This is a genomic window from Paenibacillus soyae (assembly GCF_024623455.1).
GTDB lineage: Bacteria > Bacillota > Bacilli > Paenibacillales > Paenibacillaceae > Pristimantibacillus > Pristimantibacillus soyae.
This window is the reverse complement of the sequence record NZ_JANIPJ010000001.1, coordinates 230,687-288,357: the sequence shown is the minus strand read 5'-3', so window position 1 is coordinate 288,357 and position 57,671 is coordinate 230,687. Positions and strand designations below refer to the sequence as shown.

Annotated in this window: 45 protein-coding genes (2 of these 45 running past the window's edge); 4 read left to right on the top strand and 41 right to left on the bottom strand. The window is 54.7% G+C overall.

Annotation, left to right across the window (positions count from 1 at the left end):
- From NQZ67_RS01285 to yicI, 14 genes are all read right to left on the bottom strand, one after another.
- Positions 1-717 carry the 5' portion of a glycosyltransferase family 2 protein gene (locus NQZ67_RS01285; RefSeq protein ID WP_257442036.1) on the bottom strand. 207 nt of this gene lie to the left of the window's left edge, so the window shows 717 of its 924 coding nt (coding positions 1-717); its start codon is at positions 715-717; the stop codon falls past the left edge of the window.
- Positions 680-1,828 (bottom strand): glycosyltransferase family 1 protein, encoded by a 1,149-nt coding sequence (locus tag NQZ67_RS01280; protein WP_257442035.1) that lies wholly within the window; start codon positions 1,826-1,828, stop codon positions 680-682. Before NQZ67_RS01280 ends, NQZ67_RS01285 begins: the two co-directional genes overlap by 38 nt.
- Positions 1,813-2,976 (bottom strand): glycosyltransferase family 4 protein, encoded by a 1,164-nt coding sequence (locus tag NQZ67_RS01275; RefSeq protein WP_257442034.1) that lies wholly within the window; start codon positions 2,974-2,976, stop codon positions 1,813-1,815. The genes NQZ67_RS01280 and NQZ67_RS01275 overlap by 16 nt, the downstream gene beginning before the upstream one ends.
- On the bottom strand, positions 2,966-3,853 hold the full coding sequence (gene galU / locus NQZ67_RS01270; protein WP_257442033.1) for a UTP--glucose-1-phosphate uridylyltransferase GalU: 888 nt from the start codon (positions 3,851-3,853) through the stop codon (positions 2,966-2,968). Before galU ends, NQZ67_RS01275 begins: the two co-directional genes overlap by 11 nt.
- A 20-nt stretch (positions 3,854-3,873) precedes the next feature.
- A complete protein-coding gene (locus NQZ67_RS01265) occupies positions 3,874-5,706 on the bottom strand; it encodes a polysaccharide biosynthesis protein (RefSeq protein WP_257442032.1) in 1,833 nt (610 codons plus the stop codon).
- Positions 5,707-5,793: 87 nt separating this feature from the next.
- On the bottom strand, positions 5,794-6,462 hold the full coding sequence (locus NQZ67_RS01260; protein ID WP_257442031.1) for a CpsD/CapB family tyrosine-protein kinase: 669 nt from the start codon (positions 6,460-6,462) through the stop codon (positions 5,794-5,796).
- Entirely contained in the window at positions 6,452-7,180 is a 729-nt protein-coding gene (locus NQZ67_RS01255; protein WP_257442030.1) for a YveK family protein, read from the bottom strand. The genes NQZ67_RS01260 and NQZ67_RS01255 overlap by 11 nt, the downstream gene beginning before the upstream one ends.
- 119 nt (positions 7,181-7,299) lie before the next feature.
- Complete coding sequence (locus NQZ67_RS01250; protein ID WP_257442029.1) at positions 7,300-7,713, bottom strand: helix-turn-helix domain-containing protein; 414 nt, start codon at positions 7,711-7,713, stop codon at positions 7,300-7,302.
- Between the two features lie 323 nt (positions 7,714-8,036).
- Complete coding sequence (locus NQZ67_RS01245; RefSeq protein ID WP_257442028.1) at positions 8,037-10,397, bottom strand: glycoside hydrolase family 95 protein; 2,361 nt, start codon at positions 10,395-10,397, stop codon at positions 8,037-8,039.
- Positions 10,398-10,469: 72 nt separating this feature from the next.
- Positions 10,470-12,200 carry an ABC transporter substrate-binding protein gene (locus NQZ67_RS01240; RefSeq protein WP_257442027.1) on the bottom strand — a complete coding sequence of 577 codons (1,731 nt, stop codon included), beginning with the start codon at positions 12,198-12,200 and terminating at the stop codon, positions 10,470-10,472.
- Between the two features lie 209 nt (positions 12,201-12,409).
- On the bottom strand, positions 12,410-13,309 hold the full coding sequence (locus tag NQZ67_RS01235) for a carbohydrate ABC transporter permease (RefSeq protein ID WP_257442026.1): 900 nt from the start codon (positions 13,307-13,309) through the stop codon (positions 12,410-12,412).
- Between the two features lie 12 nt (positions 13,310-13,321).
- Positions 13,322-14,299 (bottom strand): ABC transporter permease, encoded by a 978-nt coding sequence (locus NQZ67_RS01230; protein WP_257442025.1) that lies wholly within the window; start codon positions 14,297-14,299, stop codon positions 13,322-13,324.
- 129 nt (positions 14,300-14,428) lie between these two features.
- Positions 14,429-16,228: a sensor histidine kinase gene (locus tag NQZ67_RS01225; protein ID WP_257442024.1), complete on the bottom strand. Its 1,800-nt coding sequence runs from the start codon at positions 16,226-16,228 to the stop codon at positions 14,429-14,431.
- Between the two features lie 159 nt (positions 16,229-16,387).
- Positions 16,388-18,706 (bottom strand): alpha-xylosidase, encoded by a 2,319-nt coding sequence (gene yicI, locus NQZ67_RS01220; protein WP_257442023.1) that lies wholly within the window; start codon positions 18,704-18,706, stop codon positions 16,388-16,390.
- Between the two features lie 134 nt (positions 18,707-18,840).
- On the opposite strand from yicI, the gene NQZ67_RS01215 reads away from it, so the two are divergent.
- A complete protein-coding gene (locus tag NQZ67_RS01215; RefSeq protein ID WP_257442022.1) occupies positions 18,841-19,737 on the top strand; it encodes an AraC family transcriptional regulator in 897 nt (298 codons plus the stop codon).
- A gap of 253 nt (positions 19,738-19,990) precedes the next feature.
- Here NQZ67_RS01215 and NQZ67_RS01210 read toward each other — a convergent pair whose 3' ends face one another.
- The 26 genes from NQZ67_RS01210 to NQZ67_RS01085 all read right to left on the bottom strand — a co-directional run bounded on the left by NQZ67_RS01210 (position 19,991) and on the right by NQZ67_RS01085 (position 53,813).
- Positions 19,991-21,544 carry a response regulator transcription factor gene (locus tag NQZ67_RS01210; RefSeq protein WP_257442021.1) on the bottom strand — a complete coding sequence of 518 codons (1,554 nt, stop codon included), beginning with the start codon at positions 21,542-21,544 and terminating at the stop codon, positions 19,991-19,993.
- Positions 21,545-21,826: 282 nt separating this feature from the next.
- Positions 21,827-25,297 carry a glycoside hydrolase family 2 TIM barrel-domain containing protein gene (locus tag NQZ67_RS01205; RefSeq protein WP_257442020.1) on the bottom strand — a complete coding sequence of 1,157 codons (3,471 nt, stop codon included), beginning with the start codon at positions 25,295-25,297 and terminating at the stop codon, positions 21,827-21,829.
- 18 nt (positions 25,298-25,315) lie between these two features.
- Positions 25,316-27,397, bottom strand: coding sequence for an alpha-glucuronidase family glycosyl hydrolase (locus NQZ67_RS01200; RefSeq protein WP_257442019.1), 2,082 nt, complete (start codon positions 27,395-27,397; stop codon positions 25,316-25,318).
- A gap of 92 nt (positions 27,398-27,489) precedes the next feature.
- Positions 27,490-29,163, bottom strand: a complete 1,674-nt coding sequence (locus tag NQZ67_RS01195) for an ABC transporter substrate-binding protein (RefSeq protein WP_257442018.1) — start codon at positions 29,161-29,163, stop codon at positions 27,490-27,492.
- Between the two features lie 90 nt (positions 29,164-29,253).
- Complete coding sequence (locus tag NQZ67_RS01190; protein WP_257442017.1) at positions 29,254-30,126, bottom strand: carbohydrate ABC transporter permease; 873 nt, start codon at positions 30,124-30,126, stop codon at positions 29,254-29,256.
- Between the two features lie 15 nt (positions 30,127-30,141).
- A complete protein-coding gene (locus NQZ67_RS01185; RefSeq protein WP_257442016.1) occupies positions 30,142-31,077 on the bottom strand; it encodes an ABC transporter permease in 936 nt (311 codons plus the stop codon).
- A 532-nt stretch (positions 31,078-31,609) separates the two neighbouring features.
- Complete coding sequence (locus NQZ67_RS01180) at positions 31,610-33,235, bottom strand: extracellular solute-binding protein (RefSeq protein ID WP_257442015.1); 1,626 nt, start codon at positions 33,233-33,235, stop codon at positions 31,610-31,612.
- A gap of 14 nt (positions 33,236-33,249) precedes the next feature.
- On the bottom strand, positions 33,250-35,532 hold the full coding sequence (locus NQZ67_RS01175) for an AraC family transcriptional regulator (RefSeq protein ID WP_257442014.1): 2,283 nt from the start codon (positions 35,530-35,532) through the stop codon (positions 33,250-33,252).
- 215 nt (positions 35,533-35,747) lie between these two features.
- On the bottom strand, positions 35,748-36,392 hold the full coding sequence (locus NQZ67_RS01170; protein ID WP_257442013.1) for a YfbR-like 5'-deoxynucleotidase: 645 nt from the start codon (positions 36,390-36,392) through the stop codon (positions 35,748-35,750).
- 168 nt (positions 36,393-36,560) lie between these two features.
- The gene (locus NQZ67_RS01165) at positions 36,561-37,427 is read right to left on the bottom strand and encodes a 5'-3' exonuclease (RefSeq protein WP_257442012.1); all 867 of its coding nucleotides are present in this window, start codon (positions 37,425-37,427) and stop codon (positions 36,561-36,563) included.
- 38 nt (positions 37,428-37,465) lie between these two features.
- Complete coding sequence (locus NQZ67_RS01160; RefSeq protein WP_257442011.1) at positions 37,466-38,698, bottom strand: aminotransferase class I/II-fold pyridoxal phosphate-dependent enzyme; 1,233 nt, start codon at positions 38,696-38,698, stop codon at positions 37,466-37,468.
- Complete coding sequence (locus tag NQZ67_RS01155) at positions 38,691-39,062, bottom strand: arsenate reductase family protein (RefSeq protein ID WP_257442010.1); 372 nt, start codon at positions 39,060-39,062, stop codon at positions 38,691-38,693. Before NQZ67_RS01155 ends, NQZ67_RS01160 begins: the two co-directional genes overlap by 8 nt.
- Positions 39,063-39,101: 39 nt before the next feature.
- Positions 39,102-40,058: an RluA family pseudouridine synthase gene (locus NQZ67_RS01150; RefSeq protein ID WP_306812657.1), complete on the bottom strand. Its 957-nt coding sequence runs from the start codon at positions 40,056-40,058 to the stop codon at positions 39,102-39,104.
- A 28-nt stretch (positions 40,059-40,086) separates the two neighbouring features.
- The gene (locus tag NQZ67_RS01145) at positions 40,087-40,665 is read right to left on the bottom strand and encodes a cob(I)yrinic acid a,c-diamide adenosyltransferase (protein ID WP_257442009.1); all 579 of its coding nucleotides are present in this window, start codon (positions 40,663-40,665) and stop codon (positions 40,087-40,089) included.
- A 946-nt stretch (positions 40,666-41,611) separates the two neighbouring features.
- Positions 41,612-42,826: an aminotransferase class I/II-fold pyridoxal phosphate-dependent enzyme gene (locus tag NQZ67_RS01140; RefSeq protein ID WP_306812641.1), complete on the bottom strand. Its 1,215-nt coding sequence runs from the start codon at positions 42,824-42,826 to the stop codon at positions 41,612-41,614.
- 17 nt (positions 42,827-42,843) lie between these two features.
- Positions 42,844-43,335: an Lrp/AsnC family transcriptional regulator gene (locus NQZ67_RS01135; protein WP_257442008.1), complete on the bottom strand. Its 492-nt coding sequence runs from the start codon at positions 43,333-43,335 to the stop codon at positions 42,844-42,846.
- A 176-nt stretch (positions 43,336-43,511) separates the two neighbouring features.
- The gene (locus NQZ67_RS01130; protein WP_257442007.1) at positions 43,512-43,928 is read right to left on the bottom strand and encodes a spore coat protein; all 417 of its coding nucleotides are present in this window, start codon (positions 43,926-43,928) and stop codon (positions 43,512-43,514) included.
- Between the two features lie 24 nt (positions 43,929-43,952).
- A complete protein-coding gene (locus tag NQZ67_RS01125; RefSeq protein ID WP_257442006.1) occupies positions 43,953-44,174 on the bottom strand; it encodes a hypothetical protein in 222 nt (73 codons plus the stop codon).
- 58 nt (positions 44,175-44,232) lie between these two features.
- Positions 44,233-45,393 carry a Ger(x)C family spore germination protein gene (locus NQZ67_RS01120; protein ID WP_257442005.1) on the bottom strand — a complete coding sequence of 387 codons (1,161 nt, stop codon included), beginning with the start codon at positions 45,391-45,393 and terminating at the stop codon, positions 44,233-44,235.
- Positions 45,394-45,397: 4 nt separating this feature from the next.
- A complete protein-coding gene (locus NQZ67_RS01115) occupies positions 45,398-46,879 on the bottom strand; it encodes a spore germination protein (protein ID WP_257442004.1) in 1,482 nt (493 codons plus the stop codon).
- Entirely contained in the window at positions 46,830-47,963 is a 1,134-nt protein-coding gene (locus NQZ67_RS01110; protein ID WP_257442003.1) for a GerAB/ArcD/ProY family transporter, read from the bottom strand. The genes NQZ67_RS01115 and NQZ67_RS01110 overlap by 50 nt, the downstream gene beginning before the upstream one ends.
- Positions 47,964-48,046: 83 nt before the next feature.
- Entirely contained in the window at positions 48,047-48,964 is a 918-nt protein-coding gene (gene cysK, locus NQZ67_RS01105) for a cysteine synthase A (protein ID WP_257442002.1), read from the bottom strand.
- Positions 48,864-50,213, bottom strand: coding sequence for an MFS transporter (locus NQZ67_RS01100; RefSeq protein ID WP_257442001.1), 1,350 nt, complete (start codon positions 50,211-50,213; stop codon positions 48,864-48,866). The genes cysK and NQZ67_RS01100 overlap by 101 nt, the downstream gene beginning before the upstream one ends.
- Positions 50,214-50,337: 124 nt before the next feature.
- Positions 50,338-50,886, bottom strand: a complete 549-nt coding sequence (locus tag NQZ67_RS01095; protein ID WP_257442000.1) for a hypothetical protein — start codon at positions 50,884-50,886, stop codon at positions 50,338-50,340.
- 119 nt (positions 50,887-51,005) lie between these two features.
- Complete coding sequence (locus NQZ67_RS01090) at positions 51,006-51,428, bottom strand: DUF350 domain-containing protein (protein ID WP_257441999.1); 423 nt, start codon at positions 51,426-51,428, stop codon at positions 51,006-51,008.
- Between the two features lie 18 nt (positions 51,429-51,446).
- Entirely contained in the window at positions 51,447-53,813 is a 2,367-nt protein-coding gene (locus tag NQZ67_RS01085) for an endonuclease MutS2 (protein WP_257441998.1), read from the bottom strand.
- A 191-nt stretch (positions 53,814-54,004) separates the two neighbouring features.
- On the opposite strand from NQZ67_RS01085, the gene NQZ67_RS01080 reads away from it, so the two are divergent.
- The 3 genes from NQZ67_RS01080 to NQZ67_RS01070 all read left to right on the top strand — a co-directional run bounded on the left by NQZ67_RS01080 (position 54,005) and on the right by NQZ67_RS01070 (position 55,775).
- Positions 54,005-54,364 (top strand): phage holin family protein, encoded by a 360-nt coding sequence (locus NQZ67_RS01080; RefSeq protein WP_257441997.1) that lies wholly within the window; start codon positions 54,005-54,007, stop codon positions 54,362-54,364.
- A 183-nt stretch (positions 54,365-54,547) separates the two neighbouring features.
- A complete protein-coding gene (locus tag NQZ67_RS01075; RefSeq protein ID WP_257441995.1) occupies positions 54,548-54,931 on the top strand; it encodes a cupredoxin domain-containing protein in 384 nt (127 codons plus the stop codon).
- Positions 54,932-55,094: 163 nt separating this feature from the next.
- Positions 55,095-55,775, top strand: a complete 681-nt coding sequence (locus NQZ67_RS01070) for an SDR family NAD(P)-dependent oxidoreductase (protein WP_257441994.1) — start codon at positions 55,095-55,097, stop codon at positions 55,773-55,775.
- Between the two features lie 327 nt (positions 55,776-56,102).
- On the opposite strand, the gene NQZ67_RS01065 is transcribed toward NQZ67_RS01070, so the two are convergent.
- On the bottom strand, positions 56,103-57,671 hold the 3' end of the coding sequence (locus NQZ67_RS01065) for a hypothetical protein (RefSeq protein ID WP_257441992.1). It continues 2,247 nt past the right edge of the window; 1,569 of the gene's 3,816 nt are visible here — the last part of the coding sequence; its start codon lies off the right edge, out of view; the stop codon is at positions 56,103-56,105.

Sequence of the window (57,671 nt, the reverse complement as noted above, 5' to 3'; positions counted from 1 at the left end):
TGCTAAAGGCGACTCCATTAATGCCACACGATAAAAAGCAAATCCCTTCGGATTGCGGACATATTGCTTGAGCATGTTGCGCGAGGAACCGTCCTCCATATACTCCACGACGCATAATACTTCATTAAGCAACAGCAAGGGGTACCGCTCATCCAGCTTATAATATTTGTAAGCCAATCCTACATAGCGCTCATCCTGAAACAAGGGATATGGGAACTCCCTGGTCAAGCTGGAACGGTACACAAGCTTCTTATCTCCAGTCACACCGTGCGTTTGATAAAGATCGAATAAGGTAGACTGTTTAAGGTTCTCGGGCAGCTTGGTCCCGATGATCCGGCCGTCCTTATATGCATCTAAGGCGACGAAGCCGCTGACGTCTTCCCTTCGATTGCGGCTCCAGAAGTCAATAATCGTCTCGACTGCCTTATCCGGCATATAGTCGTCGGAATCAATGCACACGTTCAACTCGGTGTCGATGTGCTCATACGCCGTATTGTGCGCGCCGTGCATACCTTGATTCTCCTGCTTGATGTATCGAATTGAAACTATGCCTTCCGATATCCATCTCTCTACCAACTCGCGCGTATTATCGGTAGAACCATCATCGACGATGAGCCATTTAAAGCCTTTATTCGTTTGTCTTTTTAAACTCTCGTAGAGCTGCCCCAGACAATAGGCTCTATTGTACGTTGGCGTAAACACGGTTAGCATGCTCAAGCTTCACCTCTTGCTGTTCATAATAATAGCGCTGCAGCCATTCGGCAGTGGCTTTGATGTCATAGCCTCGTTCCGCAAGCGATTCACTTGCCTGCTGACGCCCGTTCGCGGGGTGAACTTGGAGCAAGGTATCGACGTATTCATTCGGCGACTTATTCGAAATAAACGTCATTCGCCCGATTCCTAAATCGGCCTCCTCCGAAACGGTATCCGATACGAGACAGGATAGCCCGGCAGCCTGCGCTTCGATCAGCGTGACGGGAAGCCCTTCGTGATGGGACGGGAATACAAACGCGTCGAATGCTTGTAGCAATTCGTCCACGTCGGACCGAACACCCAGAAACTTCACCTTTGCCGCGATCCCCAACTGATTGGCCTTTTGTTCCATCTCCCGTCTTAAAGGTCCGTCGCCGGCAAGGAGCAGCACACTGTCCGGTTTCCGCGATTGAAGCGAATAAAAAACGTCAAGCAAGAGCGCATGGTTTTTCTGGTGATTGAATCTGCCCACATGGCCGATCGCAAACGAATGCTCAGCGATTCCCAGACGATCTCGGGTCGCTCTTCGCACGGATTCCGAAAAAGCAAATCGCTCCGGATCCACTCCGTTCTTCAGTATGACGGCTTCCTTTTTCTTCACTGGAAACAGCCATTCGGCAGCCTTGTTCGAGCAAGCGAAGCGATGGGTTGCGCTGCTGCCAATGAAGAGGCCAGCATAATATTTATACAGCCTGGCGGCGATTCCGCCCTCGCTTCTCGTATTGTGACTATGGGCAATTCGGATCGGAATTCCCGCTTTCCTGGCGGCTCGCAGCAATGGCCCGCTCATGCGGTCCATATGCGAATGCACGATTGGATAGTCGGCATGCCTTCGAAAGTAATCCGTTAATCCTCGCAAGTAGCCGGCGTGACCGGCCTGATCGATGTACGGAATTCGATGAATGCGGCCCCCGAGCTCGCGAATTTCATCATCAAACACCCCTTCTTTGCAGGTTAGAAAATCAAATTGGATGTTCTCTCGATCGATATGCCGATAGAGATTCATGAGAAGCGTCTCCGCTCCGCCTCTATTCATGTTGACCACGGCGTGAAGTACTCTTATAGGGCGTTCCACTGCAACCTCTCCGTCCCTTCCATCCGATCCTCCATCATCGGCTTATAAAGTTCCCTCAGCTCCTCCTGCACGCGGTCCAGCGAGTAGCCCTTGACGCGCTCGTGGCCGGCGGCGCCCATGCGGGAGCGGGTTTCGCGGAAGCGGTGAAGCAGCAGCAGGCGGCTGGCGAAGGAATCGACGTCGCCCGGCTCGACGATGAAGCCGGTGGCGCCCTCCGCGACGAGCTCCTCGTGGCCGCGGTTGCGCGTGGCGACGACCGGGAGGCCGCTCGCCATCGCTTCCATAATGTTCAGCGGCAGCCCTTCGCGCAGGCTGGCGGATACGGCGACATCGCACATCGGGATCAGCTGCTTCAGATCGTCCCTGTAGCCGAGGAAATCGATCTGCGGAGCAACTCCGAGCTGCGCCGCAAGCGCGCGGCACTCATCCTGCAAGGGGCCGCGCCCTGCCAGGAGCAGCCTCGCTTCCGGCATTTTATCCTTCAGCTTCGCTAGGGCGCGAATGAGCAGCTCGTGATTTTTGTTCGCGTTGAACTCGGCCGCGTAGATCATGAGAAAATGCTGCGGCGAGTAGTTAAAAGGACTCCGCGCCAGCCGTTTCTCCTCCGAGGACATAGGCGCGTACAGCCCCGTATGAACGCCTACACCATGAACATGGTGGATCGATCCGGCGCGGAAGCCGCTTGCGACTGCGCGGCGATAGTCTTCGCCGTTAATCGTGATGAGACTGTCCGTCACAGCCGCCAGCAGCTTCTCGACTGGGTAATAGAGCATCCAGTTGAGCAGCGGCGCGCCTTTGTAGAAGTGGAAGCCGTGCGCGGTATAGATCACCTTCGTGCCTTGCCGCCTCGCGCCACGAGCCGCGAGACGAGCGAGTGCGCCGCCCATCGGCGTGTGGCAGTGAATGATGCTGTAATCCTCCGTATCAATGATGGACTTCAGCATCCGATAAGCCTTTACGTTTTCCTTCTTCAGCGGCGAACGCTGAATCGGGAGGTTGAATTTGCGGTCGACGTTCGGCAGCTCGAGCTCGCCTTGGGCCGCAACGTGCACTTCCCACCCCTGCTTCCGGAACCATTCCATGACGGGCAGATGGAACGCCTTGAAGTGATAGTCGACCGTCGCGCAAAATAAAATTTTACGCTTCATGGCCGACGGTATCCCTTTGCAGAATTTTATTCAAATAGTCTAGGAGCTCGTAGCGCAGATCGTCGCGCTGAAGCGCGAATTCGATCGTCGTCTGGATGAAGCCCATCTTCTCGCCGACGTCATATCTTTTCCCTTCGAACTCGTACGCGAATACGGCGCGCGAACGGTTGAGCGCGGCTATCGCGTCCGTCAGCTGGATCTCCCCGCCGGAGCCCGGCTCTTGATTCCCGAGAATGTCGAAGATCTCCGGCGTCAGAATGTAACGTCCCATAATGGCCATATTGGACGGCGCCTCTTCCCTAGCCGGCTTCTCGACGAGCGTATGGATCCGATGGAATGACGGCTCCATGACCATTCCGTCGACGATGCCGTATCGCGGCACCGCCTCCTCCGCCACGCGCTGAACGCCGATTATGGACGATCCGTACTGCTCATACTTTTCAATCATTTGCCTCAAGCAGGGCTTCTCGGCCGCGATGATGTCATCGCCCAGCAGGACGGCGAACGGCTCGTCGCCGATGAACTTCCTTGCGCACCAGATCGCATGGCCTAGGCCGCGCGGCTCCTTCTGCCGGATGTAGTGGATGTCGACCATATCCGACGACTTCCGCACCTCCTGCAGCAGCTCGAACTTGCTTTTCGAAGCAAGGATTTGCTCCAGCTCCATCGAATTGTCGAAGTGATCTTCGATCGAGCGTTTCCCCTTGCCTGTTACGATAATGATGTCCTCAATACCGGACTCGATCGCTTCTTCCACGATATATTGAATCGTCGGCTTGTCGACGATTGGCAGCATTTCCTTCGGCATCGCCTTCGTCGCGGGCAGGAACCTTGTGCCGAGACCCGCCGCGGGAATAATCGCTTTTCTAACCTTCATCTCTCATCCGCTCCTCTTCTTTAACCGGTTACCGATGCGAGCTCCGACCTTGCGCTAGGGACGATGTGGTTGCCCAGATCCAGCAGCCTGACCTTCAGCTCCGCTTGATTCATCCCGGGGAAGTCCGCGATAAGCGCCTCGATCTCTTCGTAGAAGATTGCCGAGGCTTTCCCGATGTAGATCTTCGGATACACCTGCTTCTCCATCACTTCGTCGGCCTTGAGCATTTCCTCGAACAGCTTTTCTCCCGGCCGGATGCCCGTATATTCGATGCCGATCTCGTCGACGGCAAAACCCGACATCCGGATGACGTTCTGCGCCAGCTCCGTGATGTTGACGGGTTCTCCCATGTCGAGCACGAAGATTTCCCCGCCTCGGGCCAAAGCCCCTGCCTGGATGACTAGGCGGGATGCTTCGGGAATCGTCATAAAGTAGCGAACCATGTCGGGGTGGGTCACCGTTACGGGACCGCCCTTCGCGATCTGCTTCTTGAACAGCGGAATGACGCTCCCTCTGCTTCCAAGCACGTTCCCGAATCGAACGGCCACGAACTTCGTGTTGCTGCTGACCCGGTCCATATGCTGGATAATCATCTCGGCGACCCGCTTCGTCGCGCCCATGACGCTGGTCGGATTGACCGCTTTGTCCGTCGAGATCATAACGAACGTTTCGACGCGGCTCTTGCTAGCCGCTCTGGCCGCATTCAGCGTGCCAAGCACGTTGTTTTTGAACGCTTCCTCCGGGTTGCGCTCCATGAGCGGCACATGCTTATGCGCCGCCGCGTGGTACACCACGTGCGGACGATGAAACATCATAACCGCGTTCATTTTGTCAGCATCCTGAAGATCCGCGATTTCGGTGTAGAACTTAATGTTAGTGTCTTTGAACGTCTCCTTCAGCTCCATCTCGATCGCGTAGATGCTGTTCTCGCCATGGCCCAGCAGCACCAGCTTCTCCGGAAGGAAACGCGAAATTTGGCGGCATACCTCCGAGCCGATCGAGCCTCCTGCCCCGGTCACGAGCACGACCTTCTGGGTGACATATTCCGAGATGCTCTCGATGTCGAGCTCCACGGGCTCGCGCCCCAGCAAATCCTCCACCTGCACGTCGCGGAATTGGGTAACCGAGATCCGGCCCGTCGCCAAATCTTCAAGCCTCGGGATGATCTGCGTTTTTGCGTTTGTTTTCGCGCACTCGGTGTAAATGGCATATAGGCCTTTTTTACTGAGGGACGGGATCGCAATGACGATATTGTCGATATCGTGCTCGCGTACCTTGGACACGATGCTGGATACGCCGCCCGCTACCGGAATGCCCATAATATCGAGCATATGCTTGTTCGCGTCGTCATCGACGAACGCCACGGGGTATAGCTCCGTCTCCGAATTGTTCATCAGCTGCCGAGCGAGCATAATGCCCGCAGATCCGGCTCCCACAATAAGCGTGCGCTTCCGCTTGCCGCTTTGCTTGTTGAACCTGCCCCGCAGGACGCGCCAGCATAACCGGGACCCGCCTATCAACAAAATATGGAGCATCCACGTGACGGCGAGCAGCTTAAGCTCCACCTTTCCCCCGGACAGCCCTTGCGCTAGTCCGGTCAACAGGAACGACAGCCCTACCGCCTTGGCGATAATAAGCAGCTCGCCGACACTGGCATACTCCCACGCTTTCTTGTACAGCTTGAAATAGAAGAAGAAACAATGATGAAAAAACAGCAGCGCAGCCGCGAGCATATAGAACGACGCGTTCCACTCCGATGGTGACGCCAGCAGCCAGCTGCTTGCGGATATAGCCGATAAAACGATAGCCGAATCGAGCATCGCGAGTAAGGCAAGCCTGCTTCGGTAAGTCATGACGAACTCATCCTTTCTCCTGGTACGCTTTGCGTGTGCTTTATAAAGAACATTTTGGCCGAAAAAAAGACGTTATCCGATGAACCATCATCTAACGTTCTTTTGATTAAGAATCGCGCCTATAATGTTTGCTCCTGCAAAGGATAACGCTTGCTTCGCTTCCAGGGCCTTGCCGTGCGTCGTTTTGCCGCAGCGGAGCAGCAGCACGACGCCGTCGCATTTGTTGACGAGAGCGTTCGTGTCCGGCGCCGACAGAACGGCAGGACAATCGAAGACGATGCGGTCATACTTCGAGCTTAATTGAAGCAGCAGTTGTTTCATCGTATGGGAGTCCAGCATGTCGGCGGAATTCGCGTGCGTAATCCCGCTTGTCAGCAAGTCCAGACCTTCGACTTCGGTTGACTGCGCCGCGTCCGAGAATTCCATCTGATGCGTGAGCACGTTGGACAAGCCAGGCGAGATCGGAGAACTGAACACTTTGTGGAGCATCGGCTGGCGGAAATTGGCGTCGACTAGCAGGACCCGTTCTCCCCTTTGCGCCATACTGATCGCCAGGTTAACGGCTGCGGTCGATTTGCCGTCTCCCTCGGTAGGAGAGGTTACGATTAGGGAACGGATCGATTTTCCGTCCGAAGCATATTGAATGTTGTTGCGAATCGTCCGGTACTGCTCCGCGATTTTGTTCGATGGATTTATGTATGCGATCAAGCTGCGGCTTACGGTCTTTTTGGCGACTTTCGCTTTCTCACGAACCAATCGTCTCACTCCTCATCAATCCAGGTTTTAGTTTCTTGGCGGGAACCGATGTGTGGCGGCGCTTCATCTTCGACACTTGACCCAGCATATTCAGGCCGAGCAGTGCTTCGACATCGTGTTCGGTCCGGATCGAATCGTCGAGCGATTCTAGCAGGAACGCAAGGCTAATGCTCAAGATCAGTCCGACTACGAATGCGACATAAACGATCGTGTTGCTCTTGACGTTAATCGGGGACGGTTCTGCCTCGGCTTCGGTAAGAAGCCGTATGCTGCTGACGCCGAGCGTATCGGCCGCCACGCTCTTGTAGACGCCGACGATCGCATTCGCGATATTCGCCGCCCGCTCCGGATTAGTGTCCAGCACGGAAATTACCGTAATCAACGATCCGTCCACGCTGTCTACCCGGACTTGGCTGCGGAGCTGGCCTGGCGAGCTGTTCAGTCCCAAATCTTGAATAACTTGATCCAGCACGATCGGTTCGCGTACTAGCGCCCTGACCGTCGGCATCATATCGTTGCTTGCCGCGATAATGACGCGAGATGAGGACGCGTAAATATTCGGCTCGGATTGCGAGTTATAGATGAATCCGAGTCCCGTCAGGATGACGGTAATCAGGACGATCAGCCAAAGCTTTCTCCTTAATATATAGAACAATTTTCGGAGGTCGATTTCTTTATTTTTGGTCAACGCAAAAGCTTCTTTTCTGCTGGTTTCCATTCATACACCTGCTAACTTGTTTGTTATAAAGAACACTATAAATCAAGTTTAGTTCTTTATATAGAACGTGTCAATACACTTTCATGATCTTTTTTTGTAAACGGTTGTAATTCCTTCATCTAGTTATCAATATGCAAAATAATAATATTCGATTTCTTATGGCTGTCATATTGAACGTAATCCTTCTGTCTGCCGCGTTCCTCTCTCCACTTATTAGAACGCACCAATTCCTTAAGCGCCCGGAAATCGCCTTTGCTCATGCCTTCGTCCACGGCGCTCCTGATGATCGAATGCCATTCTTCGTCCAGCACCTCATCCACCCTCACCTTCGGCGAGAGATCTTCTCCTAACAAAAACTCTATATTCGTATCCAGGTGGAAGGCGATCTTCGCCAGTACCTGCAGGGATGGGTTATTCTGAACGTTTCGTTCAATGTAGCTGAGATAAGATTTCGAGACGCCGGCGAGATCCGCCAGCTTCGTAATGGAGTAGCCTTTATCTTCCCTTAATTGTTTAATCCGTTCTCCTATCATACTATTCTCCTTACGCCAGATTAGATCCGTTTCCTTTTCTCCTACGTCACGCGACACTCCTTCGAGTTTCAAATAACGGACAATAACTATATTTTAGTTCTTTAAAAAGAACAGGTCAATACAAGATAGAATAACATCTTTATGAAAAATCACTCATAATCATTCGATATAGTGAACAACACTACATACCATCCGTTCACAACTATTTCAAACCGGAAGTACGGCTTGCACAATCCTTACAGATATTCGCGTGGAGGTTCGCGGAGGCTGCATGACAAAAAAGCACCTTGTCGTCATTGCAATGACGACAAGGTGCTTCAGATTCATTTCGATCTAACCACATACGTAACGCCCGCCTTAGCGCGGAACCTAACACCGCCCTCTACAGGCTCTGCCTCGACGCCTTCAACGGAAAGCATGCCTGAACCGCTGCTACTACGAACAACGCACCAGCCGCCACGCGTCGCGGCGATATGCGCCTCAACCAGCCTGCCGCCCTTCCATGCTAGGCCGACGGTATAGCCGCCTCTCGCTCGAAGGCCGCTGACGCTGCCATTCTCCCAAGCGCCAGGCAGCGCGGGCAGCAGATCGATCCCGCCGAGATGGCTCTGGAGGAGCATCTCCGCTATGCCGGAAGCGCCGCCGAAGTTGCCGTCGATCTGGAACGGCGGATGATCGTCGAACAAGTTCGGGTAGGTCGAACGCGACAGCAGCGTCTGGACGAACTTATACGCCGACTCTCCGTCGCCAAGACGGGCGTACAAGTTGATGAGCCACGCGCAGCTCCAGCCCGTATGTCCCCCTCCCTGCTTAATGCGCGCTTCAAGGGACTTCCTTGCCGCTTCGGCCAGCTCCGGCGTTTCCTGCGGCGTAATCGCGCTGCCCGGGTAGAGGCCGTACAGGTGCGAGACATGGCGATGGCCGGGCTCGGCCTCCACGAAGTCCTCACTCCATTCCCGAAGCCTGCCGTCCGGTCCGATCCCCGGATCAACCAAACGCTCCTTCGCCTCCGCCACCTTTGCCGCCCAGTCCTTATCGATACCTAGCACTCGGGTTGCCTCGATGCAATGGCCGAACAGCTCGCGGATCATCGTCATGTCCATCGTAGATCCCGCGGAAACGCTGCACGCTTCGCCTTCGTCCGTCAGGAACTTGTTCTCGGGCGAAGTCGACGGCGCCGTTATCAGCTTGCCATCCGGCGACTCGACAAGAAAGTCGAGACAGAACACGGCCGCGCCTTTCAGCAGCGGATAAGCCGTTTCGCGCAAGAAAGCTTCGTCAACCGTATACAAGTAATGCTCCCACAGATGACGGCTCAGCCATACGCCGCCCATCGGCCAGAAAGCCCAGCTTGCATCCCCCGCGCTCGGTCCGGACATGCGCCATAGATCGATGTTATGATGCGCGGTCCAGCCTTCGCACCCGTAATGGATGCGGGCGGTTCTCGCTCCATGCTCGCTTAAATCACGGATAAGACCGAATAACGGCTCATGGCACTCGCTGAGGTTCGCCACCTCCGCATGCCAATAGTTCATTTCCGTATTGATATTCGTCGTATAGTTACTGTTCCATGGCGGCTCCATATGCGGATTCCACACGCCCTGCAGATGGGCGGGCTGCGTCCCCGGTCTAGAGCTTCCCATTAGCAGATATCGGCCATATTGGAAATAAAGGGCCTCCAGCTGCGGATCCGGTTCTCCCGTTTGATAAGCCTTAAGCCGTTCGTCCGTGGGCAGCAAGGACGTTTCGGTTGCTCCAAGCTCCAGATCGACGCGACCGAACAAGCGGGCATGATCCGCGGCATGACGGTCGCGGAGCTCGTCGTATGACGATGCCGACGCTGCGTGCAGCGCTTCCACGCATGACGAACGAACGGCATCGGTCCCCCCGCTCGGCATTTGATCGTAGCCGGCAAAATCAGTGGCCGCTGCCAGCAGTACGGTAACGGCCGTCGCCCCCGTTACGAGAACCCGCCCCGACTCGCTCCGGGCGGCTCCTCCTTCGTTCTTGACGTTCAGCACGACGCCAAACGTCAAGCCGCGGCCTTCTTCGTACAAGATGGATTGCGGATGGTCGCCGCGGTAATTGTCCGCGATATGGGCCGGCGCGTTCCCGTACATGGCAAGCTTCGCGGCCCCCTCACTCGCAACCGCATGCTTAAGCGGCGAATCGATCGCGACAGACAAATCCGGAAGTAAGCCTTGCTCCGCTTCATAGCGGACAACGAGTACTTGATCGACCGCGCTCGCGAATACCTCTCGCTTGATTCTTGCATTCCCTCTTTGATATGTAACGGAGGCTATTCCGGTGTTCAGATCCAGCGCTCTCCTATAATTCGATGTTCCCTCCGCGCCGAGCTCCTCTACTTTCAAGTCGCCAAGCGGTTGATAAGACTCCGTATTCCGGCTCAGCATGCCTGCGTTAATCATCCGTTCCGCTTCCGAATAGTTGCCGGCGAAGATCAATTCGCGCGAACGCTTCAGGAAACGAAGGGCATTATAATTTTGCGTATCTCTCGGGTAGCCCGACCATAGCGTGTCCTCGTTCAGCGCGATCCGCTCCTCGCGTTCGCCGCCGTACACCATGCCGCCGATTCGGCCGCTGCCTACTGGCAAAGCTTCCTCCCAACGGCCCGCAGGCTGCTTGTACCACAGCCTCCAGTTTTCCTTCCGATCCGCGTTCATATTCGCACTCTACCTCCCGAAACTCAAGAAGAAGGCCCGAACATGTAGTCGGGCCTTTCCTTTATGAGCCTATTATTTAACTTCTTTTCCTGTGAAGAGCGCTACGCGTGCTTTAACAAGCTCCGTATATTCCGCTTCCATTTCTTTCGCGCCGGCTTTGTCCAGCTCGGCCAGGAAGTCGTCGTATACTTTGTCGAAGTTTTCAGGCTTCGTCAGAACGGCTTCAGGAATTCTCTTGCGGATGATATCTTGCGTTTTTTGGAACGTAACTTGGTAGTCGCCGTCTGTTGGAACCGGCATGTTGTACAGCGCGCCCCAATCTTTTGCAGGCAGATCCGCTTCGGATGGGAACAGGTCCTTCCAAGTTGTCGCGTTGTAAGCGGCAAGCGTCTCTTTCTCTGCTTCTGTATAACCGGCAACGATCTGCTCAGGGAAGTTCGTCGTGTAGTAGTTGCCCGTCGAATCTTTGACGCCATCGCCGTAATGGGCGCTGAATATGCGGTATTGGCCGATGCCTGTTTCTTTCTGGAAGTTCGATGCGTCGTTCACTTTGCGGTCTTGAATTTCAGCAGGGATTACACGCTGGCCGTTAGCGTCAACCGTGTAATGCTTGCCTTCGATACCCCAGTTGCGGAGCACTTGGCCTTCATCGGATGCGAGCCAATCCAGGAACTTGATCAGGCGAACCGGATCCTTTGCTTCTGTCGTGATCGCGATGCCGTAGCCGTCAACGCCAGCAGGCTGGAACGATTTGTCTTGATATTCCTCTGTCAAAGTAACTGGGAAGTGAGCGTACGTGTACTCGTCTTTGCCAGCCGTTTTCAGAGCGTTCTCCGCGTCTTGGTAGCCCCACTCTTGGTCGATCAGACCGAGAACGCGGCCGCTCGCGATTTTCGCTTTGTACTGGTCGTCTTTTTGCACGAACGTGTCTTTGTCAAGCAGACCTTCGTTGTACATTTTGTTCAGCCAACGGAAGTATTCTTTCTCTTCCGGACGTTTGTAGTGGAGCATTGCTTCGTAAGTTTCAGGGTTCACGTAGTATTCGCCGTCATCAGGAGCGCCGGTCGCGAGGAACGCAGGGTTCGTTACGCTGATCATGATTCTCCAGTCGTCCGCGTTAAGCGTCAAAGGAATCGTCGGCTGACCGTCTGTTTCCGGGTGAAGCTTCACGTATTCACGCAATACGTTTTCGAAATCTTCAACGGTGCGAACTTCCGGATAGCCCAGCTCTTTCAGAACGCGCTGTTGAATTTCGAAGCCGCCGCCAGCGTCGAAGTATTGTTGATCCACGCCGCCGTTCGTCACGATTTGGTAGATGGCTTGGTCTTCATTGCTGTATTTCAGTCGGTTCATGTTTTCGCTAAAAATTTTCTTGATGTTCGGAGCATGCTCTTCGATAAGCGGAGCAAGGTCGATGATCAGACCTGCGTCTACGAGGCTGCTCAAGCTGCCTTTGGCGAAGATGAAGTCAGGCACGTCGCCGCTCGCGGCCATAAGAGCCAGCTTATTCTCGCCGCCGCCTGCGCCTACGTCATATTCGGCTTCGATCGTTACGCCTGTTTTTTCAGTGATGTATTTGCCTACGTCATCCTGCATGTTGTTCCAGTTCGGGCTTGCATCGGCGCCGAAGAACGTGAATGTTACCGGGCTTGTATCTGCCGCTTCTTCATTGCCGCTGTTAGTGCCAGTATTGCCTGTGTTGCCCGTGTTTTCTGGCTTGTTGTTGTTGCCGGAGCATCCGCCGATCAGCAGAGTCGTTGCGAGCAACAAAGTGGCCAATGTTTTTGGATTTCTCCACTTCATTTGTCTTTCCCCCTCAACATGATAGTAGCTATATTGTATATCAGGCAAAACCTGCTTATACCGGGATGAATAATTGGTATTCTAGTAAAACCATGGTAGTAAGGGCTTACATTCTTTTCTTAAAAAGAACTGCCAGACTTCTTCCCCTTGAGGCGGAGCTTTATGCTCCGCCTTCGTAAGGGAAATCCTTGCGATGGATTGGACTTAACTTATGCTTTTACCGCGCCCAGCGTCATGCCGGAGATAAAGTATCTTTGCAGGAAAGGATAGATGAACAGGATCGGAATCGTAACGACGATCGTAATGGCCATCTTGATCGATTCGGGCGACACCTGCGCCATCTGGTTCGCCATATCGTTGGCGTTCACCATCTTCGCGCCTTGGTTGGTGCTCTGAAGGACTTTCATGAGTTCGAATTGCAGCGTAGTCAAATGCGGTTTGTTGCCGTTATAGAGATACGTATCGAACCACGCGTTCCATTGGCCGACGGCCAGGAACAAAGAGATGGTTGCCAATACCGGTTTACAAAGCGGCAGGATAACCCGGTAGAAGATGGTAAAGTCGTTCGCTCCGTCCAGCTTAGCGGACTCCTGCAGCGCATAAGGCAGATTGTCGATGAAGGAACGGATAACGAATACGTTGAAGGCGCTGACGAGACCCGGAAGGATGTAGATCCAGAACGTTCCGATCAGGTCCAGATGACGCATCAGCATGTAGGTTGGAACAAGTCCGCCCGAGAAGTACATAGTTAGAGCCAAAATCAAGGAAAACATTTTACGGGATTTGAAATCCGGACGGCTCAGCACGTATGCCAGCATGGATGCGCTCAGCAAACCAAGGAGCGTACCCGAAATCGTGCGGAGTATCGTAATTTTCAAGCCTTGCAGCAGTCCCGTATAGCTGAAGATGGTTGCGTAATTTTCCCAGGTTAATTCGCGAGGCCAGAGATAGATGCCGCCGCGGACCGTATCTTGCGAGTCATTTAATGAAATGGCAAGCACGTTCAGGAAGGGATACAGAGTAACCACCATAATCAGCAGCATGATGATAACGTTGACCGTATCGAAAACCTTATCGGACTTCGTAGCGTTGAATGCTTTGTCTGACATGTTGTCCCCTCCTTACATGATGCTTTCTTTTGTTAGTTTTTTCATAACGCCGTTCGCTGTGAGCAGCAGGAAAATACTGATGACCGATGTGAAAATACTGATCGCCGTACCGTAAGAGAAGCGGCTGATGCCGATACCGTAGTTCAAGGCATACAAGTCGAGCACCTCGGAATAATCGGTAACAAGCGAGTTCTGAAGCTGGAATTGCTTCTCGAAGCCGATCCCGATCAAGTGGCCGATGGACATAATCAGGAGCACGGAGATCGTGGTCCGGATGCTTGGCAGCGTGATGCTCCACATCTGTCTGAACCGTCCCGCTCCGTCGACGCGCGCCGCTTCGTACATCTCTTTATCGATGCCCGCGATAGCCGCGAGATAGATGATCGCGTTCCAGCCGGTTTCCTTCCAGACGTCGGCGCCGGTTACGATTCCCCAGAACCATTCGCCTTTGGCCATGAACTGGATTGGTTCGTTTATGACCCCTAACCAGAGCAGCAGTTCGTTGACAATGCCGCCCTCGATGGAAAGCATTTTCGTTACTATGCCCCCGACAACGACCCAGGATACAAAGTGGGGCAAATAAGAAACCGTTTGCACCGTACGTTTAAAAAACTTGCCTCTTAGCTCGTTTAAGAATATCGCGAACGCGATCGGGACAACGAATCCCGCGATGATCCCCATGACGCTCATCGCAAGCGTGTTCCTCAGTACGAGATAGAACCTCTCGTCTTGGAACAAGTCGATAAAGTTTTCGAGTCCTACCCACTTCTGTTCACCAAACGATTTGGCCGGCTTGTAGTTCTGGAACGCCATCGTCCAGCCCCACACTGGCAGGTAGTTGAAGACGAACAACCATATAATGAATGGCAAGGACATCAAGTATAAATACTTTTGCTGTACCAGCGTCTTCCATACTCCTCTTTCCCGTTTCTTCTGCGGTGTAGGGGCAACGCTTTCATGATCTGAAGCTTTTGTTGGCAGCGTTTCCATCGGTGCAATCCCCCCTCTGTTCTATAGCTTTATGATAAAGCAGAGGGGATATCGTAAATACCCTATAGATTTTAAACAAAACCATATAAAAATTAGTCATGGAATTTGTCGGATTTTAGGACACCGCTTTTACATACCCTGCTCTGGAGCAGACGGTGCAGCCGGCAGCGTGAATACAAACGTCGTTCCATGCCCGTATTCGCTTGCGATTCGAAGGCCATGTCTCTCGCCGAACGTCATGACGAGCCGCTCGTGCACATTCCTTAGTCCGATCCGGTTTGTCCCGGAATCCTCCGGGCTGGAAAGCGTGGACTCCACCTCCTTCAGCCTCTCCGGCGTCATGCCGAGCCCGTCGTCACGAACGGTGACGACCGCTTCCTTCCCTTCCATTCGAATGATCAAGTCGACCTTGACGCCGTTTTCCTTGCCTTCGACGCCATGCACGACGGCATTCTCGATAAGCGGCTGGATAATGAGCGGCGGCACTTGTACATCGTGGGCGTCGGGATCGATCGTTAGCTCGTAGTGGAGCCGTTCTTCGTACCTGAATTTTTGGATATCCAAATAAGACCGGACCATCTCGATCTCTTCCTTCAGCGGGATATGGTCGCGCCCGACCTCCAGATTTTTGCGCATCAGCTTGGCGAGCATGCGGACGACCGTGGCGATTTCCCTCTCGCCTTTCATTAATGCGTTCATCCGGATCGATTCCAGGGCGTTGAACAGGAAATGCGGGTTGATCTGGCTCGCCATCATCTTCAGCTTGATCTCCCGCTGCGCCAGCTCGAGAGCATTGTTCTGCTCCGTCTTCTCCACGACCTGCACGACCAGCGTCCGGATGCTGTCCACCATGTAGTTGAATTGACGCGACAATTGACCGATCTCGTCATTCCCGTCGATACGGGAGACGACATGAAGGTCACCCAGCGCCAGCCTGTTCAGGTGGCGGCTCAGCCGAAGCAGCCGATTCGTCGTTAACAGGGAAACGGTAGCGACAAAAAATAACGCGATAAGTAGAACGAGCAAGATGAGGAATAAGCCGATTACGCTGACGCGGTTCGCGTCTTGGACGATCGATTCGGTGGTGAATACCGATATGATTCGCAGACTGCTGGCGCTCAGCTCCGGCGTGAGCTTATCCACGACGACGTAAGATGGCTCCCCGTTAATGTCGAGCTTGTGGCTCCCAACCGGCACTTCGCTTAGATCGGCGCCGTATTCCAACGCGTTAAGCGTCTTCCCTACGAGCGAATGATTTTGGGCGGCTACCACATAACCCCGATCATCCGCGATCAGCGTCTCGAACGGCTCCTGCGCGAGCATCCGGTTCAATTCCTGCTGATCGAGCGACACCATCAGAACGCCGGACGCTTGCCGATCCTGGAAGGATACCTGCCGAATCAAGCTCAGCTTGCGCACCGGAATATGCTCCTCGTCGTTAATGTAGTACCAGTTCACGTTTTTGGACGCTTTGGCCTGTTGATACCAATGCCTGTCCCTGATCTCTTCGTCGACCGGTATTAGCTCGAGATTATTAATCAAGGTCGGATTCTCGTAATAGAACCGGATTCCGCTTAATTCGCGATAAAATTTAAAGAAGGTTTTAAAGCCTTCATAAGCGCGGTACTCCTTGGTCAGCTCGAGCACGCTCTCATATCTCGTCGTAGCCACTCGCTCAAGCCCCGTGTCCAGCAGAAGCTTATCCGATACCTCGAGAGGAATGCGCAACATGTTAGTCAGCTGGGTTTTGGTCTTCTCGACATTGTTGATCGCCTGTTCGATCGCCCGGTCCATCGCCTGAGCCCGGAAGTAGCCGACGACTACGCCCCCTATGATCATGACGGGAATCATGACGACCAATATATAGGAAGCGATTAATTTATGCCTCAGCTTAAGGTTATTCGTCAGCCTTATCCACTTGTACAACATAGCGGCAGTCCGTCCTTCGCGTTTATTTATATAAATGCTAATATCCCCTCTTAAAAGAAGAGGGGATATCGTGCATTCGGCCGGAATTCCGGCTCTTTAGCTACATCTTAATGGATTTGGGCCGCCGCCGGCAACCTCCGGTTAAGGCGAATTCAAAGCTTACAAGGAAATAATCAGCTCGGCGGAGCCGGAGAACGCGGACACCTCAACCGTGCCGTCAGCAGCCAGCTTGCCGCCTTGCGCGCCAGATGCCGCGCCCATGCCGTACAGCGATACGCGGAACGGCTTGCCTGCGCCTTGGGCGCGAACGGTGATGCGGGATCCCTCTCGCAGGGCCGTAACCGTCAGCTCAACCTCGCCTTTGACGTTACGTACCGTGCGGGACGCCTCGCGACCCTCTTCCAATTGGTACAGTCCCAGCTCAACGCCGTCTGCAAAGTCGTAGTCCGGACGGGTATCCACCGCGCCTTTAGGCAGGATCGTGTTCGGACGGACGAACAGAGGGAGGCTGAAGAAATCATGCGTCTCGCGCAGCCATTTGCCGCCTTCGACCGTCTTGCCGGACAGCAAGTGAGTCCAGCTGCCTTCTGGCAGGTAGTACGTAACTTCGCCTTGCTCGCTGAATACCGGCGCGACAAGAAGCGAATCGCCGAGCATATATTGACGGTCGAGCATCTCCGCGCCCGGATCGTTCGGGAATTCAAGGAACATCGCTCTCATCGTCGGCACGCCTCTCTCGGTCGCGTAGACGGCCGTATCGAACATGTACGGCATAAGCGTGCATTTCAGCTTCGTGAAGAAACGAGTGACGTCGACCGCTTCGTCGTCGTACGCCCAAGGCACTCGGTATGAGCTCGAGCCGTGCAGACGGCTGTGGCTGGACAAGAGGCCGAACGCAAGCCAGCGCTTGAATACATGCGACGGTGCCGTGTTCTCGAAGCCGCCGATGTCGTGGCTCCAGAAGCCGAAGCCGGAAAGGCCTAGAGACAGGCCGCCGCGAAGGCTTTCCGCCATCGATTCATAATCGGCATAGCAGTCTCCGCCCCAGTGAACCGGGAACTTCTGGCCGCCAACCGTAGCCGAACGGGCGAACAATGCCGCTTCATTTTTGCCGAGCTTCTCCTCGAGAACCTCGAATACGACTTTATTGTAAAGCTGCGTGTAATAGTTGTGCATCTTCTGTGGGTCGGAGCCGTCGAAATAAACCACGTCTTCCGTCGGAATTCTTTCGCCGAAGTCCGTCTTGAAGCTGTCCACGCCCATGTCGACCAGTTCGCGCAGGTAGCCGGCGAACCATTCGCAGGCAGCAGGATTCGTGAAGTCCACAAGCGCCATGCCCGGCTGCCACATGTTCCACTGCCATACGTCGCCGTTAGTCCGTTTTACTAAGTAGCCGTTTTTCTTGCCTTCTTCGAACAAGCGCGAACGCTGACCGATGTAGGAGTTGATCCAAACGCAAATTTTCAGGCCTTTTTCTTTCAAGCGCTTCAGCATGCCGACCGGATCCGGGAAGACGCGTTCGTCCCATTTGAAATCCGTCCAGTGGAATTCGCGCATCCAGAAGCAGTCGAAGTGGAACACGTGCAGAGGCAGGTCGCGCTCGGCCATGCCGTCGACGAACGAATTCACCGTTGCTTCGTCATAGTTCGTCGTGAAGGAAGTCGTCAGCCACAGGCCGAACGTCCATGCCGGCGGCAGCGCAGGCTTGCCGGTAAGAGCCGTGTACTTATCCAGTACGTCCTTCGGCTCCGGTCCGTCGATAACGAAGTACTCGATCGATTCGCCCGGTACGCTGAATTGCACTTTTTTCACTTTTTCCGAAGCTACTTCGAAAGAAACGCCGCCCGGGTCGTTGACGAATACGCCGTAGCCTTTGTTCGTCACGTAGAACGGAATGTTCTTGTACGCCTGCTCCGAGCTAGTGCCGCCGTCCTTATTCCAGATGTCAACGACTTGCCCGTTTTTCACGAACGAAGTGAACCTCTCACCAAGGCCATATACCCACTCGCCGACTGTCAGATCCAGCTCTTCGCGCATGAAGACGTCTCCGCTTGGATCCGTGACATGAGCCATCGATTTGAACGAGCTGCCGGTAATGCGTTGCGTGCCGCGGAAGAAATCGACCTTCCACTGCGGGCCCTTGGATACGCGGACGCTCAGTTCGCCGCTTCTCAGCTCGGCGTACGATTCGTCCTGCGTAATGACCGCATGTCCGCTCGAAGTCTCAAGCTCGAATGCCGGTCCATGGTCGACCGTTCCGGCGAAATGCGTCAGCTTTACTCCGATAACGCCCGGCATCGGCGAATGGAATTGCACCGTTAGGAGAGTCGTATTGATCATGTTGCCGCGTCCTTGAATCGGCGTGGTCGACACCGCCACGTTCAAAGTTCCGTCCTGCTCCCAAATCTCATGAGCTTGAACCGCCGTGGAAAGCTCATATCCTTCTCTAATCATCCAGTTGCCATCCGTAAATTTCATCCGTTGAGAAGCCGCCCTTCTATCCTTAATTTTTTTACTACTATTCCCTCAATAATTGCATTATACTGATTGTTATGGAACCAAACTAACATAATTCAGCCGATTTATAACACGATCATGACGAGGTGATACGATTGGACCCTACAACAAGACACTCCCTCAAGGAAAGCCGAACCCATGGAGACGAGCAGCATCCGTTCGGCACGTATTGGCTCAAATACGGCCCCGGCGAGCATGTCATCGACTGCCATTGGCACGACGAAGCCGAAATCTTCTATTGCCGCGAAGGCGAAACGTTGTTTCAGGTGGATACCGACTATTTTCTAGTCCGAGCGGGAGAAGCCGTTTTCGTGGACGGAGGCGATATTCATGCCGCCCACTCGCATGGCAGCGAAGGCTGCTCGTTTTTCTCGCTCGTGTTTGATACGAATTTGCTCGCGAGCGCGAACTATGACGCCGTGCAGGAGAAGCTGATTCTCCCGCTAATCGAGCGGCAGGCGACGTTCCCTCGGCATATGAAGCGCGACGAGCCGCACGAGCTCCGTCTGCTGGATCATATTGCCGCCATGATGGACAGCTGCTACGATCAGCGGCAAGGCTTCGAAGGCGCCGTGAAGGGCCGTTTGTTTCTGATGCTCGCAGAGCTTGCGGCAAGCGGCAAGCTCTGCAGCCGGACGGATAGCAGTCGAAGCGAATCGTCCAAGATCGAACGGCTGAAGGTCGTCATTGAATATATTCAGCAGCACTACGAACGGCAAATCCGCTTGTCCGAGCTGGCCGCCCTCATCCCGATGAGCGAAGGCCACTTCTCCCGTTTCTTCAAATCCATGACCCGCCAGAGCCCGATGGATTACATCAACTCCTACCGGATCAGGCAAGCGGCCGAGCTGCTTCGCCAGCAGGAGAGGAAGATTTCGGACATCGCGATGGAGGTTGGCTACGACAACATCAGCTATTTCATCCGGGTATTCCGCAAAATGATGAACTGCTCGCCATCGGACTTCCGCAAGAAGCTGCAGCCGGAAGAATAGTCTCTCTCCGGCTCGACTCATCCCTTAATATGGCCCGATGCTCTCGCCTCGAACCGGGATACTTTGACTCCGAAGTGGGAAAATTCCATTACTATTGTTGCTCACACTTATCATACCGTGTAATGGAAGCGCTTAAACACGGTTATAATTAGCTGCTTTTTCATGTAATAATCTTACGTTAGCACTTTTTTTGCACAAAAAACGCGAATCCCTTTACTCGAGATTCGCGCTTTTTGCGTAGCAACCTTCTGACTTATGCATGATGAGCCGTCTTCCGGTAAGCGGAAGGCGACGTTCCGACGTACTTTCTGAATTTGGTGTGGAAATAATCAACGTTGGTGTAGCCGACCTTCTCCGCCACCTGGTACACCTTCATGCCTTCTTCGAGCAGAGCCTTCGCCTTCTCGATTCGAACTTTATCCAGATAGGTGTTGAAGTATTCGCCGGTCACGTTTTTGAACAGCTTGCCCAGATAGGCGCTGTTGTAATTGAAGATGCCGGATAGCGTCTCCAGCTTCAGGTTGTCGCTGAAATTACGATGTATCAAGTCCAGCATCATTTTCACTTCGCGATGATTCCCGCCTTCGCTCAGCTGACTCATCATCTGCTCGAGGAAATGTCCGGCTTTGTCGTAGACGCCTTGCAGCGTACGGACTTTATAAATCTCCGCGATATAATCCGAATATTCTTCGCTCCGGCTCTGCAGCTGGGGAGATTGCTTGAGTCCTTTGCCCAAAATGGAAGTAAGCAGCTCGACGAAACGGCGTTTAATCTCCCCTTCTCCGTATCCCTGCGCCATCAGGCTCTGACCTGTCTGCCGAAGAAGAGCTTGCATCGTCTCTTTGTTGCCTACCTCCAGCGCATAGTACAACTGCTCCTTGCAGGTTTCCGTGCTGCGGCTTTGTTCGGCGGCGGCCGCTTGCTCGCCCGTTTGGTCCATATCCGGACATAGCAACTGGCCGTCACCTATAAAAAAATGTTTTTTGTTCAAATCCCTTGCCGCGGCATACGAGCTTGCGATTTCCGAGAGCGAGTGAACCTTCGGTCCGATCGACACTGAGAATTCCGTGTCCGACTTCTGCAGCTCCCGTTGAATCTCCTTGTAGATCTCGTCCTTCTCCACGCTAAGAATCGGCTCCTTCAGCAGGACGCCAATTTTCGATTGATTCGTAAATACATAGCCGCGGCCCGGCCGCTCGAACAGCTCCGTCAGCAGCCGCTGCAAGCCCGCTTGCACGTCCGCGTCCAGCTCATCGTCGTTCTGATGCACCGAGAGCAGCAGCACCTGATAGCTGCTCCATCGTAATCCGAGATGCTCCGCTTCCTGCTCAAGGCTTCCCTTCTCCTCCGCCGCGCCGTTCAGGAGCGACCGGATGAACGCCTCCCTGCCCCATTCCGTCGTGGCTTGCTGCCATCGTTCCGCGTACCGTTCCCGCTCGATCTGCTCCTTGATTCTCGTCAAATAATCGACAAGCTCGTCTTCGTCCACCGGCTTCATCAAATAGCCGTCCGCCCTATGGGCCATCGCCTTCTTGGCGTAATCGAAATCCGCGTAGCCGCTCAATATGAGAATATGCAGCTTATTGTCCATAGCCCGCAGCTTGCCTGCCAGCTGCAGGCCGTCCATCCCCGGCATCCGAATATCCGCGATGACAAGATCGGGACGTATTTCTTTATATTTATCCAATGCTTCGTTTCCGTTAGCCGCCGTATCCATTACGGTGAATCCGTAGGACTGCCAATCGATAACAGCACGCAAGCCTTCTCTCTGCTTAGGCTCATCATCGACTATAAGCACCTTGATCATACTGATTCCTCCCGCTGACTTTATGTCTAGAATGGGCATCAGTCCGATGCTTTATCCATTTAACCGTTGGTTATTAGTTTTAATCCTCCGCTTGAAGCGCTTTCACATTATTATACGAAAATGAAACGCTTACACACAAACATTATCTTGTTCATTTGTTGCACTATTTTGATGAATAGTTTTCCAACCAATTTTCAAGAACGCCTATTTACAGCAATTTCGAGAGATTAGTTGTAAAAAAAACATCAATCCGCGTCATCCGAGGATTGATGTTTTAGTTTACTATTCTATGCTCTCTTCCTTCTCGAATTGGAACCATCCAAAGTCGAATTGGCTGCCCGGAAGGAAGATGAAGGTAACCTTCATCATGCCCCTAACCCGGTCAATTCGGTACCTCCGTTCCTCGTAGCCGCTCGTCCGTTCGAACTCCACCACCTGAGCGCTTTCACCGTTCTCTCCATCGAACCGGATATGGATCGTGTTTTTGTCGACTGGGGAGTTGCCGTTTATAACCAGCCACCCTGCCCCATCCTCCGCAAAATCCAATTCCGTGAATTCAAGGGAAACATTGTTGCCGATTCCTTCCACGCAGTTACCGGCCATCGCGAACGTATCGCCGTAGATTCTATCGCAGGATGCGGCGGAATTCCGCTCGAATGCCCGGCTTTGCCGTTCGAACGTAAAGCCCTTGATATGAACCTTCTGGCGCAATACGAAACAAATCGACGTTATTCCCCGCAGCCTTTTGTCCAGACGGTAGGTCTCCTCCTGATACACGTTCCAACGGGACGGCTTCTGGTATACGGCGTCCGCGATTAGCGCGCCGCCCTCGTCCGGCATCCCCTCCCAGATCTGCAGCGCATAGGGCTCGTTCGACAATGCGAAGATCGGAATCGTTATCGTATCGGAGCCGTAAGGACCGAAGTCGATATCCCGGAAGCCTACGTGCGTCTCTCCGTCCCTGCTGGTCGCCACGCCTCTCTCATTCCCGTTGCCGACCTCGCCCTTTCCGTAATCGTAAAGGCCTGCTGTGATAAATCCGTACGGATTCTTATAAGCCGTTCCGAGTCCCGTCGCCTGAAATTCCAGCTGCGAGATGAGCTTTGTCTTATCCGTCCCGTTCCTGCTGGTGCAGCGGAGCCGGAAGGAGCCGTCGCCGATCGCGGTTACCTTCGCCGTAAGCCCGTTTGCTTCGACCTTGGCTATATTCGAGTCGATGCCCTCGTCCGTTACGGCGCGCCACTCCACCTCGCGATATGACGCATGCTCCGGCCATAGCTTGGCTCGGACAATAAGCTCTCGCTCCATTTCGTCGAAGCGCTGCCCCTTCTCGCTAATGATTTCGATCTTGCGCAGCGGAATTTCCTCCGGTTGGCCCGTTACGCAAGGCAAATCCCGATTCCTTTCGTTTGCGGATACCCCTTCGGCAGCTCCCTCGCCAACCGAATACGACATGAATGCCGCAGTAACGGAGCTCATGCCCTCCGAATGGACGGTCACCTGTATGTTGCCCGGCTGAAGCGTCGAGCCGATAATCGCCATCAGCTTTCCGCTGAACAGTCGTCTGCTGGTTCCTTTGTAGGGGTCGAAATCCGTGCTGTCCCCGTTGTCGAGGCCAAGCAGACGCCCCTCGCCCGTCACCTCCACCCGCACCCGATTGTTCGCGTTGTCGACCGTGTGTCCGTCCGCATCCACCATGCCGATCTCCAGGAAAATCAGATCCTCGCCGTCGGCCGCCAGCCTCTCTTTATCCGCATGGAGGCGGATGGCAGCCGCGTCGCCGAACGAACGTCTTACATCGGTGGCGATGATGTTCCCCGCCTCGTCATATGCGATCGCTTTGATTTCTCCGCTCGCGTAAGGCAGCTTCCACCAGCCCACCAGCTGAGCGCCGTGCTCGTGATCAATAATATGGGTCCCGACGCTGACGCCGTCTGCCAGCAGCTCAATCTTTGGCGCGTTCGAGCAGACGCGGACGTCGATCATTTGCCCGTCGTTGAAATCCCAATACGGGAACACGTGCACCATCGGCTGCTTCCGGTAATCGGTCCAAGCCGCTTGATAGACGTAATAGGAATCCTTTTTGAAAGTGGCCGTATCGATCTGCCCGAAATAGCTGTTTTTCGTATGATAGGGAGTCGGTTCTCCAATGTAGTCGAAGCCGGTCCATAGAAACTGCCCCAGCGAGAAGGGTGTGTCCCGCTCCGCGATGATGCAGGCTTCGGCTGACTTCGCCCCCCAGCTCGTCGAGCTGTTCCCGAGCGCCGAGCATTGCTCGTCATCGTCCGCCAGAATCGACTTCTCGAACGGGAAATGATAGATGCCCCTGCTCTGGACGACCGAGGCGGTCTCGCTTCCGTAGATGATCCAATCCGGATGCTCTTCGTGATGCTTCCCGTAATACTTCTCCGCGTAGTTATAGCCCGCCAGCTTGACGATGTCGGCGCATTTCCGCGCGTTCTCCCACGGCATATAGTTAGAGCCGATCGTCACTCTCGCATTCCGCTTCGGATCGAACTCCAGCACGTATTCCATCAGCATGCGGGTTACTTCCTGCCCTCTTTCGTCCGCGTGCGTGTCGTAAATCTCGTTCCCGATGCTCCACATCAGCAGGCTCGGATGGTTGCGGTCGCGCCTCACCCAGCTTTTCACGTCGCGATACGCCCACTCCGGGAAGAAGCGGGCGTAATCGTAAGGCGTCTTCGGCCGTTCCCACATATCGAACGCCTCGGAGACGACGAACAATCCCATCTCGTCGGCAAGCTCCATCAGCTCGGGAGCCGGCATGTTATGAGCCGTCCGGATCGCGTTGACGCCCATCTCCTTCAGAATGGCAAACCTTCTGCGCAGCGCCTGTTTGTTGAACGCCGCTCCGAGCGCGCCGAGGTCATGATGCTCGCAAACCCCGTTCAGCTTCAGACGCTCTCCGTTCACCCGCAGGCCTTGCTCTGGCTCCATCTCTATGGTTCGGAAGCCGATGTTCTGCGAGACGGTCTCCAGCACCTCGCCGGGACGCCCCGTGGAGTCGGCCGCATCCCCGCGAAGAAGCCTCGTCACCAACCGGTATAGCCTCGGCTCGTCCGGGCTCCATAGAAGCGGAGCTTCGACCGTCAACGTCTGTCGGTTGCGCTGCGCCTCGCCGCTTCCCGCGGCTACGGGCTCGAAGCCGGCGGCAACGCTCTGCCCCTTATAGGAAATTTCGTGCGAGATGACCGCCCCATCCTCGGCGAGCGCCTCCGTCTCGATCTCGATGCTCCAGACGTTTCCCTGCTTATGCATAGAAACATAGACGCCATCCGTTTCGATGAACGCCGCGCCTCTCGTCTTAAGCCAGACGTTGCGATAGATGCCTGCACCCGAATACCAGCGGCTGTTCGGGCTTTGATGCCGAACTTTTACTAGGATTTCATTTTCGCCGTCGACAAGAGCGTCCGTGATGTCGTGCTCGAACGAAGAGTACCCGTATTTCCATTCGCCGACGAAGCTCCCGTTGACATAGACGGATGAATCCATGTACACCCCGTCGAACGCTAGCAGCAGGCGCTGCCGTTCAGAGGCGGAACCATAAGGCCGTTCAAGGGCGAATCTCTTTCTATACCAGCCGATCCCGTTCTCGTACAGAGCCGTCGTCTGGTAGATCAGCCAGTCATGAGGAAGGTCGACCGCCTCGAAGCGCAGGTCCCGGAAATCCTCGGCATCGAGACCGCTTTTCGCGAATTCCCATCCGTCGTTGAATAACGTTTTTTTGTTCATCGTCGATCCTCTCCCCGCCTAGTAAATCAATCGGCCGTAAGCATCTGCGATTCCGGACTTCCGGTAGAAATACGTATTGATGACGTCCCGCCATTCCTTGGCGTGCTCGCTTTGCTCGCGAAGACGGGCCGCCGCCAGGCGGAAGTAGCCGTTCTCCAGCTTTCCTTCAAGCGTCTGCCATGACTCAAGCAGCTCGAGCGCTTCCTCCGCCCCTGCGAAATGCGTATCATATATATGCTGAATGACGGTTTTGCCGCTCTTCAGGGCATGCGTGTAAGGGACATGGTGGAAAAACAGCAGCAGCTCGTCGGGACAAAGCTCCGCCGAGTTGTAGGTCTCCCGCCAAGGCGAATGATATTGCGCCGCATAGCCGGTCCCCGTCCCGATCGTCCGGTCCACCCCGATGCCATGGCAATCCGCGAAGTGGTACGTCCCCCACTTCGAATATTCGTAGCCGTCCACGTTCGGACCGTAATGATGGCCCGGATTAACCATCCAACCCACGCCAAGCGGGGAGGTGTAGCTCTCGTAAATGCCCCATGACCGGTGCAAAATGTCCTCAACGACTTCCCCTACGCTCGGGTCGCCGCCCAAGGTCCGGCGAATCCATTCCTTTGTAATCTGCTCCGCCGGCAGCGCCGGATTCCACGTCAGGCGGCCGTAGCCGTACAGATTCGCCTGGGCGAGCGGATGTCCGGTCCAGCAGTCGTCGTCCCCGATGTTCGAGACGGCCGCGATTCCCCCGAGGGGCCGGTTATGTACGGCGCCGCTCGCGATTTTGGCGATCGTCGAGCCTTCGCCGGCTGCGTGAGTGTCGAAGTCCAGCACTTCCTTCCATAACGGCACGAGATAACACACATGCTTCTGCTGACCTGTATATTCCTGCGTAATTTGCAGCTCCAGCATTTGGTTCGTCCGGCTTAATCCACCGAACAGCGGCGATACCGGCTCGCGCACCTGGAAGTCCATCGGGCCGTTCTTGATCTGAAGAATGACATTATCCGCGAAGTTCCCGTCCAGCGGCGTGAAGTGATCGTATGCCGCCTTGGCCCGGTCCGTTCGGCGGTCCCGCCAGTCCTGCAGGCAGTTATAAACGAAGCAGCGCCAAATCACGATTCCGCCATGAGGCGCAAGCGCCTCCGCCAGCATGTTCGCGCCGTCTGCATGGTCTCGCCCGTACGTGAACGGGCCGGGTCGGAATTCGGAGTCGGCTTTCACTAGAAAGCCGCCGAACTCGGGAATGGCCCGGTATAGGACTGCCGCCCGATCCGCCCACCAGCTTCTGACCGAAGAGTCCAGCGGATCGGCCGTCGTCAATCCTCCGACCGCGATTGGACTTGCGAAATTAACGCTGAGGAATATCCGAATGCCGTAGGCGCCGAAGACGTCAGCGGCCTTCTTCAGTTCGCTTTCGAAAGCTTCCGTAATCAGCTTCGTCTCCACTCGATGGACGTTGACGTTGTTGATCGCGATCGCGTTGATGCCGACGGACGCGAGCAGCCGCGCGTAGTCGCGGACCCTCTCAAAATCCTCCGTAAACTTGCCTTCCCGGTAAAAAATCGACTTTCCGGCGTACCCCCGCTCGATCGAGCCGTCCATATTATCCCATTGGTTGATCATGCGAAGCCCGTTTGCCGGCTGCTCGACCACGCGCAGCGCGTTGATCGGTTCGCCTTGCTGCATCAGCCGAATGAGATGAAACACGCCGTACAAAGCCCCGGCTTCCGATCCCCCTACGACTGCGATACGATCCGCTTCTCCCGCTGCCCCTGGCAGTGTCCGAAGCAAATACCCTTCATCGCCGATTTGCGCGGTATCATCCGCCGTCAAGCGTTCAAGCTCAGGATCAAGCATCCCCTTCACGCCGATGAGGACGCCGGAGCTGAGCCGCTCGGGCGGAGCTGCGATTTTCGGCTGCTGCCCGGTAATGGCCCCGACAGCCTCCGCAAGCTCTTGAACCGCCGTAACTAGCACCTTGCTTGATCCGAGCGCCGATATGGCCGAGCATTGCGAGGCGTAGGCTTCTCGAACAATGCCGTACTGTGCCGCCTCATACCGCAGCCAAGCCTCGTATCCCGTTCTTTTTTCGTTTGTGAGCATACATAGCTCCCCCATTCCGAGAGAAAGGGCCGGACGCTTTCGTCCCCTCGAGGACGAAGCGCCCAGCCTGCTTTCTTCTTATTTTCTATTACTTAGTAGCCCAGCTTGCTTTTCGTCTTCTGGAAGACGTCGTTTGCCATCTGCGTGTAGCGCGTGCTTCCGTTCGCTTCGACTTGCGCCTTGTAGGAATCCCATTTGTCGAGGCTTTCCTGGCCGGTGATGAACTTCAGCGTCATCGTCTTGATGTAGTCGATAAGCGGCGTCATAATCAAGTTCATTTGCTCGGATTCCTCCGCCGTCGCCATGATCGGAGGCGCCAGCTTGCGCGGCTCGCGAGTGGAGAGGATCCGATTGAAATAATCCTGTTCCCCCTCCGTCATTTTGGACGTTTTCAGCTTGGCCGTGCCGCCGTACGCGAACATGCCGCCTGCAAATCCGTAGTCGACGTTCAATTGCTTCGGTGCGCCTTCGTTCATGCCATTGTAATAGATGTCCTTGTTCAGCACGATGCGGCCTTCCGCGTCTTTGGTGTACGTCTCGCCTTCTACGCCCCACAGCGCGAGCGTTTGTCCTTCGTCGGAATACCAGAACCAGTCGATGAAGCGAAGCATCTTGATGAAATCCTCTTCGCCGAGCTCGTCAAGCGCGCGCTGGGCGATCATGATGCCGTTCTCGAGTCTCGAGGTTTCGATCTGCAGCTTGCCTTTCGGTCCACCCGGCTGAACGATCATGTACAGCTCGCCGTCCACCTGCATTTTGGATTTGAAATCGGATAGGAGCTGATAGTTGCCGTTGATGACGTACGTGTCGCCCTTGAAGAACTTGGCGCGAGCCGTATCGTCTTCCTGCGTGAACGATTCGGGATCCATGATGCCTTCCTGGACTAACTTATTAAAATACTGTAAGTAGGCCTTGAAGTCTTCCGAAGCGTCGGCGAAGTAGAACTCCTGCTTGTCGTGGTCGAACGCAAGTCCGTTCGATATGCCCCAGCCGCCGGTAACGCCATATTGAACCGCCGCGATGTTCAGCGTCGACTCGCCCTTGAACTGGTCGGAAATGACGTATTTGGCGCCGGTATGCTCTTTGACCTTCTTCATCGCCTCATAAAATTCCTCGTACGTCCAGTTCGCCTCTTGGCCGAGCACGTCGACGCCGGCCGCCTCGAACACGTCCTTGCGGATAATGTAGGAATAACCGCCGCCGGCGACTTCCCACATGCCCGGAAGCACGTAATATTTGCCGTCTTCCTTCAGCTTCGCCTTCAGATCCTCTTCCATGCCCCAATCGCTCACGGCTTTCATGTAATTCGGCATGTACTGCACCCAGTCGCTGACGGGCACGATTTGGCCCGAAGCCACGAAAGCGGATTCATCATAAGTCTTAGGAATAATATAAGGCGCGTCTCCGCTGTTCACAAGCAGCGATTTTTGATTTTCGTACTCCGTTCTTGCCGTAATCGACAGGTCGAAGCTAACGTTCGTTTTTTCCTGAATTGCGCTCCACAGTCTCCAGTCTTCCTTGTACGGGTAATTTTCGTGGTCGCTGTACATCATGGAGTAGGTCACGGGCTCGCTCGAGCGGAACGTCTGGCCTTCGCCGAACGTGTAGTCCGCCGCCTCGCCATTGTTCGCGTTCGCGCTTTCCGACGGCTTGGACGTATCGTTGCCCGCGCCGTTGTCGTCGTTGCCGTTCGAGCTGCATGCCGCCATAAATGCAAGCATGAGCGCAAGCACGGCCATTACGGGTGCTTTTCTTACTTTTTTCATCGCTTTGCCTCCCTTTGATGGTTCAAGCTTTGAATGGTTTTTTATATAACGGATCAGGCGGACGAGCCTTACCGGTTATACCGATTGCGATCAGCCTTTGACGGCGCCGATCATCATGCCCTGCACGAAATACCGCTGCACGAACGGATACATGCAAATGATGGGGAGAGAAGTCAGCACCATGGCGGCCGATTTGACGGTTGCCGCGATTTGGCTGGTTTCCTCCGAGGCCGCTCCGATTTCGGTCGGACTGACCGCGTTGTCGATAATTTGCTTGAGATACAGCGCGATCGGCCATTTCTCCTTCGACTGCAAATACAGTGAGGGACCGAACCAGTTATTCCACATACCGACAATGACGAAGAGCGTAATCGTAGCCAGGATCGGCTTCGACAGGGGCAGGATGATTTTCGTGAATATGCCGAACACGTCCAGGCCGTCCACCCGTCCCGCTTCCTCCAGCTCGTTCGGAATATTCGCGAAAAACGTCTTCATCAGGATGACGTTGAACGCGCTGATCGCCCCCGGTATGACGATCGCCCAGATCGTATCCCGCATGCCAAGCGCTTTGGCGACCAGAATGTAGTTCGGGATCAAACCGCCGCCGAAGTACATCGTGAACAGGACAAAAGGGATAAACACTTTGTTGAGTCTGAGCTTCGCTTTGGACAGCGGATACGACATGACGGCCGTCGAAGCGACCGCGATGACGGTGCCGAGCACCGAATAGAGAACCGTATTGCCGTAGTAGCGGAAGAAATCCGGTTTGCTTAAGATGACCTCATACGTCTTCGTCGTGAATTCGACCGGGAAGAAGCTGACTTCGCCGTTATAAATGGCCGCCTCCGAGCTGAAGGACTGCGCCACGAGGTAGATGAACGGATACAGCGTGAACAGGACGACAACGATCATGATGAATCCGTTCACAAGAGTGAAACCGCTGATGGACTTGGTTCTCTTCATGTAAGGCTCTCCTTTCTACCAGAGGCTGGATTTCGTTGTTCGTTTCGAAACTTCGTTCGCGATCGTCACTAGGATAAGGCCGATGATGCCCTCGAACAGCCCAACCGCCGTCGCGAAGCTGAAGTTGCCGCCCGTAATCCCCATCCGGTACACATAAGTGGAGATGACATCCGCCGTTTCGTACGTTAGGGGGTTATACAGAAGCAGGATTTTCTCGAAGTTCGAGCCGAGAATGCTTCCGATATCCAGAATAAGAAGCACCATCACCGTCGGCAGAATACCCGGGATCGTAACGTGCAGGGCTTGTCTGAACCGGCTCGCGCCGTCGATTTTCGCCGCTTCGTAAAGCTCCGTGTTGATCGCGGTCATTGCGGCCAAATAGAGGATCGTTCCCCAGCCCAGGCTCTGCCAGATGCCGGAGGTAACATATAGGGTCGGGAACCATTCCGGAAGGGAAATGAACGCGATCGGCTCCATGCCGAGCTTCGCGAGCAAAGCGTTGATGGGACCGGTCAAGCTCACCATCTCCTTCACCATACCCGCGACGATAACCATCGAGATGAAGTGCGGGAGGTATGATACGGTCTGCACGAACTTCTTCCATTTCATCCAGCGGATTTCGTGCAGCAGCAGCGCGAAGAGGAGCGTAAGCGGAAATTTTACGAGCAGGTAGCTGACGCTCAGAGTGAGATCGTTGAAGAACGCCCGCCAGAACGTCGGATCCTTCATGAACATCTCGAAGTACTGGAGCCCGACCCACTCGGAGCCGAAGATGTTCGGTCCGCCCCGGTACTTGCGGAAGGCGATCACATTGCCGAGCATCGGCGCGTATTTGAAAATGACGAAATAAAGAAGCGGAATAACCAGGAACGAATACAGCTTCCATTCCTTGCGGACATGCTTCCAAAGCGGGCTTGCGTCTGCTGCGTGCTCTTGCGAGTAAGCGGCCATCCGTATTCACATCCTTATGAAAAGTTGGCGTTAGCTCCCGTGCCGTATGGGACTTTGCTTGCCCCATCAATGTACCGAAGCCAGCCTAAACCGTTCAATGTGCAATAACGGAAACGATGTACGAAACGAGGAAAATCGAAGGTGACATCTTGAGTGCAAGTCGCAAAAACGGAAATTCGGCAACTCTTTCTACCGATCTCGGTTCTGCTTTGTAAATATATACCAATCAACTTCTCATAACGCCCTATTTCCGAACCTCGATTCACTCTCCCCTTAGCTCAGGAAGGACAATGGAATCTATCCAAAAACTTTTTATGGGGGCTGCAAAGTAAAGAAATAAAGACAGTAACCTGAGTGACGGGAGAGTTCATCGAGAGGTTACCTTCTTCACCTGAACTGAAGGGAGAGTGCATCAAGGTTCTCCATAACCACATTCACACTGTGTACATCCTCAACTGAGCCGACGGGAGAGTGAGGCAACCGCTTTGCCGCGTACGATTCTTCAATAAAAAAAGACCTCCGCTTCCGGAGGTCATCTTTCTAAGTAGCGTTCATAGGCCGCCTGTTTTAATTCCAGCACTCTGTCGATGCCAAGGGTCTTCAATTCTTTCACCATTTCGTCGTAGGCCTCGATTGGATCGATGCCGAGGACAATTCGCAGCTCCGCGTCCTTCACGTATTCGCTAATCTCACTCATCAGAGCGGACAGTTCGCCCGATTCCTCGGCCGTCGGCGTAATCGGCGGCAGAAGGTACTTCTCGTGCTCCGTCTCCTTCCATACGTCCAGGGCAGCGTTCGTCTCCTCGTATTTCCATTCCAGATTGGCGTCGCGCTGAATCATCGGGAAGTTCGTCTGATGCGCGTACTGAAGCATGACTTGGTCGCTGGAGAGACCATCCGGATTGGCGATAACAAGGTCTGTGTAAGACGGCTCGCCGTTCTCCATCGTGTAGGTTACCCCTTCGATCCCGAACGTGTTCAGCATGTTCCCTTCGTCGGAGTAGCCATAATCCAGCCAGCGGACCGCCGCCTCCAATTGCTTCGTCGTCGCTTTGATCGCGGCCGAGCTCGTGCCTGCATAGGCATTGTCGAGCTGGCCGAATTTAGGCGTCTCTCCTTGGCGAAGGGTAGGATACGGGGCGGCCGCGTATACGGCGGAAGAATCGTCCGGCTGCGCAACAAGCATATATTTTTCGATATAGGATTGCCAGCCGATCGTAGCCCCGCTCGCGCCGGAAGTCATCTTCTTGTCGACCGATTCCAGGTCCAGCACGGCATAATCCCTGTCGAGCAAGCCTTCCTTGTACCACTGGCTCATGGTGGCCAGATAATCGCGGTAGCCCGGCTCCATGTAGCCGTATTTCACCTTGCCATCCTCGACGTAGAAATTGCCCATGACCCCGAACGCACCGGCGAAGCCAGCCGTCCTCTCGCCCAAGAACAAGGTGCGCAGCGTCAGCGGCGCGGCTGCCCCTTTTTTTTCTTTGAACGCCTTCAACATCACATACCAATCTTCGATTGTCCTCGGGACGGGCAAGCCCAACTCGTCTAGCCAATCCTTGCGCACGATCGGCCCGCCGTAGATGCGGCCCTGCTCCGATCGAATGAATGGGAACGCATAGTAAACGCCGCTATCCGTTTTCACCATTTTGTCGATGTCCGGATTCTCCTTCAGCACGCGTTTCAGGTTCGGCGCATACCGCTCGATCACGTCATTAAGCGGCAGAATGTAGCCTTGCTCGATCGCTTTCTCGGGCCCTCCGGGAAACTCCAGCCAATTGTTCAGGAAAATGTCCGGTAAATTGCCCGATGCGAGCAAATAATCGAACTTATTGTCCGACATCGGTACGCCACCGAGATGTCGGATGGCGATACCCGTTCTCTTCTCGTACTCTTGATCGATCGGCCCTCGGTTCGGCAGCCCCATGTCAGGAAACTCCGTCATGAGCGTAAGCGTCGGCTTCCCATCCATCGGATATCGGAAAGGCTCGCCTTCCGCGGCTAACTCAGAAGCTGCGGGACTTACAGGCTCATAGGGCAGGCTCTCGGCTGAGCGCTCGCGAGGACCGTCCCCACCGAGGCATCCCGACAGAACCATAGCGAATGTGATCACGACGACAACGTTTTTGCCAAACCATCCGCGCGATTTAATTTCCATGACTGCCTCCTCACTCACTGAATGGTCTTGTATTTGCCGGGCGTAATGCCTTCGTATTTCTTGAAAACCCGGATGAAGGCATGACCGCTCGCGAATCCGACCTGGCCCGCCGTCTCGTCGATGCTCGTGCCTTCCAGCAGCAGCTTCTTGGCCGCTTCGACGCGGGTTTGGCTAATATAATCGTGCAGCCCTTGCCCCGTCTGCTCGCGGAACAACCGCGACACGTATTGCGGCGACAAACGGAAATGATCGCCGATCAGCGAGACGCTTAAATTTTTGTCATTGTAATGCTCGCTCACGTATTCGAGTACTTTGTCGCCGATTCCGACGCTTGTCTGAACGGTTGGCTTGCAGCGGAGAACAGCGACAACCCGCTCCAGAATGTCGAGCAGCTCTCGGTGGAAATCCGCTTTCGTCGCGCATCCGAGCAGTCTCTTGAGCGGACGCCATTCATCCCAGGCGATGCCGGACTGCTCCTGCTCCGGAATCGTCTTAATCAGCGTCGTTGCGACGTCAAGCAGAACGAACTTCGCGATTTCCAGCGAGGCTTGGCTTTGGAACGCTTGATGCGCGACACGGTCGACCATCTGCTTCGCTTTTTCGAATTCGTCCGCCTTCAGAAAATTGATCAGGATCATCTGATCGTTCACCGTAAAGAAGTAGCCGCTTCCGCTTGGTTGAACGTCCCCGTACCAGATTAACATCTCTTCGCCGAGCACCATTCGGTATTCCTGCGCCTCGAGCGATTGAAGGAAGGCCTGATGAATGCCGTGGATTCCGGTTTGGAGCTCGCTCCCCGACATCGTGAACCGGAGGTCGTAACGAGCCGAAATGAATTCGGAAGCTTGCGCAAGGGCATCCTCGATATCGTCCTTCCACGAATGCTCCCGCTCCGGATCCACGTTTACGACCGCCGCCAGCGTTCCGTCCACATCCGTGAAATGAAGCGGCAAGCGGTCTTTCACAACATCCGTCATGATATTGGACACGATGAACGGGGACAACGACAAAACGGCTTCATCGACGCCATCGCTCTCGATATAGAACAATAGCACCGCGAACCGGTCCGATGTCCAGGCCAAATGATGCGTCTTCGCCATTTCCGCAAGCGGCATGCTCCGGTCGGCTTGGCCTTTGAGCAGCCTCCCTAAATAGTAATTCTGCAGCACCTTCAGCTGCTGAACGTGCTTATTGTTGATGTCGTCACGCTCGCGGATCGTCTCGAGCACACTGTTGCGAATAAACGAATATTCGTCCAAATCCGCCCCTCTGACCTCCTGCGGGCCCCGGGAGAACACGCTCATCAATTGTTTGACGGGATTATAATTTTTGCGGGAAAAATAGTAAATGACCATGCCGCCTATCACCATGCACGCAACCAGTCCGAGCAGGTTCATCGTCTGGATCGCGCGGGTGCGCTCCCAGAAGACATCGGTTGGGAAGACGCTGACGTACTTCCAGCCCGTCGTATCGGAGGACTCCAGCGTGATCGTCGACTCGACTCCCTCTATCGTATCGGTGAACGTGCCGGTTCCTCGATCGTTCCAATCGGGGAATACCGATAATGATTCCGCGGCATCACCGCTGCTCCGGAACAAAATTTGATTGTTCGAATCCATGATGAACACTTGTCCCTGCTCCACCCAATCGATATTTTCGAGCATGGCTTTGATCTTCTCGGCATTCAGGGGGAATAGAAGCGTTCCCGAAGAGCCTCCGCCTGCTTGCTCCGGGAACGATCGGATATACGACGGCGTCATCGTGCGTTTGCCTTGAAGCTCGACCGGCAGCATGACGTATTTTCCCGGCTGCCGTTCCTTCATGAGTCCAAGCCAGTCCTCGTAAGCGAACGACTCCGTATGATGCTTCATTTCAAAGAACATCCGCTCCTCAACATACGTCTCGCTCGACAGCACCGCCCCCTGCGCGCTCGAGAACACGTATATCCCTTTTATAAAGTCGTTGGAGGACAGTTGCTTATTAAACTCCTGCTTCATCCGATAGACAAGGTAAGCGTTTTCAGAATCCGTGGAGGTTTTCTCTAGCAGTTTGAGGACATCCGTGTTGATCATAAGCTGCGCTGCTAGGCTTTCCGTCTGCTGCAGCTCCCCGTCTACAATGTATCGTACCTGCTGGAGCATCGCGCTGCTCGCTCTCTTGATTTCGTTCTCGACGATATCTCTCGTTTGACTATATATGAAGATGCTTAATAGGACCGGAATGAACAAAATAACCGAATAAGAAACGATCCACCGAAACGCGACGCTTCGCGTAAAGCTTCCCCATGTCCACCGCAAGACGCTCCCTCCCACCCATTCCCATGTACAACTTCTATAGTAGCATGAAACAAAAGGGATATTCATATGGACAATTTGAACCTCGATGTACATTTTGCCTAAATCGATAACATTCCAGCTTCAAGAACCGAGGCAACAGGCACAAATAGCAAAAAAAGCTGCCTTTGTCCGGCCTGTATGACCGGTAAGGTACAGCTTCGCTCGCGTTCGATTCGTTATGAGGCCGATCGGTCAATCCCGAGTGCCTCGTCCGTAATTCGCCGGATGTCTACGGTTGCAACGATCTCGTCGTTCACCATATCAGGCAGGATCTGACTCAAAAAATAGTGGACGCAATGCAGCTTGATGTTTTTGATTTTCACCAGCGCGTCGCGATACATTTTGATAAATTCCTTCTCCGTATTGCCTCGCCGGAGCTCTGCGAATGCCTCATACACCTGGTCCATCTTATCCGCGACTTCCAGAATGAGCCCTTCCACGGAATCGTCTTTGCCTTCCCGGAGCTGATTGTGGAAGATCGCCTTGAACTCGTCGGGAATATGCTCCTCGATGAAGTTGTAGACCATTCCTTCTTCCACCTGCTGAATCAGCTTACGCAATTCGGGCGACGAATGTTTGACCGGCGTTTTTATGTCCCCGATAAAAATTTCGCCGTAATCATGGCTGCTCGTTATTTCGTACAGCTTCTTCCAATCGATCGCGACGCCGTTCCTCTCCTCGATATCGGCAAGCGTCTTCGCGTATTGCACGACCTTCCACGAATGCGCGGCCACGCTGTGTTCTTCGAATTTGAACTTGCCGGGACAGCGAATGATCCGTTCCAATTCATTTAAAGAGCGAAAGTAATAATGGATACCCATGAATCATTCCCCCTCCAGACTGGTGTACGGATAGTGTACGAAACGTATGTAAAGCTCATATGAAATAAACGATAAGTTTGCGTAAAAATTCGTACGAGAGTCTGGCCGGCTGAAAAAAAGAACCGCCGCATCGTATGCGGACGGTTCCAATTCGGTTGATGAGTGACGCTAGCTGATCAGCGAAACCAAGCTTTTGAACTCGAGCTCCTCGAACTTGCTGAGCACCATATGACGCTCGTAACGCCATCCGCAATTCGCTAGCTCCGCCTCGAGCGGGGCATCCCGGCGAATCGTCGCCAGGTCGCGGGACAAGTGCAGCATGTCCAGATCCGCTTCGATTTTCGCCCGGATCGTCTTGGAGACGCTGTCGAGATTCGCAAGCAGACCATCGATCGAGCCATGCTCCAGGATGAGCTTCAGCGCCGTCTTTTCGCCGATGCCTTTCACGCCGGGATAGTTGTCGCTCGTATCGCCCATCAAGCCTTTCAGGTCGATAATTTGCGCCGGCGTCAGCTGGCGCTCCTCCATCAGGCTAACCGGCGTGTACACCATGTAGTTGCCGATGCCCTTCTTCATGATGGCAACCGACACGCGGTCGTCCACCAGCTGCAGCATGTCATGGTCGCCCGTCACAATCACGATGTCGGCCTGGTCCTTGAACATCGCGGACAGCGTGCCGATGCAATCATCCGCTTCGAATCCCTCGATGCCCAGATTCGGCACGTTGAAGCTAGCGACGACTTCCTTCACCAGCTCGAATTGCGGAATGAGATCCTCCGGCGCATCCGGCCGGTTTGATTTGTAGCCGTCATATTGCTCGGTTCGGAACGTCTTGCTTCCCAGATCCCAGCAGCAGATCACGTGCGTCGGATCAAACTTCTGCACCGCATCCATAAAATACCGGACAAACCCGTGAACCGCGTTCACCGGCAAGCCGGAGCTAGTCCTTCTGATGCTGCCCGTAAACGAGGTCGCGAAGTACGCCCGGAACAATATGGCCATGCCGTCGACCAACAACAGTCTTTGTTCACTCATCTTCGATCCGCTCCAATCTATTCCCTAATTTCCTACAATCATTTTATCACATGCTCGCCGCGGATGAAGCGTCCAATTCGTGCCGCAGCTTCCAGAAGTCTCTCTTCCGACTCGACGAGCGCAATCCGGACATATCCTTGACCCTCCACACCGAATGCCTCACCAGGTACAACGACGACGCCCGTTGTTTTCAGCATTTCCTGGGAAATGGTCCTGGAGGTCCATGGCTGCCCTAAGTCCCAAGTCATGTCCGGAAGTCTCGCCCATACGAACATGGTCGCGGAAGGCTTGTCCACCTTCCAGCCTTCGGCATGAAGCGCGTCAACGAATGCGTCTCTTCTTCTTTCGTACAATTCGCCCGCTCGTTCATATGCAGGATTCGACATCGCTTCGTTCAGAGCGACAATCGCGGCCTCCTGCACGGGATCGAACGCCCCGTAATCGATATTCGCTTTCAATTCTCTTAAAGCCCCTACCGCTTCAGAGTTACCGACGAGAAAGCCTAAACGGCAGCCTGCCATGTTAAAGCTTTTGGACATCGAATGGAACTCGACGGCTTGGCCTTTCGCTCCCTGCACCTGCAGAATGCTCGGCGGTTCACTGCCGTCGAAGCCCATCTCGGAATAAGCGAGGTCATGCACGACCAGCACCCCATGCTCTCGCGCTTTGGCCAGCAGCTTCTCGAAAAATGCCAGATCGGCAACCGCCGACAATGGATTGTTCGGGTAATTGACCAAAATAAACTTCGCTCTCCGCCAAGTCTCGTTGTCGATCGCCTCCAGGTCAGGCATGTAGCCATTCTCCGCCCGAAGCGGCATGAGAATCGGTTCCACACCAGCGAGCGCAAGCGAAGCGGAGTAGATCGGATACCCCGGATCCGGCAGCAAAGCCGCATCGCCGGGATCGCAGATCGCCATCGCCAGATGGGCAAGGCCATCCTGCGAGCCGAGCAGCGTGACGATTTCGTCCGAAGGATCCGCTTCGACCCCGAACCGGAATTTCATCCAAGCTGCCGCGGCTTCCTTGAACGGCATGCCGCTTTTTGTAGCGGGATATGCGTATGTATCCTTGCGGAGCGCCGCGGCCGCAAGCGCTTCGCGAACAGCTTCGGCCGGCGGCTGATCCGGGCTGCCAATGCCTAAATCGATCATGTCGACGCCGCCCGCCGCTGCCGCCCGCTTCCATGCCGCAACCTCGGCAAAGATGGAGGAACCCAGCTCCGACAGCCTGCGCGATCTCCAGGACTTGGCTTTCTCCGGCGCGTTACTCATGGCCGCCCCATGCTTGCTCGTACAGATCTTCTTTGTACCCTACGGTCACTTGTTTGCCGTCTGTTACGATCGGCCGTTTGATCAGCATGCCATGCTGGGACAGAAGGTTTAGCTTCTCTTTCTCGGACATCGAGGCAAGCTTGTCCTTCAGGCCTAGCTCGCGATAAACCTCGCCCGACGTGTTGAACAGCTTTTTGATATCCATGCCGCTGATCTCGAGAAGCTCTTTCAATTCTTTGGCCGTAGGCGTATCGTTTACGATATCTCTTGTCGTAACCTCGTTGCCTTTGGCCTTCAGCGATTTGATCGCCGCTTTGCAGGTGCTGCATTTCGGATATTCGATTATGGTTACTTTATTCCCCATCGTAATTCACGTTAACCCCTTTCTACTGTTGCAAAAAAACTACTGTTGCTCCTTCTCCAGCCCGCCACGCAGCAATCGTTCGAGCTCCTCCAGCTCCGGTGGCAAAGCCGCGACCCATTCCATTCTCGTCTTGGTCATGGGATGCGTGAAGCCGAGCGTCTCCGCGTGCAACGCCTGACGGCCGACGGCTGCTTCCCATGCGGCTTCGCCGCTCTCGCCAGGACCGTACATTTTGTCGCCGATAAGCGGACTGCCGATGTGCTTCATATGAACGCGGATCTGATGCGTACGACCCGTCTCGAGCTTCAGCTTGACGGAAGCGGCGCATTTACCGCCTGCGCCTTCGAAGCTGTCGATCACTTCGTACTTGGTGACGGAAGGATAACCGTCCGGCGTCACGACGCGAAGATGCGGCTGCTCCTTGTCCCGGTCGATCGGCTCGTTGACGACGCCTTCCAACTGGGCCGGCACCCCGTAAACGTAAGCGCGGTACAGCTTCGTCACCTGTCCTGCTTGGAGCTGCTCCGACAATTGCTGGTGCACGTAGCCGGTTTTCGCGATGGCGACGAGTCCCGACGTTTCTTCGTCGAGCCGGTGGATCGGCCGAAAGCGGACCTTCTCCCCCTTCTCCCGCCAATGATGAACGACGCCGTTCGCCAGCGTCCCCGTATAATGGCCATGCGTCGGATGCACGATCATGCCGGCCGGCTTATTCACGATGAGCAGATGCTCGTCTTCATAGACGATATCGAGCGGCATCGGCTGCGGCAAAATATCGTCCGACTCCTCCCTCTCCATCCGGAGCCGGATGACGTCTCCCGCTGCTACCTTCGCCGTCGTATATACGCGTTGCTCGTTCACGGTCAGCCCGTGCTCGGTCAGCTTCACCTGCGACAGCAGCTTCCTTGATACGCCAAGCCGGCGCTCTAGCACTTTCCTGACGTCTTTGCCTGCGTCTTCTACCGTCACTTCGACGGTAAGCGGCGGATAATACATTTCGTTGATGTCCACGGGCTCCGCCACCTTACGATTGGTTCTTCCGCTTGCGGAACACTTCTCCGCTTCTGACGTATTCCGTATCCGGCACCGCAAGCTTCGCGTTCGCCACTCGAGCCGCCGCGAAGAAGAAGTCGGACAACCGATTGATATAGATCAGCACATCCTCGTTAATCGCATGCTCACGGGCCAGCGTAACAACGCGGCGCTCCGCTCTGCGGCAGACGGTCCTGCAGACGTGAAGCGCGGACGAGACGGCGCTACCTCCTGGCAAGATAAAGCGCGTGATCTCCGGCGCCTCCGTGATATACCGGTCAATCCAGCCTTCCAGGCGCTCGGCCGGCTCCCCGTTCATTTTGAACGGCGCGCCTTCCCTCGCGTAGGCCAGATCGGAGCCGCAGTCGAACAGCTCCTGCTGAATATCGACGAGCCACCCGGCCAGCTCCTGAAGTTCGTCATGCTTGGCCGCTTCGGCTTGAGCGACGCCTACGAAGCTGTTCAGCTCGTCGATGGTGCCGTACGCTTCAACCCGTACGTCGTCCTTGCTTACCCTTCCTCCGATCAGCGAGGTTTGGCCTTTGTCGCCTGTTTTTGTATATAGTCGCATGGGTCTCCTCCTTATTGTAAAAAAGCGTTTTAGCTTCGCTATGGTCGCTGCAAGCGGGGACATTCCTTCTACTCTCAAGGTTAGAATCTAACTGCAAAGGCGAGCACTTCGTTTCTCCGGAACGTCCCCGCTTTTCGCTTTGTGCTTAGCGAATTTTTTCAACCCCCATCGCCCAGCTCCGGGGTCGGGCAGTGTGCCGCTTCGCGGTTTTTGCTTCGCCGTAGCCGCTTTTTTAAACCCCGTCGCCCGGCTTCGGGGCGGAGCGGTTGCTGCGCTGGCAATAGCCCCTCCGCAACATGTAGAACGTATGAGTCGCTTCGCTTGATTAGGTGCTTCTGGCACCTCTATTTACACCGAACACCCTCTCCGAGCACATTTAGACGTTTCTGGCACCTCTAATTACTCCGAACTCCAACTCCGAGCACATTTAGGCGTTTCTGGCATCCCTATTTACTCCGAACCCACACTCCGAGCACATTTAGACGTTCCTGGCACCTCTATTTACTCCGAACCCACACTCCGAGCACATTTAGACGTTCCTGACACCTCTATTTACTCCGAACCCACACTCCGAGCACATTTAGACGTTCCTGACACCTCTATTTACTCCGAACTCCAACTCCGAGCACATTTAGACGTTCCTGACACCTCTATTTACTCCGAACTCCAACTCCGAGCACATTTAGACGTTTCTGGCACCTCTATTTACACCGAACACCCTCTCCGAGCACATTTAGGCGTTCCTGGCACCTCTATTTACTCCGAACTCCAACTCCGAGCACATTTAGACGTTTCTGGCATCCCTATTTACTCCGAACCCACACTCCGAGCACATTTAGACGTTCCTGGAACCTCTATTTACCTCCATGCTCCGTTAGTGCCAGCCTCCCGGCCCCCCACAGCAAACAACAGGCCGGATGGAATCCATCCTGGCCTGCTGGTCTTGTTAGCCTTGCTTCAGTTTGTGGACGAATTGGCCGATACGGTCGAGCGCTTCCGTCAGCTGGGTGACGGAGGTGGCGTAGGAGCAGCGAATATGGCCTTCGCCGCCGAGCCCGAACACGTCGCCCGGGACGGCCGCCACGCCGCCTTCTTCGAGAAGGCGCTGGGCGAACTGTTCGCTCGTCAGGCCCGTGGATGCTATGGACGGGAAGGCGTAGAACGCGCCTTGCGGTTCATGGCACTCAAGTCCGATATCGCGGAACCCTTTCACGACGAGGCGCCGTCTCTGATTGTACGACTCGATCATGCGGTCCTTCTCTTCAAGTCCGTGCTGCAGCGCCTCGAGCGCCGCGTATTGCGCCATGATCGGCGCGCACATAACGGTGTATTGGTGAATTTTCAGCATCGCCGCAATCAAGTCGGAATGCCCGCAAGCGTAGCCCATGCGCCAGCCCGTCATCGCGAATGCTTTGGAGAATCCGCTCACGAGTATCGTGCGGTCCTTCATGCCCGGCATCGCGGCGAAGCTGACGTGATTGGATCCATACGTCAATTCCGCGTATATCTCATCGGAGATGACGATCAGATCGTTCTCCTCGACCAGCTTGGCGATCGGCAGCCAGTCCTCGCGCGTCATAATGCCGCCGGTCGGATTGCTCGGATAACAAAGAATAAGAACTTTGGACCGCGGCGTAATCGCTGCCTTCAATTGATCGGCGCGAAGCTTGAAGTTATCCGCCGCGAATGTCTCGATACCGACGGCAACCCCGCCGCTTAGGGACGTAATCGGCGAATACGAAATATAACATGGCTCGGGAATAAGAATCTCGTCTCCCGGCGTAATGAGCGCGCGAAGCGCCAAGTCAATCGCTTCGCTGCCGCCGACAGTCACAAGAATTTCGTTCGCCGGATTGTATTCCACTGCGAACGAATCATTCAAATATTGCCCAATCGCGCCACGAAGCTCAGGCATGCCCGCATTGGACGTATATTGCGTTTTGCCCGTCTCAAGCGAATATACGGCAGCCTCTCGCACGTGCCATGGCGTGACGAAATCCGGTTCGCCGACGCCTAATGTAATAATATCCTTGCGCGAGCTGACCAAATCAAAAAACCGACGGATACCCGACGGTTTAATGCCTCTTACGAGAGGAGACAAGTAGTCGGCCATCGATTCGCGCCGCACAGAGACGGTTTGTTCCGAATCCTCTTTGATCATCGCCATCACCCTTTATTCTACGGCGATACCATCAACCGATGGTCACCTTCATGCTCCTCGAAGATGATGCCGTCCTGTTTGTATTTTTTCAATATAAAAAACGTCTTCGTCGATAAAACCGCATCGATCGGAGACAGCTTATTGGATACGAACGAGGCTACTTCTTTCAGGTTCTTGCCTTCGACTTCAACAAGCAGATCATACGCGCCGGACATGAGGTAGACCGATTTCACTTCCGGGTACAAATAGATATGTTCCGCAATGCCTTCGAAGCCGCGTCCGCGCTCCGGCGTAATTTGCACCTCGATCAAAGCCGTTACCTTCTCGTCGTCCACTTTGCTCCAATTCACGACGGTCGCGTATTTGACGATGACGTGATCCTGCTCCATCGCGGCTATCGCTTGTTTCACTTCCTCTACCGGTTCGTCCAGCATGGTCGCGATCAGCTCCGCGTCCCTGCGGGCGTCTTCCTTCAGCAGCTCCAAAACCTTTAACTGTAATTCGTTCATCCGAAAACTCCTTCCAGCTCGCCTGCGGTAATAAAGAACATTTTACAACGAATCAAGTTTCACTGCAAAGAAAAATTGAAACCATTGCCATGGGAGGACCAGCTCCCCCTGCAATCCTTCGGCACCCGTGTTCAAAAGTGGACATGCCTGCATGAAAAAAAGACCCCGCAGGGTCTTTACATGTAGATCGGCTGCTGTTGCTGCGGAGATTGCTGGTTCATTGCGCCGATCATGGCATTTTGCTGCAAAGCTCCTCCCAGCTTCTGCTGCAGAAGCTGCCTCGTCTTCTGAGCGGTCTGCTGATACTGCTGCATTTGCTTGTCCAGCTCCTGGCGCAGAGCCGGGGAAGCGGCGTTGTACATATTGCTTTGCTGCATCGCCTGAAACAGCTGCCCTTGCGCGCTAAGAGTATTATGGAGCAGCTTCGTGAACAGCTGACGGATATCCGGACAAGTAGACTCGGTCGCGGCCGTCGCGTATTCGCGCACGACCCGCTTCAGATCCGCGAGCACCGTCGAAACGAGATCCTCTTCGTTTAATATGGACTGCGACTGCTGGGCTTGCTGCTGTTGCTGCTGTTGTTGCTGTTGCATCTCTTTTTCCCTCCTTCTACACGTTTATTGCGGCTGAGTAGGCGCTATTTGTTGATGATGCTGAATGGCGTGCATTAACGAATCGTAATGCTGCTGATGCATTTGAATCATTTGCGAGCAGCATTCGCGAATGGCCGGCGTCGTCGAGACGGCCACAACGGCGGCGCACTGCTTCATAAGCAGATCCTCGTTGGACATCGAGTCCGCGACATATTCCAGCTCTTTGGCTGTCATGGGCTGAATCATTGGCTTCACTCCTAAGCTCTTTATAGTTCCTTCCGTATTATGAACCATTCGCCAATATTTATGAGTCGCGGCCGTTCAACTCGAATTTGCCGGAATCCGCTACGTTCATTATGACCTTCACGTTCAATTGATCCGGCTCTATTTTCCAGTTCTTATCTTTGACATGCTGCTTCCAATAACCGTTGTGGTAGCGGTAGAGAGCATGCTCGAGTCCGAACAAATCCATGCTGTTGCCGGCGCCGTACCGGTAGGCCGCTTCTATTTCTTCCCGCACATTCTTTTCGATGATCGCTTTTATTTCATCCTTTATCATTTCGCCTTCCAGTTCGACTATCGAACCCATCAGCTTGACGGTAAGCTCGAATCGAGGCGTTTCTCCTATCGTTGCCCGAATTTTCGGTCTCGACCGGACGATGGCAACCGTTGCCCGATTCCCGTCTTTTTCGGCCATTAAGACCACTCTTTGAAAATCTTCATTTATCCACCGGATTCCTTTGACTCTGTCTTCCGGAGCGTATCCCTTATACAAGTAATCGTTTAATACGAAGACGCCTGAAATAAGCTGCGTATTCATCGTTTTTTTTCCATGCTTCCAGTACGACTGCGTGGCATCCAACGCAGGAAGCAATGACGTTTCAGCCGGTTCTTTAAGCTGCTGCACAAGGCTTTGCATCGTTTGAGCCTTTGCGAACGTATAGTCCTTCTCATGAGGACGCGGCATGTACATAATGCTGTTTAGGGGCGATTGACTGAAGAAATTTTCGGTATTGAACAGCTCGTCTAGCGGCAGTCTGGTCCCGTACATGAGCGTCGTATATCTGGAGGCCCGTTGACGGTTCACGCCGTCCAGTATTTCGTTTAAACGACCCAGAACGCGCTCGTGTACGATGATCGTTTTGAGATGATCCAGGTTTAAGGCTAGGTAGCCGCCGCGGCTCAATTTTTGATACGCCATTATAATCGATTCGGCCTTCGCTTTACCGATCCATACTTGATTCGCCTGCCCCGTCTGAGGTGTATCGGTTTTGGCTATGGCGCTAAAGTTCAGCATCTGGGCATAGATTTCGTATTGCCCCTCCTTATAGTCGATACCCAGGGCGGAGATATAGCTGACGTCTTGAAGATTGACCTCGTCCCAGCAGCCTGGAAGCACGAGCATCAAGAACAGCGACAGGCACACGAACCCTATTTTTTTATTCCGGATACTCGGTATGTTCATTACGTCATACCTTTCTCTTCCGAGTCGTGGAGGCGATCTTCCACGGCTTCTGGAACAATGCGGAGATCGTGTCCTTGAACCTGAAGGGAGCGAGCGGCATCAGATACGGCTGTCCGAACGATTCAAGCGAGCACATGTACAGCAGCAGGGCGAACATCCCGACAAAAAATCCGAACATGCCGAGAACGGATGACAGGATCAGCACCCCTACCCGCATCAGCGTAACCGTTCCCGCAAGCGATTGATTGACCAGCGTAAAGGTCGATACGGCCGATACGGCCGCGACCACGAGCATGGTCGGCGACGTCATCCCCGCGCGGATGGCGGCATCTCCGATGATGAGCCCCCCGACCACCGAAACCGTCTGTCCGACGGGCCTGGGCAGCCGTACTCCGGCTTCCCGGAACACCTCGAACAATGTCAGCATCAAGAACATCTCCATTGTCGCGGAGAGCGGCAGGCCGATTCTGGACATCGTGACGGTCGCGAGCAAAGTAAACGGAATTTGATCCGTATTGTACGAAGAAACCGCGATCCAGAATGCGGGCAAGAACAGCGCAAGGAACAAGCCTAACATGCGTAGCACTCTCTCCAGCGTTACGAAATAAAAGGGAAGATGCGTATCCTCCGGGGATTTGATCAGCAGCAGCAAATTGCCCGGTCCGATCAAAGCAGCCGGCGAGCCGTCTACCAAAATGGCGAAACGCCCTTTCATAAGCGATTGAACGACAAAGTCCGGTCTGCCGACGTAATCAAGCAGAGGGAACAACGCAAGCGGCCGGTCGGATATGAGCTCCTCCAGCTCTCCCGCTCCGTTCAACGCGGGAAGGCGGATCAGGTTAAGCCTCCTCCTGACTTCGTCAAGCAGGCCATCCGGCGCTTGGTTATCCATATGCATAAGCGCGATCTCCGTCTGGGAGTCCGTTCCAATTTTGTGATATTCGATATGCAAATTCGGAGTGCGAAGCCGCTTACGGACTAATGCGACGTTCACGGACAGCTGCTCGACGAAGCCGTCCCTCGGTCCTTTGAGCGACAGCTCCATCGTCGACTCCTCAGGGGTTCTGGCCGGCTGGTTCGCGATATTGTATTCATAGAAGCAAGAATCACCGCTAAAGGTCACGATGACGCTTCCCGCGAACAACCTCGCGAACAGATGCGAAGCTTCATTCTCCAGCTTCAAGAAATTTCTTCTCGGATGATCGTAACCGTCGCTATCCTGGTCTCCGCCATCTGAGCTCTTCGAATCAAAGCGCCAATTCTCAAGCATGGGAAGCAGACTCATATGAAACATCTTGCTGTCGATCAACCCGTCGCAATAAAATATCCCGGCAAGCTGCTCGTCGTTACCTCCAAGAGCGATCGTATGCTCGAATACATCCTCGCATGGCTTCAGCATCGCGCGGAACGTATCGACGTCCAGCGGGAGAGATTCATCATCCGCGGTTCTCTTCAACATTTCCTGATCGATGATGTTGCCGTTCATTGCCGCCCCTCCTCGCCTTCATGAAGCTGATCGCATATACGACGAGAACGACGCTCATCGTTAAGATGCCGAACCATGTATACACCCATAGAATCACCTCGCGGTAATCCACCATATGGCTCACCCAATAATAAGCGATTCCCGTTAACGCCGCGCCAAGGACCGAGACGCCTAACCACTGCCTCTTCATCTGCTTGATCCCGCTATACTCCAGAATCAAATAAATAGCGAGCGAGGTTCGAATCAAGGCACCGGACAGCCACTGATAAATCGCGAAAAAATCGACATGCTCGAAATATTTGCCGATCGAAACCAGCCGCCATTGCGAGAATGCCGGGTAGCGCATCTTCTCCGCCTCCACCGGGCCGAATTCAGCGATGGCCCCCGCTACCGGTCCCAGCGCAAGCAGCGCGAGGAACAACACCAGAACAAGCATGTGTTTGCGGTTATAGCTTCCGCTCAGATGATGCTGGAACAGCAAAATATAGAACAGCTCGCTGAAGGACGTCAGCAAATACACGACGGCTTTAATGACGGGCATCGCGCCATTCTCCAGCATGGGCAGCAAATAGCGATAGTCCTTGTGAGGCATATTGGTCGTCATGACGAAATCGCCCAGCAGAACGACGAACGGGATCAGGATGCAGCTCATAAAAGCGATGGTACGCAGCCCATTGAGCGCCGCATACATGCACAAGCACACGAAGACAAGGCACAATACGACATTCGGCGTCCGCGGCAAATAAGTCGTACCGGACCAAGAAGTGGTAACAACCAAGGTTTCAGTTGCGATCATGAACATAATGAGGAGGAAATAAGCCATAATCAGCCAAACGAGAAATGGAGGCAGCCGATCCTTCAGCCAATAATCGATTCGCTTATGCTTCAGCTTGTTCAGCAAATTCATGAACGGGATAAGGCCCCAAGGCAAAATAAGGCCAAGCGAAACGAAAACCGCCAGCCAAGCGTCGCGTCCCGCCGCATCGAGCAGGAGCGGTCCGATCAACACATGGTTAATAAGGCCGACGGATAAAGCAAGGATCGCCATGGAGGGGAGTATTCCAAATCTTTTGACGGACGACATAAAAGGCATTCACTTCCTTCCAACCAAAAGGTTGCCCAGAAATGAATGCCAAAATGCACGTCATATGGAAATGTCACGCGTAACTAAAATATCCCCATGCTGAGGTAGCGCTCGCCCGTATCCGGCGCAATGCACAATACTCGCTTGCCGGGGCCAAGCTTCGCCGCCACCTGCATGGCCGCCCATACGGACGCCCCCGATGAAGGCCCGAGCAGAAGCCCTTCCTCCCTCGCAAGTCGGCGCATGGTCTCCAGAGCGTCATCATCGGCAACCTGAATGATCTCGTCGTATACCGACGTATTCAGAATGGCGGGGACGAAGCCGGGACTCGTGCCGACAAGCTTATGGGGACCCGGCTCTCCGCCGGACAGAACGGGCGAGCCCTTCGGCTCGACAACCGCGATATGGATGCCGGGAAGCAGTTGCTTCAGCGTCTCCCCCGTCCCCGTTACCGTGCCGCCGGTACCCGCCGTCGCGATAAACGCGTCCAGCTTGCCGTCCGTCTGCTCCATGATCTCGAGCGCGGTCGTTCTTCGGTGAATGTCCGGGTTCGCCGCGTTCTCGAATTGGTTCGGAATATAGCTGCCGGGGATGCCGTCTCTTAGCTCTTCCGCTTTGCGGATAGCGCCCGGCATTCTCTCGGCTGCCGGAGTCAGCACGACCTCCGCGCCGTACGCCCGCAGCAGCTTAATGCGCTCCATCGACATATTATCCGGCATGACAAGGATGAGCTTATAGCCTCTCGCCGCGGCGTTCATCGCAAGCCCGATGCCGGTATTGCCGCTAGTCGGCTCGATAATCGTATCGCCCGGACGAATAAGGCCGCTACGCTCCGCGGAGTCGATGAGCGAGAAGGCGGCGCGGTCTTTGACGCTGCCGCTGGGGTTGAAGCGCTCCAGCTTAACGAGCACCGCCGCGGCGCCCTCCGCCGCCATTCTGTTTAATTGAACGACCGGCGTCCCGCCGATCAGCTCCGAAATAGTGGATGCTACTTTTACCATTATGAATCCCTGCTTCCGTTCGAACTTCCGCCATATGATTGGCGCCGCTCAGCGGTGCCTGCTCCGACAGGAACGGCCGCATGAGCCACCAGCCCGCGATCGGCACGACCCCCACGGCCAGCATGAGCCAGGTAATCGCCAGAGGCGAATCATGGCGAGGCAGCACGACCAGATAGGCGGACAAGCCGATGATTCTTCCGATTGTAAGGCCGGCCTCGCGCAGCACGATAAACTCTTCCCTGTTCTTCGCGCTTTCTTCCGATTGGCCGATAATATCGAATACTCGAGTCGTCATCGGAATAATGTACAGCGGGATGAACAACGAGGTGCCGATGCCGAACAAGAGCAAGGTGAAATAAGATACTTGCCAGAATAGCGGCAAAATGACGACCGCGATCATGACGACGCCGATCAGCATCGCCCACTTCCGCTTCATCTTCGCCATCAGCTTGCCGACGAGCCAAAAGCTCACCAGCGACACGAGCGATACGATGAGCGAATAGGTGCCCAGCTTGCTTTCGTTGCGGGTCGCGACGTATACCGTCAAACCGACGAGAAACATAAATACGCCTTCCCGAATCCCTTGAGCGGCGATCGCGGGAACGATTCTCCTCCATGGACTGCCCTTCTCGAGCAGCTTGCGGAAGCCCATCAACCAGTGATAGCTGCCTTCGCCATGTCTTTTTTTCAGCCAGAAGCTTAAGATGACGCTAATCGTGTAAATGGCAAGGGACAGTCCGAATATGAACCGGTACCCCTTCTCGCCCTGCATCGAAGTGATGAGCAGCCCGGAGATCCATGGCGCAATTATTCCCGCCCCGGCGCCGAGCAAGCCTGCCCAGCCGTTATACCGGTCTCTTGTGTCGGGATCCGTAACCTCGAAATAAACGACATTGAATGCCAACCAAAAAAAGCCCGATGCCAAACCGTTAAGTATACCCAGCGGAATCGACCAATTCATCGAATTCTCGCCTAGCAGGAGCACCGTGCAGTAGAAGAGACCGGATAACGTGATCCCGAGCCGCAAGCTGTGCATTTTATTGTGCTCCTTCACCCATTTGCCGGCAATCCAGAAGGTCAAGCCTCCTACCGCGTAATGGGCGAACGTAAACCAGCCGATGAGCAAATAAGAGCCGCTCGCCTTCCACAAATATACAGGCAGGAACGTGCCGGATAACGCGCTTGCAATGCCGTACAAAGCTTGAACGACCAGCAGCAGGACCGCTTGCTTCTCCAACGCTTTCGCCAAAACGAAACCTCCTTCACGCAAGGATTGCGCAAAAACATTCGTTTTGTAACATACCCTGAAGAAGCAAGTCCAATGCCCGTCCATATATGGAAGTCATGCTGTCATGCAGACCGCTTGCGGTTGTTTAAGAATGTTCGGCCAAGCGGTTCAGCATCTCTTCCCGGTCGTTCAGGCTTAGGAACGACGCCGTATGATAACATGCCGGGCAGACGTACCAAACGATCTTGAACGGATTCGGAACGACGGATATGCCGATCGCCGTCGACTCCGTCGGGCGGAAACCGGAGTCGATCGTCTGCACGCCGGCTTCCATCATATATTCACGGCAGGAAGGACACTCCGGCGCCTCCAATTGCTCGTCGATTATGCGCTGAACAACGCTTTCGGCCGCCAGCATGCTGCGGGTTCCTCCTCGGAAGCCCTCCTCTTCATTGTAGCGATCGGACAGATCCTCTTTTTCGTCGTCCAGCCAGTCTTCATCTTCGTTTTCGTTCCTTGAATCGGTAGAGTCGTCGTCTTCATCGCTGTCTAGGCCGATCTGAACGGAACGGTAGCCTCCAAGCTCGTTCTCGCAATGCGGACAATGCGTCTCCGGCCCGATTTCCTCATCCCAAATAATTTCGGACAGACACCACTGGCAAACTTGTTTTTCTTGATCCTGCTTCTCTTGCATCTATGAATCTCTCCTCCGCGCTAATTCAACATCAAATAGATAATGCCGCTTACAAAAAAAAGAACGGCGCACACAAAAAGTGTGACCCATAAATATTTCATATGTATGGAAGCCTCCAGCTACAAAATGACGGTTGCGCCGATGACGTAGGACAACGATACCGAAATGATCATCGCGATAAAGCCGATTGCCCGGTTGTCCTTCGCGATTTCTTCGTCGATCCGGAATACGGGCGTAAGAAATTCGAATAGAAAATAGGCGACAAGCAGAATGACGAAGCCAAAGGCTCCCCAGGCTAAGCTCTGGTATATCGAGTCATTGGCTTCAATCGAAAATCGGAAGATGTTGCAAATGCCGAAGATTTTGCCTCCGGTTGCCATGGCGACCGCCATGTTGCCTTTTTTGATTTCATCCCAGCATTTATATTTCGTGACCAGCTCGAAAATCGATAAAAACACGATCAGCGACATCACCGTCACCGAAACGAAAACCAATGACGCGGCATAAGGATTGTCAAGCAGTTTGTCGATATCCGCTTCCATCTTATCCTCTCCCCATTGTTATTTCAATTCGGCGACGGTCACTCCGATGCCGCCTTCGCTGTAATCGCCGTTCCGGAAGCTCTTCACGTGCGAATGCTTGCGCAAGTATTGCTGAATGCCCGTGCGGAGCACGCCCGTGCCTTTGCCGTGGATGATGTAGACTTGGCCGAATCCGGACAGGAACGATTCATCCAGGAACCGGTCAACCTCCATGATCGCTTCCTCCAGGTTTTCCCCGCGCAGATCAAGCTCCATACGGACGTTATCGTCGCGAGTTCGCTTCAAGCTGGACGAGGCCTTCTGCGGCGCGGCCTTCTCCTGCGGCTTCGCCTTGATCAGCTCCATATCGTCGAGTGCGACCTTCATCTTCAGAATGCCGAGCTGCACAGTCGCGTCGGAGCCGTGCATGTCGACGACAATTCCTTTCTGATTGAGGCTGTAGACCATAACCTCGTCGCCCGGTCCGATCTTCTGCGGCTTCGCCGCTCCGCTAGGCTTCGCCCGCTTCGGTCCCTTGGCCTCCGGAGCCGCTTCGTCCAGCTTGCGGCGGGCTTCGATCAGCTTATGCTCCTTCACCGAAGCGCCTTCCTCCATCGCGAGCTTGCGAAGCTCCGCTATGATTTCTTCGGCTTCGCGCTTCGCTTTGGCCACGGCGTTTCGGGCTTCTTCGTTCGCCTTCTCCAGCAGCTTCTCCTTCTGCTCCTCGAAGCGTTGGCGTTCGGCTTCGTGCTTCGCGCGCAGCCGCTCCATCTCAAGCCGCAGCGATTCGGCGCTCTGACGCTCCGATTCCGCGGTCAGACGGTTCTCTTCAAGGGAGGCGATCATGCTCTCCACGCGCTGATCTTCTTCGCTGACTTCGCCCCGCGCATGCTCGATGATCGACCGCTGCAAGCCAAGCCGTTCCGCGATGGCGAACGCGTTGCTTCGTCCGGGAACGCCCACAAGCAAACGATACGTCGGGCTTAATGTCGCGATATCGAACTCCATGCTGGCGTTGATGACGCCCTTCCGATTGTACGCGTATGCCTTAAGCTCGCTGTAATGCGTGGTCGCCACGATGCGGCTGCCCCGCGCGTGAATATGCTCGAGAATCGCGATCGCGAGCGCCGAGCCTTCCGCAGGATCCGTACCGGCGCCAAGCTCGTCGAGCAGCACCAGGCTTTTGGACGTCATGGCGTTCAGAATCCGGATGATGTTCGTTAGATGGCTGGAGAAGGTACTGAGGCTCTGCTCGATGCTTTGCTCGTCGCCGATATCGGCATATATCGCGTCGAATACGCAAAGCTGGCTTCCTTCCTCCGCCGGTACGAATAATCCGGACATCGCCATGAGACTTAGCAATCCGATCGTCTTCAGGGACACCGTCTTGCCGCCCGTATTCGGCCCCGTTACGATAATGGCCGTGAATTGGTTGCCCAGCTCGACGTCGAGCGGCACGACCTTGTCACGGTCGATAAGCGGATGCCTGCCGCGCTTTAGCTTCAGGAAGCCTCTGTCGTTCATGCGCGGCTGCGTCGCTTTCATCTCGTGGGCGAGCCTTGCCTTCGCGAACGCGAAGTCAAGCTGACCGAGCAAGTCTTGATTGATGAGCAGATCGTCAACGTATTCAGCAGCAAGCGCGGTCAGCTTCTGCAAGATCTTTTCAATCTCGCGCTGCTCCGCGGCTTTGGTCTCACGCAGCTTGTTGTTCATAGCTACGATCGCTTCGGGCTCGATGAACAACGTCGCGCCGGAGCCGGACTGATCGTGTACGATTCCGCCGAAGCTACCGCGGTACTCCTGCTTGACCGGAATGACGTAACGGTCGCCCCGAAGCGTTATGATCGCGTCCTGGAGCATCTTCTGCACCGAGGAAGAACGGATCATCGACTCCAGCTTCTCGCGGATGCGCGACTCCCCGTTCCGGAGCTCGCGGCGAATGACGGCCAGCTCGGGACTCGCGCTGTCCATAACCTCCGCTTGTTCATCGATGCAGGCGAAGATGGCGTCTTCGATCGCCTTGTGTTCGCTAATGCCCTCGGCAAGCGCGCTCAGCATCGGGATCGGATGATCGTCGTGAATGATTTCGATATGCTTCTTGATGCGCCGGCCTCCACGGGAGGAGGAAGCGATCTCGAGCAGCTCTGCCGGATTCAGCGTCCCTCCGATCCTAGCCCGGTGAAGCGGCGCGCTAATGTCCGCAATGCCCCCGAACGGCGCGCTGCCCTTCAGCCGGTCCGCCGCGTACGCTTCGTCCGTAGCCTGCAGCAGCGATTTGACATCCTCCAGACCGGTGTGTGGCCGCAGCTCCTCGGCTCTTGTTTTGCCGAGCGACGTACTGGCGTGACCGATCAATCTATTTATAATTTTGGGATATTCAAGCGTCGTTAAAATTTTGGCGTCCAACCCTTAACACTCCTCTCGCCTTTATATTATATCCGAACCGGGAACCCGATGCACGAGGATAGAACGGTTATAGACGATTTGACACGCCATACATAAATTTTTCTGGCATTGGCGACACTAATGGCGAATCAACAACAACCCCTCTTCACCTGATCCAACATTTCATTACTTGATTAGGAGGAATTCGGATTATGACCTTTCTTGGACATGTTGTTCGATTTATCGTAGCGGCGCTCGTGCTTATGCTGGTCGGCTTTATCGTACCCGCTTTCAGCGTCGGCGGCTTCTGGAGCGCTTTATTCCTCGCCCTCGTCATCGCGGCGCTTGGATGGATAATTGAAGGTATATTCGGCAAGCGGGTTACCCCGTTCGGACGCGGCATCGTCGGCTTTCTCGCCAGCGCGGCGGTCATCTGGATCGCCCAGTTCATCGTCGGCGGTGTCGAGGTTACATGGCTAGGCGCGATTCTTGCAGCCCTCGTAATCGGGATTATCGACCTGTTCATACCGGTCAGCACGCCGTATGAGGCAGGAAGACGTCGCGACCGTTAAGCTTGGCGGAAGTACGAAGCCCTCGTCTGTCATGCAGGCGGGGGCTACTTTTATGCCGGTTGCCAAATTGTTCATAGGTTTTTCAATCATTTGTCAAACTGTTGTCACGGGTCTACCGGGCTTACGGCCATCTTTTTCGGTTATGATGGGAGTATCGAAATAAGAAAGGGGATTCGAATTATTATGAAGAAATGGTTTGCATTCGCGTCCGTGCTCGTACTTACAATTGTCATCGCGGCCTGCGGCGCCAATAACGGGAACAGCGTCGAAACGTCGGGCGCCGCAGCGGAAGAGCTGGGCACGCCGACCTCCGAGATCGTCATCACCGCCAAAAACTACGAGTTCGATCAGAAGGAATACAAGATCAAAGCGGGCGAAACGGTCGGGCTGAAGCTGGCTTCGGTTGACGGCGTTCACGGCGTAAGCATACTGAAAACCGATTACGACATCAAAAAAGACGAAACGGTTCCCGTCAAATTCGACAAGCCCGGCACCTACAACATCATTTGCAACGTACCTTGCGGCGGCGGGCATGCGCTTATGAAAGCAAAGCTGGTTGTGGAATAGGAATAAGGAAGGCCTCGTCCGCATGGGCGGGGCTTTTATCTTACGTTATTATTAGACTTCCTTAGCGCCCGTCCAAAAAAGTCTAATGATTAAAGCCCTTTCAAAACCAAGTCCGCTTTGATAAGATAAGCTCACAAACCTAACATCGAATGGAGGAAGGCAGATGGGAGCACTTGATGGACGGGTCGCTATGATCAGCGGCGCTGGTACCGGACTTGGGAGGGCAACCGCTATAGCGTTTGCCGAATCGGGCGCGAGCGTCGTACTGCTGGGCAGACGGCTGGAGCGGCTGGAGCAAACCGCATCGATAGTCCTCGAACGCACGGGCCGAACATCCTTGACCATACAGTCCGATGTTACCGACGAGCAGCAAGTAATGGGCGCCGTCGAGTCCGCGCTGGCGGAGCATGGCCGCATCGACATTCTGCTGAACAATGCCGCCGTGCTGGAGCCGGGCTCCGTCATGGACCTCTCCGCGGAGGAGTGGCAGAAGCAGATTGCCACCAATTTGACCGGACCCTTTCTATTAACCAAAGCGGTACTGCCCTCTATGCGCAAGCAGAAGTACGGCCGCATCATCAATATTACGTCCAGCCTGTCCCAGAACGGTGCGGGAGGCTACGCGGCTTACAGCGCGGCCAAAGCCGGGCTTGAGTCCCTTACCCGAACCGTCGCGGATGAAGAGCACGAGCACGGCATTCTCGTGAACCTGTACAATCCCGGCAGTCTGCGAAGCGAAATGCACGCCACCGGCAAGGATCCTGCCGCCGTCACGCCGGATATCGTAAGGCTCGCGAGTCTCTCCTTCGGAGGGCCGACCGGCACGATTCATTCCTACGGGTAGCCGCTTAAAGACTAGCCGCGTTTGCTGCAAGGCCATTAAAGATCTCTTGCGACGCTTACGGAACTGAGCGACCTTATTCATCGAAAAATTGAGCTTTTGCGGGGACTTACGGAACGGAGCGCCTTTATTTCCTTCGTTTTTTATAAAATCGCCCTCAAAACAACCAAATAACGGCGCTCCGTTCCGTTAGACTTGTAAAATGGACGTTTTTTCCGAAATAACGCTCCTCAGTTCCGCTCATCCGCCATATAAAAGGAAAAAGGTACAGCCTCCTCATTTCTGAGCGGCTGTACCTTTCTTTCGTTCATGATGCTTTTGTTGCGTTATTTAGTTAAGCTCAAGCATTTCGATCCATTCATTATGCTCCGTCTGAAGCTTGGAGTATTCGATCTTCAGCTTGCGATGCTCCTCGGCGAGCGCTTCATGCTCGTCGGCAAGCTCCCGGGCGGCGGCTGATGCTTCATCGCGTTCGCGCCGCAGATCGGCAAGCTGCTCCGCCCATTGCTCCTGTACATCCGCAGTCGAGACCGCGGCTTCCCTCATCGCCAGCTCGATACGTTCGCGAAGCGACTCTTCGTTCGACTCCAGCTCTTCCTTCAACCGTCGCATCTGCGAAGCTTCTTCTTCCAGCCGGTTGAGCTCGCCTTGAAGCTCCTCCAACCGCCGGCTAAGCCCTTCTGCGCGTTCATTCGCCTCCGCCAGCATGCCGCCTGCGATGCGCTCCCGCGCTGCCGTCAGCTCGAACTGCTCGATGAGCTCGTTCAGCTTCGTCCGCTCATGCTCCAGCTGCTGCTCTAGCCTCTGCTCGTCGCTTTGCTTCCGATTCAGCAGCTCATTCAGCTCTTGACGGTCACGGTCTGCCGACGCTTTAGCATGGGCCAGCTTCTCCGTCAACTCGCGGACAGAGGCTTGCAGGGAGGAAAGCTTCGCTTCCGCCTCTTCCTCGACAAGCTGCTGCAGCTCGATTTGATCCTGCAGCTCACGCTGCGCGGCCTGCAGCTTCGCCTTCCATTCGCCTTCGGCCTTCTGCAGCTGAGCAAGCTGCTCCTCCCATTCACGCTCGGAGGCTTGCTGAAGCCCCAGCTGCTCCATGCGTTCGCGGAGCTCTTCTTGGGATTGCAGCAGCTGCTCCCTGAGTGCATGCTCCGCGGCAAGGGATTGCTCCAGCTTCTCGTACAGCTCCAGCTCATCGGCCTGCGTCTGCTCCAGCTTCGCCCGGAGCTCGCGCGCCTCGTCGCTATACTTCGCAGCCGCGTCGCTCAGCTCCCTGCCGTACGCAAGCGCATTCTCCAGCTCTGCTGACAGCTCGCGCTCTCTTGCCCCCAAGAGCTCCAGCTTCTCTTGGAGCTGCTGCTCGGCAGCTTGATGCGCTGCCAGCCTCTCTTGGAGCTCCAGTTCGGCAGCTTGATGCGCTGCCAGCTTCGCTCCAAGCTCTTCCTCGGCCAGCTGTCCGAGCTCTGCCAGCTCCTGCACGTCTTGCTCCGCCTGTCGCAGCTTCTCTTTCCATTCGTGCTCCGCTTTCCGGACGGCTTCAAGCTGCTCGCGCAGCTCCCCAGCCTCGATCTGCTTCTGCTCCAGCAGCTGCTTCAGCTCCCGTTGCGCGTTCTCCGCCGACTCGAGCTTGCCGGACAGCTCCTGCTCTGAACTCTGCTTTGCCGCTAGCTGCTCTTGCAGCTCTTCTTCCGCCATTCGCTGCAGCTCCGCCATCTCCAGCAGCTCGCCTTCCGCTGCCAGAAGCCGCTCCTTCATCGAGCTTTCGGATCCCTGAAGCTCGGTCAGCTGCTCTTGCAGCTCCGCCTCCGCCAGCTGCTTCAGCTCCAGCTCCTCGCGCAGCTCCGCTTCCGCCAGCTGCTTCAGCTCCAGCTCCTCGCGCAGCTCCGCTTCCGCCGACTGCTT

Coding starts and splice junctions, on each gene's coding strand:
- yicI (WP_257442023.1), bottom strand. CDS start 18,706: ATGAAATTTACGGATGGCAACTGGATGATTAGAGAAGGATATGAGCTT.
- NQZ67_RS01155 (WP_257442010.1), bottom strand. CDS start 39,062: ATGGGGAATAAAGTAACCATAATCGAATATCCGAAATGCAGCACCTGC.
- NQZ67_RS01200 (WP_257442019.1), bottom strand. CDS start 27,397: ATGCTCACAAACGAAAAAAGAACGGGATACGAGGCTTGGCTGCGGTAT.
- NQZ67_RS01235 (WP_257442026.1), bottom strand. CDS start 13,309: ATGTCAGACAAAGCATTCAACGCTACGAAGTCCGATAAGGTTTTCGAT.
- NQZ67_RS01195 (WP_257442018.1), bottom strand. CDS start 29,163: ATGAAAAAAGTAAGAAAAGCACCCGTAATGGCCGTGCTTGCGCTCATG.
- galU (WP_257442033.1), bottom strand. CDS start 3,853: ATGAAGGTTAGAAAAGCGATTATTCCCGCGGCGGGTCTCGGCACAAGG.
- NQZ67_RS01205 (WP_257442020.1), bottom strand. CDS start 25,297: ATGAACAAAAAAACGTTATTCAACGACGGATGGGAATTCGCGAAAAGC.
- NQZ67_RS01075 (WP_257441995.1), top strand. CDS start 54,548: ATGAAGAAATGGTTTGCATTCGCGTCCGTGCTCGTACTTACAATTGTC.
- NQZ67_RS01135 (WP_257442008.1), bottom strand. CDS start 43,335: ATGAACGAATTACAGTTAAAGGTTTTGGAGCTGCTGAAGGAAGACGCC.
- NQZ67_RS01240 (WP_257442027.1), bottom strand. CDS start 12,200: ATGAAGTGGAGAAATCCAAAAACATTGGCCACTTTGTTGCTCGCAACG.
- NQZ67_RS01125 (WP_257442006.1), bottom strand. CDS start 44,174: ATGATTCAGCCCATGACAGCCAAAGAGCTGGAATATGTCGCGGACTCG.
- NQZ67_RS01090 (WP_257441999.1), bottom strand. CDS start 51,428: ATGGAAGCGGATATCGACAAACTGCTTGACAATCCTTATGCCGCGTCA.
- NQZ67_RS01180 (WP_257442015.1), bottom strand. CDS start 33,235: ATGGAAATTAAATCGCGCGGATGGTTTGGCAAAAACGTTGTCGTCGTG.
- cysK (WP_257442002.1), bottom strand. CDS start 48,964: ATGGTAAAAGTAGCATCCACTATTTCGGAGCTGATCGGCGGGACGCCG.
- NQZ67_RS01230 (WP_257442025.1), bottom strand. CDS start 14,299: ATGGAAACGCTGCCAACAAAAGCTTCAGATCATGAAAGCGTTGCCCCT.
- NQZ67_RS01190 (WP_257442017.1), bottom strand. CDS start 30,126: ATGAAGAGAACCAAGTCCATCAGCGGTTTCACTCTTGTGAACGGATTC.
- NQZ67_RS01265 (WP_257442032.1), bottom strand. CDS start 5,706: ATGACTTACCGAAGCAGGCTTGCCTTACTCGCGATGCTCGATTCGGCT.
- NQZ67_RS01145 (WP_257442009.1), bottom strand. CDS start 40,665: ATGCGACTATATACAAAAACAGGCGACAAAGGCCAAACCTCGCTGATC.
- NQZ67_RS01110 (WP_257442003.1), bottom strand. CDS start 47,963: ATGTCGTCCGTCAAAAGATTTGGAATACTCCCCTCCATGGCGATCCTT.
- NQZ67_RS01130 (WP_257442007.1), bottom strand. CDS start 43,928: ATGCAACAGCAACAACAGCAGCAACAGCAGCAAGCCCAGCAGTCGCAG.
- NQZ67_RS01120 (WP_257442005.1), bottom strand. CDS start 45,393: ATGAACATACCGAGTATCCGGAATAAAAAAATAGGGTTCGTGTGCCTG.
- NQZ67_RS01255 (WP_257442030.1), bottom strand. CDS start 7,180: ATGGAAACCAGCAGAAAAGAAGCTTTTGCGTTGACCAAAAATAAAGAA.
- NQZ67_RS01275 (WP_257442034.1), bottom strand. CDS start 2,976: ATGAAGCGTAAAATTTTATTTTGCGCGACGGTCGACTATCACTTCAAG.
- NQZ67_RS01160 (WP_257442011.1), bottom strand. CDS start 38,698: ATGAGTAACGCGCCGGAGAAAGCCAAGTCCTGGAGATCGCGCAGGCTG.
- NQZ67_RS01095 (WP_257442000.1), bottom strand. CDS start 50,886: ATGCAAGAGAAGCAGGATCAAGAAAAACAAGTTTGCCAGTGGTGTCTG.
- NQZ67_RS01115 (WP_257442004.1), bottom strand. CDS start 46,879: ATGAACGGCAACATCATCGATCAGGAAATGTTGAAGAGAACCGCGGAT.
- NQZ67_RS01250 (WP_257442029.1), bottom strand. CDS start 7,713: ATGATAGGAGAACGGATTAAACAATTAAGGGAAGATAAAGGCTACTCC.
- NQZ67_RS01165 (WP_257442012.1), bottom strand. CDS start 37,427: ATGAGTGAACAAAGACTGTTGTTGGTCGACGGCATGGCCATATTGTTC.
- NQZ67_RS01150 (WP_306812657.1), bottom strand. CDS start 40,058: ATGTATTATCCGCCGCTTACCGTCGAAGTGACGGTAGAAGACGCAGGC.
- NQZ67_RS01185 (WP_257442016.1), bottom strand. CDS start 31,077: ATGGCCGCTTACTCGCAAGAGCACGCAGCAGACGCAAGCCCGCTTTGG.
- NQZ67_RS01140 (WP_306812641.1), bottom strand. CDS start 42,826: ATGATCAAAGAGGATTCGGAACAAACCGTCTCTGTGCGGCGCGAATCG.
- NQZ67_RS01070 (WP_257441994.1), top strand. CDS start 55,095: ATGGGAGCACTTGATGGACGGGTCGCTATGATCAGCGGCGCTGGTACC.
- NQZ67_RS01245 (WP_257442028.1), bottom strand. CDS start 10,397: ATGAACGCGGATCGGAAGGAAAACTGGAGGCTGTGGTACAAGCAGCCT.
- NQZ67_RS01225 (WP_257442024.1), bottom strand. CDS start 16,228: ATGTTGTACAAGTGGATAAGGCTGACGAATAACCTTAAGCTGAGGCAT.
- NQZ67_RS01210 (WP_257442021.1), bottom strand. CDS start 21,544: ATGATCAAGGTGCTTATAGTCGATGATGAGCCTAAGCAGAGAGAAGGC.
- NQZ67_RS01170 (WP_257442013.1), bottom strand. CDS start 36,392: ATGGGTATCCATTATTACTTTCGCTCTTTAAATGAATTGGAACGGATC.
- NQZ67_RS01080 (WP_257441997.1), top strand. CDS start 54,005: ATGACCTTTCTTGGACATGTTGTTCGATTTATCGTAGCGGCGCTCGTG.